Here is a 45,244-nt window from a genome sequence, read left to right as displayed (position 1 = left end):
GCTTATTAAAAATTTTTCTTAATTTTTTAATGTGTCATTTTTTTGCATAAACATGCATACACCACTGCCGATCAACTTATCACCAACAACACCTATCAATCCATTGAAAAATAGATAATTTTTAACAAAAAATACACAACCATCCCCCAAATTAAAGTTAATAATTAAACGAAATGACCGAATATCGATACCCCTGCGAGTTAATAGAATCATAACTAAAATTTTTCCATCATTGATAATTTTTTGTTTTTATCAAAATACCCATCTATATTAGGTCGAACAAAAGGTTAAGTATTTACGTTAAAGATATTCAATCGTAAATGGTTATATTGTGATTATCTCGGTAATAAATATTTAATTTGAAAAAATAAAGTGTTTATTGCCACAATAATAAATAACTCACCATGGAATCGATTTATTTAAATAAAGACAAATCCTTTTTTAAAATAGGTTTATCTCCCTTCTAATCATAGGTGAAAATAATGTCATCGGAAACTGGCACTAAAAAAATGGGGCTTGTCGGTTTAACTGTACTTGTTGCAGTTAACATGATGGGCTCAGGTATTATTATGCTACCAGCAAGCTTGGCGCAAGTTGGTGCAATTTCAATGTTATCTTGGATTGTAACTGCGTTAGGCGCAATGTGTATTGCTTACACATTTGCTAAATGTGGTGCACTTTGTAAACGCTCTGGCGGTATGTCAGCTTACGCACAAGAAGCACACGGTAAGTCATCTTTTTTCATATCCTCTTATACTTACTACGTGTGTTTAGTGATTAGCTGTGTGGCAATTGCCGTTTCAGCGTTAGGTTACATCAAACCATTTATACCTTGGCTTGATACGCCGATTCACACTTTCTTTGGTGTGGTTGCTATCCTTATCTTCACCATGGTAGCTAACTTTGGCGGTGCGAAAATTACCGGTCAAATCTCAGCATTTACTGTTTGGGGTATCATTATTCCAGTTGCTGGTCTGTCTATCATCGGTTGGTGGTGGTTCGATCCACAAACATTCATGAACGCATGGAACCCACATAACGACACCACAATGCACTCAGTATCTTCAGGTATCGCACTGACTTTATGGGCGTTTTTAGGTATTGAATCTGCTGGTGCAAACTCTGATGCAGTTGAAAACCCAGAGCGTAACGTACCGCTTGCTGTGCTATTTGGTACTGGTTTCGCAGCGATCGTTTACATTGCATCAACGGGTGTTATTCAAGGTATTATTCCTAACTCAGAGCTTGCAGCATCAACGGCACCATTTGGTTTAGTGTTCAGCCACATGTTCAACCCTATGGTAGGTAACATCGTTACCCTAGCAGCCGTTATCGCATGTATCGGCTCACTACTTGGCTGGCAATTCACTAACGCACAGGTTTCTAAAGCGGCAGCGGATGAAGGTTTATTCCCTAAAATCTTTGCAAAAACCAACAAAGCAGGCGTACCAATTGCAGGTATGCTAATCATGCTAGCAGCTGAAATATTATTAGCAGTGATGACTATCTCTCCTAACTTGATCAGCCAGTTCAACGCGCTATTGAACCTTGCAGTATTCATTAACATGGTACCTTACATCCTATCGATGACTGGTTTAGAAGTGCTACTTCGCAAGAACATGGTGTCCCAAAAGCAATACCGTATTGGTGCAACAGTGGGTACATTAGCGGTTCTTTACAGTATCTATGGTGTGTACGCTTGTGGTGAAACTGCAGTATTCGGCGGTACCATTCTGATGCTGCTGGGTTATATCTTCTACGGTTTCATTGCAGCTCGTGATACTAAACCAGAAACTAAGCCAAGTTAAATTATTAATAACTACCAAAAGTGAAAATGGGAATAAATAATAAATACGCTAACCATTAATAACCTTATTAATAACCAGCCTTATTTATTCCCTGCCTATTAAATTCATAGCGCGTTTTATTACGTAAAATTTATTGCGTCAATATAAAACACATCAATCATTTATCATTTTATTCAGGCGTTATTATGAACAACAATTATATAACCAGCAAAATGCGTACTCTCGTTATAGAGCACCAAAACATTACTCCAAATAGCTTTGCAGATCGTGCAACTAAATCACTGATTGCTGAGTTACAGAATCGCAGTATCGGCATCATCACAGCTACGTCTTATGAAGATGCACGTGCGGTTATCATGTCGACTCAAATCGATAGCCTAGTATTAGCACTAGAGAAAACTGAAGAGCAAATTGTTAACTCTAACGAAGAAGTTGATTTGTTAGCAGCACTACAAGCTCGTCAATCTGAAGTGCCAGTATTTCTACTAGCAGAACGCGCTCGTACGTCTATTCTTAACAACCGCCAGTTAATGGAACGTGTTGATGAGTGTTACTCAGTACTAGAAGACACTGCAGACTTCGTTGCTGGCCGTATCGTTGCTTCAATGCGTCGTTACCGTGCCCAAGTGCTACCACCGTTCATGAAAGCGATGATGCACTACAACAATATCCATGAATACTCATGGTCTGCGCCAGGTCACCAAGGTGGTATCGGTTTTACTAAAACCCCTGCTGGTAACCAATTCTTTGAATTCTTCGGCGAAAATTTATTCCGTACCGATATGGGTATCGAGCGTGCAGCACTAGGCTCACTCCTTGACCACAGCGGCGCATTTAAAGATTCAGAAGTTGAAGCTGCTAAGATCTTCGGTGCTCACCAGTCTTACTCTGGTATCGTCGGTACTTCAGGTTCAAACCGTACTATCATGCAAGCATGTATGAAAGATGACGACATTGCTATCTGTGACCGTAACTGTCACAAATCAATTGAACAAGGTCTGATCCTAACTGGCGCGCGTCCAATCTACATGGTTCCTAGCCGTAACTGCTACGGTATCATCGGTCCAATCAGCAAAAATCAAATGAGCAAAGAAGGCATTGCGCTTAAAGCGAAAAATGCTGGTATTCCATTCAACGCTGATGAGAAAAAAGCAAGCTACGCTGTAGTAACTAACTGTACTTACGACGGTTTATGTTACCACTCAGAAGTGACTGAAGCGCTACTAGGCGAAAGCTCTAGCCGTATTCACATGGACGAAGCATGGTTTGGTTACGCGCGTTTTAACCCTATCTACAAGGGTCACTTCGCAATGCGTGGCGATGCTAAAGACCACACAGGTCCAACAGTATTTGCAACGCACTCAACGCACAAGTTATTGAATGCATTGTCTCAAGCATCATACATTCACGTACGTAACGGTGAAGACGCGATCAACTTTGACCGTTTCAACCAAGCTTACATGATGCACACTTCAACATCGCCACTATACGCAATCTGTGCGTCTAACGATGTTGCTGCAAACATGATGAAAGGCGAAAGTGGTCTATCGCTAACGAATGAAGTTAACCGCGAAGCAATTATTTTCCGTCAAAGTGTACGTCAACTATTTAACGATTACACCGCTGAAAACGATTGGTTCTTCAAGCCTTGGAACGCTGAAACTGTTACAGAAATGAATGGTGACACCGTTAATTTTGAGAATGCATCTGTTGAGTCACTAATGACGATTCAACAGAACTGGAAATTAACTTCCGGCGACAAGTGGCACGGCTTTGACGAAATCGACAATGACTGGTGTATGCTTGATCCAATCAAAGTTAGCTTGCTAACTCCGGGGCTTGACGACAACGGAAACTTCCTAGAAACAGGTGTTCCAGCAGCACTTGTTACTGCATACCTAGGTCGTTTCGGTATCGTTCCAACCCGTACCACTGACTTCCAAGTAATGTTCCTATTCTCAATGGGTATTACTAAAGGTAAGCGTGACACATTGATCAACACCTTGTTGTCATTCAAGCGTCACTACGATGCGAACTCTCCATTAGAAACAATTTTACCTGAGTTAGTGGCATCTTCACCTGAAACCTATTCAGGTCTGGGTCTTAAAGATCTCGGTAATAAAATGTTTGAATATCTAGTTCGCCATAACCCAAGCCAAGTACTGAACCAGGCCTACTCAAGTCTTCCAGAAATGGAAGTGAAGCCACGTACTGCTTACCAGTTCGTAGTATCTGATGAAGTAGAGCTAGTTGCTTCTGACAAGCTAGTTGGCCGTGTTGCAGCGAACTCTGTGATCCCTTACCCACCAGGCATTCCAATGCTAATGGGTGGCGAAAACTTCGGTGATAAAACAAGTCCTCAAATCCAGTACTTGAAAGCACTAGAAGCATGGGATTCTGAATTCCCTGGTTTCGAACACGAAACTGAAGGCGCAGAGATCGAAGACGGTAAATACCACGTTCTTTGTATCAAAAAAGACGCACTATAATTGCCTAATGCGATAGCTACCAATCCCTCGTTGTATTACAGCGGGGGATTTTTTATATTCTAAATACAGGAAGTGCAGGATAGCTCTACAGGAAGTAACAAAGTATAGATATAAAAAATGCCGGCCTTAGCCAGCATTCTTTCATTTATCAATAAAGATAAATTATAAAGCTACAACGTTTGCAGCTTGCAGACCTTTTTGGCCTTGCTCAACATCAAAAGAAACCTTTTGACCTTCAGCTAATGTCTTGAAGCCTTCAGAAGCGATAGCACGAAAATGAACGAATACGTCAGCACCGCCATTGTCTTGAGTAATAAAACCAAAACCTTTCTCTTCGTTAAACCACTTAACTGTACCGATTGTTTTTGATAATGACATTGAATGTCCCTTACTTTTTAATTTGATTAAATTATCGCACGATGCAATAACCTGAAATGATAATATTCATATAAGTAATCACATCTGCATTATCGTGATAATAATGCCGAATAATCATAAATGCGTTTATTACTTTATATTATTAAATAATGTCATTGGCGAGATAAGACATTTAATTAAAATCATTTCTTAATTAAATCCCCTGGGGTATTAATAAGAAATGTAGAAATTACCTATTACTTTATTGCTACTATTTGTAATGTTACCTGCAGCTGTTTTTTCACAGTAACTAAATGATATATCTAGATTATCAACATTACCGTTAATCAAAATGTGGCGTTTTAACACATCACTATTGAGCTGGTGAATATTAGCACTCCAGGTGCGCTGATTTTTTACTAAATTAAAGTTTACTATCATTATTAACCTCTTGGTTTTCATTTGTATTTACAGGGTTTTCTTGACGATTTTGTTGAAACCAAAATCGCTTACGACCTAATGAACGAGACATAAGTATCCTTAGTTTTTATTAGTAGCAAAATATTCAGATGATAAAAGGCATCTAATATTATTAATACTAATTGAGTATTTAAATTTTTATTTATAATAAAGTAACGAAGTAAATATGAACGTAACGACAGATGCTGATGCAGATGTTGGAAGTGTTTTATATTTCGATGATATTGTATAAATAATGTATTGGGTGAAAGTAACGTCAATGGCACGATGGCCATTGACGTCGCCTTGAAATCTTATAGAGCTACAACGTTTGCAGCTTGAAGACCTTTTTGGCCTTGCTCTACTTCAAAAGACACTTTTTGGCCTTCAGCAAGAGTTTTGAAACCTTCAGAAGCGATTGCACGGAAGTGAACAAATACGTCAGCGCCGCCATTGTCCTGAGTAATGAAACCGAAACCTTTCTCTTCGTTGAACCACTTAACGATACCAGTAGTAGACATAATGTGTCCCTTATATTTAATTAAAATTCATAAAGATTTATCGCGATAATATCACGATTGCACTGAAAGCTTGAATTATTGAATGTGACTATGAAGCTAAGGGAAACACTAAGGAATGCAACAATAACGAAGATATTCTGAGGGTTTTTCTTTTACTTGATGTTTTCATTAATAACTCTGAACAACAGAGCGTCATCATTATTATGTGGTTAGCAATTATTGTAAAGATTTATTTTTAAATAAACCCACAATAAATTATAAACCATTGATATTAAATGATAGTTTTTTAACAACCATCAAGTAATATCAATAAAAAAACAGCGTATTGGACGGATTCTGAGTATTTTAACAACTCAAAAAACAAATTTTACGGTTAAATATCTGTGTGGTGACAATAGAGTTCGCCCGTAAGAGGCTTTTGAGACACTCAAGTTTGCCCGTAAGAGAGTTAATTCATAGATTAAATTTTTTACGTATTGAAGTCTTATCGCCATAACTTAATAGTTGAATGCAATCAGAACCCCAATAATTCTCTCTACAAGTAAAACACTTTCCACTTAAGGCTGAAAGAACACCTTCATAAATATTAAAACTAGCCGAGCAGCAGCTTGTTTTTTTACCATAGACATGAAATAACAATAACTTATGTTCAATACAGTATTTTGATAGAAGCCACTCTCTCTTGAACCAAGCAAAACCATCACGATTAATTTGTTCCTGAAAACAAATTGGACAATATAGAAAGGAATCTACAACTGGCGTCAAAAATTTCTTATCAGATACATTAATACCACTCAGAACATACTCTACTAACTCATCAAAATAAATCATGGCTAATTTTTGACTTATCATATGCTCTTTAATTATTGGATAAAGACATGAAATATCCACCTCAAATTGACGTTTGATCGCATTATTAGCCACAGGCAGCAACTTTATTCTACCGTTAATGCCAACTATACCTTTTAAAGCTAATGAGTTAGATATTTCACCATTAAGCTGTAAGATCCTAAGAAAATAGCTGTGAAGAGACTCATTATCTTTATAGTTAATCATTGCGATATCTCACTATGATATTTTTACAGTTCGTAGACATACGTATAAACTTCAGTATAAATTTTTGGCAATAAATCGCCATTATATATTTATGATAAACAAATGATCCATAAAGCAAAAAGCATATTTAGCTTCGAGAGGATTTTATTTAGTATTCTGCAATGATTGAGATCAGCACGCTGAGGTTATCGATAAATTAACCGGACCTGATTATTTTAAGAAGGAAGAGTTGCTAAGCCTTCTCTAGAGCACCTCGTAGCTTCTCTAAAATAAAATTAGTGTTGGATGATTTTAATCTACAAATTCCAGTTTTAGTAAGCTCACCTTTAACAATCAAGCTCTCATATTCAGCTTTGAACTTCACACTATCAACTAAGTATCGTTTTCCGCGCATCATATCAATAAAAGCAGCTCGAATATCACTAGTACCACCAACGGAGACTTTAGCTGTTGAGTTTTGAGATGTCCTTATTCCATAAGAAGATATCTCAAGGATAGTTACTACATCAGCACTTCCCTCTATTGCTTTCAGCCATTGTTCTGGGGATATATTAACTTCAGACAACACTAACCCAAATCCCGTCAAGTGATGAAGTTCATTTACAAACTTTCTCAATGACCGAGGAGGTTCTAATATATACATGTAGTTTGAATTTGAACTCCAGTTAAAATTACATACATAATAACTAATCGATTCAACATCTAAAGTTTGACCAAATGGATCTTCCACTACACTTTTTTGAACTACTTTTTCAATGAACTTTCCAGAAAGCTTGGATACTGTCGATGTAGAAAGCAAAAAGCCACGCCCCGAACTTTCAGTATATTGATTATCTTTCATCATTTTTGAAAGCTGACTGAGAGATACAGGAAGCTCTGAGTATAGCCATTTTGCCTTAATCATTATTTACGTTCCATATGCTTTAATGGTATCACGCAATGCACTTTCTGATGCATCTCGAAGCTTCATGTTAAGCTTATCATTCTCGTATGGCGTTACAGATTTTCTAGTAACATTATAATCCATTGTTCGGCTGTTATAAGGATAAAGCCCCCTTACGGTATACATAAACTCCGTACATGTACTAGGCTTACCAAATTGAGCCTCAAACTCAACTTTTGCACCGTCAAGAGAGTTATCAATTGCAGTCCAAATTATTCTATATATATAAAAACCCTGTTTATGCAACTGCTGGAATTCTGTTGACTCTAAAACTCCAGCCCCTGCTAGTGCTGCCTTATTGATGTAAGATGCTAGTCTCGCTTCAGAATTATCATCATCTTCAAACTCATTAACTCTCTCTTTTTCAAAATGATAAACATCAACACTACTAACAGTATCAAAGCTAAAATCAGGAATATTCCTAATCAAATTATCAAAAAATTTACTTCTAATTTCAGCATCAGCTAACGCTTCCAAAGAAATTGAAAACTCCTCAAGTTCTTCACCAGAATCTTTTATTACTTGTGCTTTCAACGCAAGCTTTAGCTGTTCAGATATCTCTTTCGCCTTTTTGGTTGAGGGTAATTTCATTACCACACCATTAGCATCGTTCTCTAGCTGAATCTCACAAGTTTTTATTGTTCTCTGGCGTAATTCTGTCTTTGTAAAATCATGATCAACATAAGTCACTTTTAGCGTAGTTGTATTACCAGATTTAGTCACCTTAACCGAATCATCACCATTCATTGTGAGATTAGCTTTTACAATAGAGCACGCACTCTTTATTTGGCAATCATCAACCTCACCTTTAAGTTTAGAGTGTGTCGTTTTATCTTTACGATTCGGGTTCTCTAGCTGCTTGCCTATCCAATTAAAATCAGAATAACTTAAAGTCATCGAGCAAATTTTCTCAACCAGTATTTGTTTTGCTACTGATTGAGAAACAATAATCCCTCTACTACGCAAAAATATAACTAATTCGGCCTGAGTTACTTTTTTATGTTGTAATGCATCAAAAATATTTTTATCTGTGGGGATATAAATTGAAGGACCTGTATTACTTTTAGACATCTTCTCGCATTCCTATTTCCATTGGATTAAAGCAAGTAGTGAACTTAGTAATAGCTCCAACTTCAATCACTTCCATTTGTTCTTTTCGAGCTTCGTCATTACCCCACATTTTAAGATACTCGTGTTTTGCCTTATCAAAATTAGTTGCTGCTAATCGACAAGCATCGGTAAAACGAACTCGTATAGAGAAGTCGCTACTAAACATTTGATAATGAGACATAGCATCAATTAGATAAATGAACTCTTCAACAGTCTCGCCTGTATCGTGATAATAGATAACAAAACCATTACCAAAATCATTTCCACCACGATGCTTAACTATCAACCATGGAGAAGTCAAAGCTTCTAATGTTGCAGGTTTATCCCATTCATCACCACATCTACGAGAACGGATCAAATCAGGATAAAAAAATGTATAGTCTTGAGGACTAGGAAATGAATCATCAGCTTTCATGATTTTCATATCACTAACAACATCACAAAGCCTTTTTATTAAGTCTGGCCCCATGATAAATAACTCATTCTCTTCAGCAATAGGAATGACTTTATAATCCAATTTATCAACTAGATCCGAAAAATTCTTATCATATTCATTATCATGATTGTAGATAAATAGCAGTCCAGAAACATCACCAAAACCCACATCACCTAGAAGAAATTTATCTTGCCAATCTTCGCTTATGTTTGCACATTCAACCGACATAGCTAATGTCTTAAGAGCACCAGAAAGGCTACTCTTAGTTATACTTCCAGCCGCATAACTTTTAAGGTCAGTATTCAAATACTTAGTATTTCCTGAGTAAGGATCATCATAATAGAACACCACATCAGAAGGATGGGTTGTTTTATTATGGTGGTCAGACTCACATTTCCAATTTTCATCTTTGGGACTACAAGTATTCCATTTAAACCATTTGAAGATATCTTTTGATACTAGTTTAGCCAGTTTCTCTATATTTCCAGTTTCAGACATTCGCTTTCCTTTACACAACGAATTAACTATAAAATCAGTTTAATATAAGTATAATATTGCAAGCACCTATGTTAGACAATCATTTACCATTAACTTATTAGTGAGGGAAATTTCAATAACACTTTATCTTACGAGTTAATTCAATGATAAATGTGAAATTAGAATATGATTTATAGTTTTATTCCTAAAAAGCCATTCAATAAGAAGTAATAGATAACCTTTAATTTGATTACACGATTACTTAACAAGTATATCAAAAATCATTCCCAAAACACTCCCCCTTAACTCTAAGGAGGAATACATCATCATAAATATTTACGTTTTATATCAACAAGGTATCTCAAAGTGAAATTAGCATTAGAAGGTATGCCAGCATACAAAAAAATGTGGTTGCGTTTCTTAAGCTTAGGGTTAATTCCTAGTATCTATAGTATCATCGCATTTGGTTATATTGGTATTCCAACGAACATACAAGAAATGGTTCGTCATAGATTACCATCTGATTTTAGAGCTAAGCTTTTAGACTTTTGGGTGTTAGAAGAATGGTTCACTGCCTTATTCATTAGCGCGTTCATTTGTGCCATTTGGGGAGGATTAGGTGGTCATGTAACTCGTTCTATCCTAAAAACAACGTATCATCGCCTCAAAAGGGAAAATGAGCAGCTACAGGAAGATAACCAACAATTACATGAAAAGAGCAATAGCAAGACAATTAATTGCTACGACTTGTTTAGTCGGTATATATTTAATAATTATTTTTCTAAATTTGTCCTTACGTCAAATGAACGTATAAGCTTATACAAAATGGATATGGATCTATTTTTATGCGTAGGTAGATACTCTGATAATGAGGTCTATAGAACTAGACCGAATCGGTTATACCCTAGAAATATCGGTTGTATTGAAAAGATTTGGCAAACGGGATACTTTGCAGATGTTAATCCATATTCGCCTGAAGACGATTTACCAAACTGGAAAATGCATAATATTACTGAATTTTCTATCGATAATGAGACACTAGATAACATAAAGATGAAAAGTAGAGCGCTACAAGGGTTTAGAATACAAAATAACCAAAAAAAACCGTGGCTGTTTTAGTTTTTGAATCTATAAATGCTGATGGTCTGAAATTATCAAAAATTAAGAGAGCTATGACTGATAGAGAAAAGCAGAACTTATGTCATCTGCTAGAGTCACTAGAAAATCATATGCCGAGCTTAGAAATAGCTTCATCGGAGGGCTTCTAATGGAAAATGTAATAATGAATGTTATCAAATATATATTACAGGCTTATCCTTACAAAGATGAACTGTCTGCTTCACGGCTAACAAAAATGTTGTACCTCACAGATTGGAAGGCTGCTCTAGAGCATGATAGACAGTTAACAAATACTATTTGGCACTTCCACCATTATGGCCCATATGTGGATGACTTTGTTAGAATGGCAAAAGATGATCCTGATATTACAGTCATAAATACAACAACAGTTTTTGGTGGAAATAAGCAGCTGTTTCAATTATCAAATAATGCAAGTGACAAGTTTACTATAACCCCTCAGTTAAAAGAAATTGTAGACTTTGTTATCAATGCTACCAAAGATAAAAATTATGAAGATTTCATTAAGCTTGTATATTCTACATACCCAGTACTATCGAGTAGTAAATATAGCGATCTAGACTTGGTTAAAAAAGCTCGAGAATATAAAGCACACCGAATTGCTCAATAAAGTGAGCACAAGTATTTAAGAAAACTCCCAACGTTAAACACACCTAGTTCAGCGTTGGGACTATCATTTCCTCGTATGATATGTTCTTAGACCCACTCCTTTTTTACGATAACTTACTGATAAAAAGCAATACCTAAAGCGACCATCAACAACACCTACATTACTTCAAAATAATGCATTTAAAGTAAACCATTATTTCGAAGTAATTTTCTTGTTTTTGGTAATTTTTCTAATTTAGACGTAAGCCAACCGTGCCCGCCTAAGAATCTATCTAATTCTGTACGTGATAACTTGGAATTTGAAGAGAACAACAACTTTCGAACTTCAACAACTAATTCAAGGTCTCGCTGATACCAGTCCACTTTTTCCACACGCTGTGTTTGAGTAGCAACAGGAAGTATTTTTTCAAGCCATTCACGCTCATTGATGTATAACCAATGAAATGCAGCTTCATAGCTATTCTTAATCTCTTGTCGACAAGCGTTCGGGGTTGAAGCAATAAAACGTATTATTTGACAACTATATCTGCGCCGTAAAGATTCCCATTTACATCGTTTCCGCCACTCTACAAGCCCCGAAGTCGTTGAAATAATCAACTCTACACTACCAGTGGAAATACTATAAAGCTTTGCTAAAGCACTTCGATGAAAACCTTTTTTAGCCAGATTAACGATTGAAGCTTTAAGGCTTCTAGTGATTTTTTTAGGTTTTAAATTAACAGGAATATCATTCTTCAATGCAATGCTTTTTACATAGCATCTACTTTTATCAATTTCTCGACTTACCGCAGCCATTGATAGTCCAGATCTTAATAAATCACAGCACTGTTCTTCTTTGTTTATAGGTACTTTCTGAACATTAAATAGTCTAGTTCCACTACTGGATTGACAACGAGATAGGTAAAACTCAAACAATAGATGTTTAAAGGGATGTTGAGGGTACTGACCAGAAATCAGAGATGAAACAAAGCGAAAATCTACTGATGTTCTAAGAGACAAAGCAGACTGCGTGGGAAATAATTCTTCTGATAATTCAAATAACTCCTGTGTTATCTCTTTCCGTTTAACTCGACCACTTAGTGTCAAACTGCCATTAATACTTAACTTTTTAAGATATGCGTTACACAAAACCTCATAGCTTGGTTTCTTAGCATTTAAGATTTTGATTTGATTAGATACAAATTGTGCAAACTCTAATGCTAGTTCATTACAGTAGATAGGCTTACTTCCTGTATCAGGAAGTAAGTGACCATTAATATGAATACGATTTGGGAGTTCATGATGAACTAACCATGCTTTATGTATCAAGCAAGCTTCAACACCAGAAACTTGATGAGAAAGGTGCCAATAGGCTACGCCAAAATCATATACATCATCTTTTGCACACAAAGGACAATACTTTACAGATAGAGGTTCTTTGTCACGAAAGGTTGATAGTTGGCTAGCTCTTACAATGCAATTTGAAGCAGCAGTAACATCATCAAGGACAGTACGGTATTTCGGCAAGAAATAAGAAAATAGAGGGCGGAGAGTTTGACACGATAAAAGCTTCTGTGGCGACTCATCGGTGAATTGACTAATAAGATGCAAATTGGATGTAAGATAAGGATGAATTACAGCTCTCCCATCACCCACAAGCTGCTGCAAAGCTTGCTCAAGAGGAAGTTCACAAATAGCTAAATGACGGCATATGCGGCTAAACAGAGACTCATCAGGTAGTGCTTTAGGCAGCTTCATGATGAATCTCCTTTCTGGGTAATACCTATAAATTAACTATAGGATAGTTCTGAAAGTGGATCGTCAAGAACGATATTTCTAGACCTTAAGTAACGTATAGGATCTTCTAAACCAGCAGCTTGTTGAAACAGATCAGGATCACCAATTCGATTTTTCAAGTCAACCGCTTCAACTAACGCAATAAGCTTAGAAGCAAACTCAGGATGCTGTGGCTTAGTGATATCACCCGTTTTATCTACACTTTTTAACGCTGGATTTTCTATACATCGATTACTACGTTTCCGCCCCTTGGGTAATAAAATCGCCTCTTTTAGTTCATTAACTTCTTCTGTTTGTCTAGAAAGCCCACATGCAGCAGCATTTCCTAATTCTAATGCTGCTGGAGTAATACGCTCATCATCAGCGCCAATAACTAATCGTTGTGCTTCTCGGTAGGTACGGCTTGCCATATCAATATTACCGACCGAAAGCACATGAAGCGCATCATTAAGTTCTTCTGTCAGCTCTGTATATACATTTGTCCATTGGTATTGCCAAAGCTGATCTACAAACGCATTCCATGAAATACTATTCCTTTCTAATACAGACATAGTATGGTGATAGCAGCTTTCAGCTCGACGCGCAGACTTAAGTTCTTTAACTAAAGATTGATCAAATGGTGGATTTGCCACAAAGAAAAGAGGAATACCTAATTTATTCATCAACCTGTGTAAAAATCTTAATAAGTTATTTTCTCCACCCGTTCGCTTAAACTTCAGATTCTGCATTTCATCAATAACAAGCATTCCAATAAAACTTGATTTCATACACTGCTCTAACTGCCGAATTAAAGCACCTATCGTTCCTGCTGGCTTCGTTTTTTCTCTATCAAGTGTTAGGTCTAATGTTGAAAGAACCTCTTCACATAAGTCCCTAACGCTCGAATTACTAGGACAATCAACTTTTATCCAAACTACTTGTTTCCTGAGCTCTAAAACTTGTCCTCGATAAGACTCATGCTCAATAACATTCGGGAAATAGCTAAGAACTTGCTCCACCATTGACGTTTTACCAACACCACTTTCGCCAATCAGAGTCAATCCATCTCCCTTAGGTTCAAAGAAACCTGTACGTGGTTCTATATCAGGCCTTTCATCAACCAAATAATGTAAGTATTGAGCCGTTGTTGGGCTCAGCGGGTTCTTTGCCGAATAGCCCTTTTTAATTGCTCTTTCTACCGATCTAAAACATGCTTCATAGTCAGTCAATGGCTGTCTAATTTCTTCTATGCGGTTTAGATATTCGTCACGAACCAATGGGTCGGGATGATCAGCTATTTCTTCTGCATAATCAGGGTAATTACTAAATACTTCCATAACACTTTCCCAAGACTGCTTAGTTGGGAGTGCCTCAATAAGTGGATTTCCTTGATGCTCAGGTAAAATTGCATCTTGATATACAGCAAGTTCAATTCTCATGACTCACCTCTACTGGTTCTTCTTTTTCTACCTTTTGGTAACGAAATAACTTTATTATCTGAAAGAATGTAACCAGAAACGTCATTACTGACTGAAGTTTCAGAAGCTGGTGCAATCATATTTGTAGTTGCCTCTAATTCTTCCTTCCGACGCTGGCGGGTATTGCTCGTTTTATCTCTAAAAGAGACTTTCTCTGCATCTTTGCTTCTTCGCTTCGCTTGTCGGGTCACTTCCTGCCGATGCTTGTGATCGTCAATTGAGGTCGTTGATATTGGTGTTAACTCTTTCTTAGTATCAAGCCAATCTTGAATAAAATCCGACTCAAACATAGATTTATCACCCAACATTCGACTCCGAGGTAATAGATCACACCTAATAAATTCTTTATTTTTATCTAAGCGAACATATATGTAATTGGTTGTATTTTCATCTATTCTAGCCTCTAGCCTCCATTGTCCTGAAGACCGAGCAACAGATGCTAAATTACATTCTTCAAGTTCTGAACACGAATAATACATACCATTAAAATATATTCCGCTGCGAGTCATGCTTACTTCTGCTGAAGGGAGCAATCTAGCAATAACTTCATTACTATTAGCTAATTGGAGTTCATGCTTATGCTTTGCGAGATGAATTTTCCAGTAGTTCAGAGGCGTTGGGGATAAATCATTTTCAATGAGTAAAGGGCTGGAAAAAGCTAAATTTTCAAGAATCGAACGATTATGTTCTAGTACAGCTTTAATTATTTCAGCAGTAATCTCTTTAAGCGTGTAGATCGCGTCCTTTCTAGGATCTCTGCTACCTCGAACAATCTGACCACCTCTCGTCGTACCCAGTAACTCATGCAGTACTTCTTTATTAATAATATCAAATCGCTTCTCTACTACACCTTTACAATCGGGTCTATATGGTGGGGTAAATGATAGTTGCGTCATTGGCGTCAATGCTTTTTTAGGTTGCACACCAATCATTTCACCATTATCACAAACCAACTCTTTAGGGATATGAGCACAGGGCCATTCTGAATTTTCAATATCTACGCCAAAACTTTTACAGTAAGTCGATTTAGAGCAAAAGCTATTTGTTAATGCCTGCCTTGCTGCACGCCATGAAGCATGATAGAGCGATACATGCATACCAACGATCATTCGACTCGCTCTGTCTACAACAATATAAATCGTTGGTCGTCCTAAAACATATTTAGGCCCAAACTCCGATACGATATGCACATCAGCAACAGTTGCATCTATTTCAAAGTGAGCTCCTGGCAAATAACTTCGATCAGTAATACTGCCTAACACCCCCCTTTTATTTCGAAGAAAGTCATTCTCTGACGTTCGTTGTTTAATTATCTGTTCTTTACTAAATAACTTTGTACGCCAGTAACTAAACTGCTTTTTAGTTGGCACTAAAGGAGGTCTGCCACATGCATAAGCTAAGTTTAACTCTTTTGAATAGCTGTCTTTTAGTAAGTTGTCATACGTTTTTGCTAACGACAACCCTGACTCTTTAAGATAGTACTTCTTTAACGCTTTTTTGAATTTATTTTTATCGTCATCACTCACAATAAATTTAGCAGATCTATCCACCGCTATAGTTCTTGGTTGTTTTGGTGCACCTAATGGCTTTATTGTTGGAGTTCGGTCTCGCCCAGAACCTCCGCTTTTCGAAAATGCAGGTAACAGAGCCATTTTGTCCTGCCCATATCGCCAATATTGAGTAAGCAATCGAGCTAAAGACTTACGATCGACATCAACGCCTTTCGCATATTCAGCTAGTTGAGACGAGCGTTTCTTGGTCGCATAATCAAACAGAAAAATACTATTTGATATAATGCCTTTAATTAAATCATAATTTTTGTCTCGACGACCAATGTGCTCATCTGGAATATTTTCTTCATCAACTAAAAGATAAGTTGGTAACTCATATTGTGCTTTTTTAGCTTTACGGCTAGAAACAAGTTCAATAAAGCCATCTAGAGAAACCGCTATAGGCCTAACCGTTGTGGAGGTGTCTTCAAGAGAGTATAAAATAACAGACTCAACATCCTGCATGATATCCAACAGACGATAAAGACCATCTTTAACCAAGTCCGAATTATTCACACTCCAAATACTATTCCGAGGAAGCTCCATATCTAACGTCTCCTTGATTTTCAGCTACATACTTAACATCAATGAGCCCTGATTCAGAAATATTAGTCGATAGATCAACATCGATAAATTTATCAGCTATTAGAAAACGAGTTAACAATAAAGCGTCATCATTAGATGTAATATTCAGTGAGATAAATTGATTACAAAGATCTTCAATAAAATATTGCCTAACAGATAATACAGAGAGAGCACAATTAATCTGATCACAAGAAAAGCTTATTGGATTCTCACGAAAAGGGGAGGTAGCCCATTGAAGGTTACTACTTTGAACTTTTGTTACTTCATTACCCGTAAAATAGCTGAACTTAACCCCAAGCAACTCCCAACAGACTCGCTCAATATCTATTTTCTCTAGCACTCGTAGATCCCCAGAATCCGCTTCAGGTTTTATAGAAATTGCATGATATTTTGTGCCTTGAGGGGAGTTTATCGTGAGCAACTGATCCGTTGTCATGATAATAGGTTCTTTCGTTTGAGGGTGTTTAGGATGATCCACGCCAAGTGTTTTAGCTACTTTTTGAGTATAATTTAGAGGAAGAAGCGGAAACTGCTCTCTAATATCAACCACACTATTTGAAAACTCAGCAAGGTAGAAGTGCTCACTCTCTACTGAAGACATCATATGATGTTCCCTTTGAGATTTCCTGCCATAGATTAGTGAGCGTATACCTTTAGATTTTACATCCTGTATCCTAAGCCAAGGCTTATAATTAGGACCTTGGCCTATTCCATATTTATTTTTTAATGCCCGCTCAAAGTCTTTTAACGACTCTAGTTTTCGTCCTCGTCCCATATTAAATCCAATAAAGTTCACCTCAAGTAAAGATAGTAAACAACACAACTACGGGCAAACTTTATTGTATAAAAATACTCTTACGGGCAAACTTTAATGCTTACGGGCAAACTTTATTGTATCTACACAATATCACGCATTTTGTCCAGCAACATAGCCAGAACTCCACGCCCATTGAAAGTTATAACCACCAAGCCAACCACTAACATCCATCACTTCACCAGCAAAAAATAAGCCTTTCACTTTCTTTGCTTCCATCGTTTTTGATGACAATTCATCAGTATCAACCCCACCTAATGTTACCTCTGCAGTGCGGTAACCTTCAGTGCCATTAGGAGCAATGTTCCATTGATGGAAGTAGCTTGCAAGCTGCTCAAACTCTTTGTGGTTAAGTTGCTTTAACGGCTTATCGGTAATATCACCACGCGCGATTAGCACTTCAATTAACCGCTTCGGTAACAAACGCGATAAGGTGTTCTTTATACTTTGATTCGGATGCTGTTCACGTAATTCAAGTAGTGTTTCAGCCAAATTGAGCATCGGTAATAAATCAATGGTCACTTTTTGCCCTGGTAACCAGTACGATGAAATTTGCAGAACTACAGGCCCGGATAAACCACGGTGAGTGAATAATAAATTTTCTTTAAAACTAGTGCCATTTTCAGTAGTGATCACCGCAGGTACTGCAATACCTGATAACTCTTCAAAGGCGTCTTTATCTTGCTTATGTAACGTAAATGGCACTAAACCAGCAGTCGTCGGCACCATTTTTAAGCCAAACTGCTCAGCAATTTGATAACCAAATGGCGTTGCGCCTAATTTTGGCATTGATAAGCCACCGGTAGCAACTACCAACGATTCGCAGCAGATCGTTTCACCGTTAACATTCAAACTAAACCCAGAATCTAATTGGGTAATAGCACTGATGTCGGTTTGATAACGTAAGCTGATATTGGGTAAATCACATTCAGCAATCAGCATTTTGACAATGTCTTTGGCTGAATCTAAGCAAAATAATTGTCCATGATCGCGCTCTTCATAGTCAATTTCATGCTGGCACACTAAGCCAATAAAATCCCATTGGCTGTACTGCGACAAGGCTGATTTAACAAAATGAGGATTACGGCAAACATAATTATTAGCAGCCACATCATTGTTAGTGAAATTACAACGACCGCCACCTGAGATTAATATCTTACGGCCAGGTTTCTTACCATGATCAAGCACTAACACTGAGCGTCCACGCTTACCTGCAGTAGCTGCACACATTAAGCCTGCAGCACCTGCACCAATAATTACTACATCATATTTGTTTGCCATGGATTTCAATTAGCCTTTAATGTCACTAAATAAACGCAAAAAGGATGCTAACGATTAGCATCCTTTTTCTATTGTCTACGTTATTTTACCTGCCTATTGACGCAATACCAACCGCTATCCCATTCCTGTGATTTATTCGATTAAAATCAAGCTTGTTGCTGGCTATCAATTGCCGTTAATGCTGTGATTGCTGCAGTTGGCATATCTAAGGTGGTAGTAGGGAACGCAAAATCGGCGCCATGTGAATGTACAATCGCAACAATTTGTAGCATCACATCTTGCTGTACCGCTTTGTATTTAACCCAATCAACGGTTTTGGTAAAGGTATACACCAGTATATTCAGTGATGATGGTCCATAGGTGTCAAAGCTAACAATTAATGTTTGTCGAGTCTCAATATCAGCATGATTTTGCAGCATAGATTTAATGTCATCAACCACTAATCCCATCACTGCCGCATCACAATAACGTAAGCCAACACTTTGTTTAATCCGCCTATTTTGCATCCGTGAAGCATTCTCAACCACCACCGAACTAAAGACTGAATTCGGTACATACAATGGCCGTTTATCAAAAGTTCGAATCACTGTCATACGAAATCCGATCCGTTCAATGGTACCTTCTATTTGGCGATCTGGGCTACGAATCCAATCACCGACTTTAAACGGGCGATCAAAATAAATCATCATGCCACCAAAGAAGTTAGCCAGTAAATCTTTAGCTGCCATACCGACCACTAAACCACCAACACCACCAAAGGTCAGTAATCCCGATAAACTTAAGCCGAAGTTTTGCATCACAATTAAACTGCTCAACACCATTACAATTAAGCGTAATATTTTTGAAATAGCAGTAACTGTGGTGGCATCTCGATGGGGACGATTATCCAATATCGTTTGTTCAATATTGGTAATCAACCGCATCAGAATCCAAATAAAGACCCCAATCAATAATAAATGCCGCAATAACGCCAAAAAGCCACTGGAATAAGAGGTAATATTATCGACCATAATCCCCAGTGACATCAGCCCTGGCCATACCCAAATACACAACGAAACGGGAGTTCGAACTGCATCAATTAGAGCGTCATCCCAAATAAACTGGGTTTTACTCGCTATGGTCGCTAAGCGGCGAGAAATAAGTAACCACCCCCCCCACAGTAATCCACTCAATAGCAGTAATAAGCCAATGTTGTACATCCAATTAACGGACGCACCTTTTTCAAGCGATGACCACCAAAGTAAAAATTGATCCATAGCGATTTTGCTTCCGATACTCAACAGAAAATGAAGTTATATTGCTAGTAATGATATAGCACAGAACGAGGACGGAAAAGAAAGTGTCACCAGAACAGTGACACTCAAAACGGTCAAGTTGGTATTAAAGTCCGAGGAAAGCGACGGCAAAAATAGCCACAAAAAAAGTAATCATAAACGTACTTGCCAATACAAAAAGTTTACGTACTTTAATGCACTTTGCCATAAACAGCGGATCATGATGTTTTTTATACTGTTGGCTACGAATATAATGAAATAAGCGAATTTGTTTGCTGACATTACCTTGAGATGAAAAGAAACCACGCCCATCGACTTGTTGATATAACAATGGATCACAATCTCGCATCACCACCAACAAAGAGCGTAAGGTACTGATATAACGACAAGTATTAACAGCTGCCACCAAAAAAATCGCAACCAAAAATGCATCACCACTGATCATAGTTATCCCCTCTTAAATATCACTTGCTTATAGGGATAAAAGGGCAGCGTATGACCACTACCCTCAACATCACTTAAGCTTGTGAGTCCATTACTGATGTTGGTACTGATTCGCCTTTAGCCATTGCAGCGAGGTCTTTATCAATAAAAAATAGCGCTTTGCCATCTTCACCAACTAACTCAATTTTATCTAAAATACCTTTAAATAATTTCTCTTCTTCATGTTGCTCTGATACATACCACTGTAAGAAATTAAAGGTTGAATAATCTTGGGTAGAAAATGCAACATGAGCTAATTGATTAATTTTTTTAGTGATTAGCTGCTCATGCTCATAGGTTTCACGGAATACAGCACCTAAAGAGTCGAATTGATGTTTAGGCGCTTCAATTGTGCCTAAAATCGGTAACGCACCCGTTTCGCTTACATAAGTAAATAAACGTTGCATATGCTCCATCTCTTCAGCAGCATGCACACGTAAGAACGCAGCAGCACCTTCAAAGCCTTTATCTTCACACCATGCGCTCATTTGCAGGTATAAATTAGAAGAAAAGAACTCTAAATTAATTTGCTCATTAAGATTCTCAACCATTGCCTTGGCTAACATTGCACTACTCCTGTTTGTTTAAGTGTAATCAAGACATTGTCACTATGCATTGTTAAGAATGCAACAAATGGACAAAACCTCGTTATTAATATAATTACTGTTAGTATAAACCACTAAAATAACAATAAATATGAATCGACGATTACGGAAAATAATTAACCATTTCGTAACCTATAGATGCGACCTAATCGATATTTTTAAGTTAATACCAGTGCTAACATACAGCATTATTGTATTGCTATGGAGTGTAAGCGATGGTTTATAAACATATTCTCGCTGCTATTGATCTTTCTGAAGACAGCGCCTATCTAGTCGATAAAGCCGCTAAACTAGCGCAATCATTGGATGCAAAACTATCACTGGTCCATATCGATGTCGATTACGCTGATCTCTACACTGGTTTGATTGATATAAATCTAGCAGAGATGCATGAGCGCGCTGAAACTGATGCTCAAAATAGATTACACCAACTGGCTAATAATGCTGGCTACCCTGTCGCACACACACTTGTTGGTAGCGGCGATTTAAGCGAAGAGATTTGCGTTGCGATTAAAGATCTCAATGTTGATTTGGTTATTTGTGGTCATCATCAAGATTTTTGGAGCAAAATTTTATCATCGACTCGCCAACTTATTAGCCGTACTCCGGTTGATTTATTAATGGTACCACTTAAATAGTTCCGCTTCATTACAGCAGTCGTTGCTATAACGACTGCTGATCATTCCTATTTCACCTGCTGTAATTCATATTCCTACTGCCGCAATTTAGTTACACTCTCATTACCCTTTACCAACACACTCTATTGCGACGATGAGATACTTATCTGTAATAACCCTATTATGGGCGTTTTCTTTTAGTTTGATTGGCGTTTATCTTGCTGGTCAAGTCGATGCTTGGTTTTCAGTACTTACCCGTGTTTGTTTAGCGGCTATGGTTTTTTTACCGTTTTTACGTACCAAACATTTACACCCTAAGCTTGCTATCAAATTAATGACAGTCGGCGCATTTCAACTCGGGTTAATGTATTGCTTCTACTACCAATCATTTCTATATTTAACCGTACCCGAAGTATTATTGTTCACTATTTTCACGCCAATTTATGTCACTCTGATCTACGATGCGCTGCATAAACAATTCTCGCCATGGTACTTACTCAGCGCAGTCATTGCGGTATTAGGTGCGGCAGTGATTAAATTTGAAGGCATCAATCAGCACTTTATTATTGGATTTTTAATCGTCCAAGGGGCTAATCTATGCTTTGCAATAGGCCAAGTCGGTTACAAAAGAATTATGGAGCAAGAGCAGGCTGATATTCCACAACATGCCGTGTTTGGCTGGTTTTATTTAGGTGCAGTGTGTGTCGCAGTACCAATGTATCTCTTGTTTGGTAATAGTGCCAAGTTACCAACAACTTCATTACAATGGGGGATTTTAGTTTATCTGGGTGTGATTGCTTCAGGGCTGGGCTATTTTATTTGGAATAAAGGCGCGACATTAGTTAATGCTGGCGCATTAGCGATCATGAATAACGCCTTAGTGCCCGCTGGATTAATCGTTAATATTGTGATTTGGAATCATAATGTCGATTACCCGCGATTAATTATCGGCGGTGGAATTATATTATTGTCGCTATGGTTTAACGAAAGCTGGATAAAAAATAAAGTTACCGCTCAACGCCAGACACAAAAAACGTCGTCATAGCCACAATATAATCACCAAAAAGGCGCGATAATCGCGCCTTTTTAACAAGTTGAAGCTGTCTTAAATAAATGCAAACGCATCGGCAAACATATGCTCACGTAACGCACCTTTTTCAGTACAGAAACGTTCACGCGCGGCACCCGCCATTTCAAAACGGCCACACACATAAATATCATAGGCAGATAAGCTTACAAAATCCTCAGCAACTGCGTCCAATACATTGCCAACCTTACCCTGCCAACCTTCTGGCGCTGTTTCTACCACAGGTACATAGCTAATATTGGCGTATTGCTGTGCCAAGGCCTGCATTTCATCATTCGCGTATAACTGACACAAATCACGCCCGCCCCAATAAATGAATATCGGTTGCGTTAAGCCACGGCTAATGCAGTTATCGACCATGCTACGAATATAAGAAAACCCAGTGCCACCAGCGATCATCACTAATGGGCGCTGACTTTCATGGCGTAGCCATGCTTCACCATGCGCAGCTTCAATAGTTACAGGTTGCTGCTCTGTGAGAGCATTTTTCATGGTATCAACCACTTCTAACGCATAAGCATTATGTTCTGCTGCACCAATATGAAGTTCAAGCTCACCTTGACGACAAGGGCTACTTGCAATCGAAAATGGGCGTTTATCTTTATCACCCATCACTGCTAATAAGTATTGGCCCGCTTTAAAATCGAGGGCTTGTAATGGCTTTAATAAAATACGAAATGTATTACATGCCAACGGTTCAACTGACTTTACTTCACATTGGATAGACATGGTTTTCCTCTAGTCTAACGATAATACCAAGTCACTTTCTACCCTCGCAAGGCAAGCAAAAATCCAGCCTTGTGCCTGCTCTTGTGGCGTTAACATTGGCTCAAGCTGATAGCTTATTTGACCTTGCTGTTTACGGCACATACACATCGCACAAGCGCCAACCTGACAGCGATTAGGGAAAGCAATACCTGCGTCGAGCGCTGCTTGTAATACTGTTTGCTGCGCACTGGCAACAAAAGTAATGTTATTGGGCAACAGGCGTACTTGGTACATAAAAAACTCTCAATTCAAGGCCATATTTTGCCCCTGAAACATAAAAATATCAGCTTATTGATTGTTACTAAAAATAATCATGAAAGCTTACTAATCAAGTGCTAATTGTGCCCACATAGCATCAACACGCGCCACTATCTGGGGATCTTTAATAATCGGCGTACCCCATTCACGTTGGGTTTCAGTGCCAATTTTATTGGTAGCATCAAAACCAATCTTTGAGCAACGATCTGTGGTCGCGGCAATTAATACCGTATCACGACTGGGATCCATACGGGTTGTAACAGCCCAAATAACATCATTCCAATCACGAACATTGACATCACCATCGCACATAATCACAAATTTGGTATCGGTGAATTTATTCAAGCAGGCCGATACTGCAGCCATGCTCTGCAAAGCTTCACCAGCAACGGTTTTATTGATACTCACGATTGCCATGCTGTGATCAGCGGCTTGTGGCGGCAAATAACAATCAATGATCGCGGGAAATTGCTGCCGCAAGGCGACTAATTCAGCCTCAATATCACACTCAGCAGGCTTTAATCCTAGCGATGTAGTTGCGGTATTTGCTAACTCTGCGGGCCATTTAATGGTGGCATCTATCCCCATTTTGGAGCCTAAGCCCACCACTGGTGATGCAAAGTCCAATGAATCAATTGGAGTATTATCAATCATCAATGTGTCTCGAACAGGATCCATGCGCGTTGTCATCGCATAGATCACACTATGCCAATCACGCGCATTAACATCCTCATCACACACAATCACAAATTTAGTGTACATAAACTGGCGTAAAAATGACCACACTCCCATCATGACCCGTTTAGCATGGCCTGGGTATTGCTTTTTCATCGTCACTACCGCCATGCGGTAAGAGCATCCTTCTGGCGGCAAATAAAAATCGACAATCTCAGGAAACTGTTTATGTAAAATAGGCACAAACACTTCGTTTAACGCCACGCCAAGTACTGCTGGTTCATCTGGTGGACGACCAGTATAAGTACTGTGATAAATCGGATCGTTACGCATCGTAATATGAGTGATAGTAAACACATGGTGACGTTCAACCTCATTGTAATAGCCGGTATGATCGCCATAAGGACCTTCATCAGCGTATTCTTCAGGGTCGATATAGCCTTCCATTACAATTTCAGCACTGGCTGGTACTTGTAGATCATTGCTGATGCTTTTAACCACTTCAGTACGACTACCACGTAATAAACCAGCAAATGCGTATTCAGATAGCGTATCAGGTACTGGTGTTACCGCGCCAAGTACTGTCGCAGGATCAGCGCCAAATGCCACCGTTACCGGAAATTTTTCACCAGGATGGGCTTCACACCATTCACGCATATCTAACGCGCCACCACGATGAGCAAGCCAGCGCATAATCACTTTATTCTTAGCGATTTTTTGTTGGCGATATATACCTAAATTTTGGCGTTTTTTATTAGGGCCACGGGTAATAGTCAGACCCCATGTAAGCAACGGAGCGACATCATCAGGCCAGCAACTCATCACTGGAATTTTATCTAAATCAACCTCGTCACCCTGCCATATAATTTGTTGGCAAGCCGCTTTACGAAGCACCTTGGTTGGCATATTAAGCACTTGCTTAAACACCGGAATTTTATTAATTGCATCTCGTAAGCCATGTGGTGGCTCTGGCTCTTTTAAATAAGCTAACCATTCGCCTACTTCACGTAATTGCTTAACATTATCACGCCCCATTCCCATCGCCACTCGTTCAGGGGTACCAAACAAGTTGGCTAACACTGGCATGTCATAACCTACAGGATTTTCAAACAACAATGCTGGCCCACCAGCCCGCAAGGTGCGATCGCAAATCTCAGTCATTTCCTGATTAGGATCGACTGGCTGCTGAATACGTTGTAATTGCCCTTGTTGCTCTAAATAAGCAATAAAGTCACGTAAATCCTTGTATTTCATGCGACTACCTGTAGCTAAACCAAGCCAATCAATATAACTGACAATGACTTAATGAGAATGATTTTTGCTAGTATAACCAGTTGTGGGACGGAAAACACCTATCGACAAAAAAAAGAAAATACCCTTTTAAATTCTGTGGGTTAACAACTAAAAACAATCATCATTGTTAAATTTCAGCCATAAAAAAACGCCACTCTAGAGTGACGTTTTTAATTCAACAACAACCAACTACATTATGATTTCTGACGACGCATTGCGTCAAAGAACTCTTCGTTAGTTTTGGTCATTGATAGTTTGTCGATCAAGAATTCCATGCTGTCAGTTTCACTCATTGGGTGAACGATCTTACGCAGGATCCACATCTTCTGTAGTTCATCAGCTTTTGCTAATAACTCTTCACGACGAGTACCAGAACGATTGATATCAATCGCAGGGAAAACACGCTTCTCAGCAATCTTGCGAGAAAGGTGCAGTTCCATGTTACCAGTACCTTTAAATTCTTCGTAGATAACTTCATCCATTTTAGAGCCAGTATCAACTAACGCTGTTGCGATGATTGTTAAGCTACCGCCTTCTTCAACGTTACGTGCCGCACCAAAGAAGCGCTTAGGACGGTGAAGGGCGTTGGCATCCACACCACCTGTTAGAACTTTACCAGATGAAGGAATAACGGTGTTGTAAGCACGTGCTAGACGAGTAATTGAGTCAAGCAAGATAACGACATCTTTCTTGTGCTCTACTAGACGTTTGGCTTTTTCAATTACCATCTCAGCCACTTGTACGTGACGTGAAGCTGGCTCATCAAACGTTGATGCAATTACTTCGCCTTTAACAAGACGTTGCATCTCAGTTACTTCTTCTGGGCGCTCATCGATAAGCAATACCATTAACTCACACTCAGGGTGGTTATGGGCAATACTTTGGGCAATGTTTTGCAGCAACATTGTTTTACCCGCTTTGGGCGGTGCAACAATCAGACCACGTTGGCCTTTACCAATCGGTGATGCTAAATCAAGAACACGTGCAGTGATGTCTTCAGTAGAACCGTTACCGCGCTCCATACGCATACGTGAGTTTGCGTGCAGTGGAGTAAGGTTTTCGAAAAGGATTTTATTACGAGCGTTGTCGGGTTTATCGTAGTTTACTTCGTTAACTTTCAGTAGGGCAAAGTAACGTTCGCCATCTTTTGGTGGACGAATCTTTCCGGCAATAGTATCACCAGTACGAAGGTTAAAACGACGAATTTGGCTTGGTGATACATAAATATCATCAGGGCCTGCAAGGTAAGAACTGTCTGCGCTACGCAGAAAGCCGAAGCCATCTTGCAAAATCTCTAGAACACCGTCGCCAAAAATATCCTCACCACTTTTAGCATGTTGCTTAAGAATGGAGAAGATGATGTCCTGCTTACGTAGGCGGGCCAGGTTTTCCAATCCTAAACTTTCGCTAAGTGATACCAACTTAGGAATAGGTTGGCTCTTGAGTTCTGTAAGATTCATAGTGGTGGGTTTCTTGTTTGTCAAAATCGGGGTTCTATATTAGTTGAGATAAGAATGACCAATAGGGCTTGGTCAAGAAATGAACGAAAATGTAGTTTCTGTGCGTTACGTTAACACTAAACGTTCTCTTCGTCTAGCATAGTCGCTAGACAAACCATGCACAACTTAGAAATTGTGCATGGCTCGCAATTATATCACTTATAAGTTCGCTTCAAGGAACTCTTTCAGCTGAGTTTTTGATAACGCGCCAACTTTAGTTGCGGCAACTGCGCCATCTTTAAACAGCAATAACGTTGGAATACCACGAATACCAAACTTTGGCGGCGTCGCCGCGTTTTGGTCGATATTTAATTTACCAATCGTTAGTTTACCTTCATATTCATCAGCGATTTCATCAAGAATAGGGGCTATCATTTTACATGGACCACACCATTCAGCCCAAAAATCGACGAGTACCGGGCTCGCAGCATTGACAACATCAGTATCAAAACTTTCATCGGTAAGCTGCACAATCTTATCGCTCATCTTCCACTCCAACAGTGATTTTGTTAGCTGATATTGAATTAACCAGCAAATCGTTATCCTATTTGAATGGAATACGTTTCGTATTGCAACCCTAAGCTGATATTCTATAGTAATGAAGACGACACATATCACAGAGCAGAAATTTGCCGAACTAGGGTTAAATCCCCTAGTGCTAAAAGGATTGGAAGAGAAAGGGTTTCATAATTGTACCCCGATCCAGGCCTTGGCATTGCCAGTTGTGCTCACTGGCCATGATATCGCGGGACAGGCTCAAACAGGTACGGGTAAGACCCTAGCCTTTCTGACCGCTACTTTTAACCACCTATTGGAGAACCCTGCACCAGCAGAGCGTAAAACCAACCAACCGCGAGCGATCATTATGGCGCCAACGCGGGAATTGGCGATCCAAATTTTCAATGATGCGTCATCGCTACTTGCGAGCACAGGCCTTAAAGCTGGTCTTGCTTATGGCGGCGAACCTTATGAAAAACAAAAACAAGTGTTTGATGAAGGTGTCGATATTCTGATCGGTACTTGCGGTCGTATTATCGACTTCTACAAGCAACGTGTTATTGACCTTGCAAGTATTCAAGTGGTTGTTCTTGATGAAGCTGATCGCATGTTCGATTTAGGCTTTATTAAAGATATTCGCTTCTTGTTCCGTCGCATGCCTGAGCCAAAAGCGCGTTTAAACATGCTGTTCTCTGCCACGTTATCATACCGTGTTAAAGAGCTAGCTTTTGAGCATATGAATAGTCCTGAAAGCGTTGTGGTTGAACCTGAACAAAAAACAGGCCACCGTATTAAAGAAGAGCTATTCTACCCATCAAACCAAGAAAAAATGCGTTTATTACAAACGTTAATTGAAGAAGAGTGGCCTGATCGTGCGATTATTTTCGCCAATACTAAACATCGTTGTGAAGATGTTTGGGGTCATTTAGCCGCTGATGGTCATCGCGTTGGTTTACTTAATGGTGATGTACCGCAGAAAAAACGTGAGCGTATTCTAGAAGAATTCACTAAAGGTGATATTGATATCCTTGTTGCAACCGATGTTGCTGCTCGTGGTCTACATATTCCAATGGTTACCCACGTATTTAACTACGATCTTCCTGATGATGCAGAAGATTATGTTCATCGTATTGGTCGTACTGGTCGTGCTGGTGAAAGTGGCCATTCAATCAGCTTCGCTTGTGAAGAGTACGCAATTAACTTGCCTGCGATTGAAACTTATATCGAGCATGGTATTCCACAATCAAAATATGATTCTGATGCCCTTTTAGATGATTTACCTGCACCGATTCGCTTACAGCGCAATCCTCGCCAAGGTGGTCGTCGTAATAACCAGCGTCAAGGTCAAGGCCAGGGGCAATCTCGTCAGCGTAATAATCGCCGTCGTCCGCCACAAAACAAACCAGCATAAAATAAGTTAAAGTATCTCTATGGAAAGAAATTCAGTATCACCGCTTTATGCCGCAATTGATTTAGGTTCAAACAGCTTTCATATGTGGGTTGTACGTGAAGTCAATGGCAGTGTTCAGACGCTCGCTAAAATCAAACGTAAAGTACGTTTAGCGGCAGGGTTGAATAATCACAACGAACTCAGCCAAGATGCCATTCAACGCGGGCTTGACTGTTTGGCTATCTTTGCCGAGCGTTTGCAGGATATCAAACCTGATCATATTCGCATTGTTGGTACTGCCGCCTTGCGTACAGCGGTCAATGCTAACGAATTTCTTTCTCAAGCTCACAGTATTCTTGGCTATCCTGTGAGCGTTATTGCGGGTGAAGAAGAAGCACGTATTATCTATCAAGGGGTAGCGCATACCTCTGGTGGCAGTGATAAACGTCTGGTAGTCGATATAGGCGGCGCCAGTACCGAAGTCATTATCGGTGAAGGTTTTGACGCTAATGCATTGACGAGCCTTAAAATTGGTTGTGTCACATGGCTGGAGCGTTATTTTAAAGATCGCTACCTTACCTCAGTCAACTTCGATGCCGCTATTAATGGCGCTAAAGAAGCGATTGAAGCTATTATTGAGCGTTACACTCAGCAAGGCTGGGAAACCTGTGTTGGCGCAAGTGGTACTGTGCAAGCATTACAAGAAATTATGCTCGCACAAGGCATGGATGAAATCATCACTCTGCCAAAACTTAAACGCCTTCAACGCCAAGCGATGCAATACGAACGCTTGGAAGATCTTGATATTGAAGGTTTAACATTAGAGCGAGCGCTAGTTTTCCCTAGCGGATTATCGATTCTAATCGCCCTATTTGAATCATTACAAATCGAATCAATGACCCTCGCTGGCGGTGCGCTACGCGAAGGCTTGGTCTATGAAATGATGGATCAAATGCGTCATCACGATGTGTGCTCACGAACAATTATGAGCATGCAACAACGGTTTCAATTGGATCATCACCACGCAGATAACGTGAGTGATATGGCACTGGCATTATTAGCCCAGTGTGCAAATTGGCAACTGGAACCACCAGCAGAAAACCTCCTTCAAGCGGCGGCCAAATTACATGAAATTGGTGCTAGCATTGAATTTAAAAAAAGTGGTGAACATGCGGCTTACTTAATTAAGCACATGGACTTACCTGGCTTCACTCGCGCACAAAAAAATCTTATTGCTGAGTTATTGCGTCGTCATAACGGCCCATTAACCAGCTTACCAGAACAATATGCGTTATCAGCGCCAAGTGCTGCTCGTTTACTACGCTTGTTACGACTGGCGATTATTTTATGCCATCGCCGCGATCAAAACTGTTTGCCTCCCTTTAGCTTACGCATGGAAGACAACAAATTGACCTTGTTATTATCGGCGAAATGGTTGATCAATAATCCGCTTACTCGTAGCGAATTAACCCAAGAAGCTACCCGTCAAACTGATATGGGCTGGCCAATGGTCGTAACGGCACAAGACTGATCAATAGCATTACAATCTAGCGATGAGGGTTGCCCTCTTAGCTCTAGGATCAAAAAAGGCTCCCTTTAAGGAGCCTTTTTTATTTGCTATCGCTTTGTAATCTGTCAGCCTTAGCCTGTAATACCACTATGACGCAGCATTGCATCTAATTGTGGTTCACGGCCACGGAAACGCTTAAACAGCTCCATTGGCTCTTCACTACCGCCTTTTTCTAACACACAGGTTAGGAAGTCGTTACCGGTTTGCGGGTTAAAGATACCTTCTTCTTCAAAGCGTGAGAATGCATCTGCTGATAATAATTCAGCCCACAAGTAACTGTAATAGCCTGCACTGTAGCCACCAGCAAAAATATGACTAAAGCTATGAGGGAAACGCCCCCACTCAGGGCTTGGCACCACTGAAACTTTGTCTTTAACCTCAAATAAGGTCTCTAATACTTGCGCACCAACCTCGGGATCGTAGTTAGAGTACAAGCTGAAATCAAACAATCCAAACTCAAGCTGGCGTAAAATAAACATCGCTGATTGGAAATTCTTCGCCGCGAGCATTTTATCAAGCATCAGTTTTGGTAACGGCTCACCAGTCTCGTAATGGCCCGAAATAAACGCTAATGCCTCTTCTTGCCAGCACCAATTTTCAAGAAATTGACTTGGTAGCTCTACTGCATCCCACGGCACACCATTAATGCCAGATACCGCTGCAACATCAATTTGGGTTAGCATATGGTGAATACCATGACCCGTTTCATGGAATAAGGTCGTAACTTCATTATGAGTAAACAGCGCTGGCTGATCGCCCACTGGACGATTAAAGTTACAGGTTAGATAAGCCACTGGTGTTTGTAGGCTACCGTCGATACGTGTACGACGTACCACACACTCATCCATCCACGCACCACCACGCTTGTGCTCACGAGCATATAAATCTAAGTAGAAGCTGCCGCGTAATGTGCCTTGGTTGTCAAAGATGTCATAGAACTTCACCGACTCGTGCCATACTTCCACGCCTTGACGTTGTTTGATTTCAAGACCAAATACACGCTTTAGTACTTCAAATAATCCCGCAACCACCTTTTGTTCAGGGAAGTATGGACGTAATTCTTCATCTGAAATGCTGTAACGATGCTGCTTTAGCTTTTCAGAATAAAACGCAAAATCCCACGGCTCTAATTGCTCCACCCCAAATTCATTGCGAGCATAATCACGTAACTCAGCAACTTCACGTTCACCTTGTGGTTTGGCGCGATCAGCTAAGTCATTTAAAAAGCCCAACACTTGATCGGTCGATTGTGCCATTTTGGTTGCCAGTGATTTCTCACCATAATTGCTAAACCCTAATAAACTCGCAATCTCATGACTGAGTTTAAGTTTTTCAGCAATAATTTCTGAATTATCAAACTCACCCGCATTAGGACCACGATCGGAGGCGCGAGTACTAAATGCTTGATACATTTCAGCCCGTAGCTCACGGTTTTCACAATAAGTCATCACAGGTAAATACGATGGAATATCAAGCGTAAACAAGTAACCTTGCTCGCCTTTAGCTTCTGCATTCGCTTGTGCCGCTTGCAATGCCGATTCAGGCAAGCCACGCAGTTGCTCAACATCAGTGATCACCTTGCTCCATGCCATAGTCGCATCTAAGACATTATTGCTAAAGGTTGAAGCAAGTTCAGACAAACGCTTACTGATATCACCAAAACGCTGCTGTTGCTCTGCAGGTAAACCTATGCCTGATAACTCAAACGCTTTTAGCGCATCATTTACAGCTTTTTGTTGGGCTTGACTCAAATCAGCAAAATCGTCACTGGCTTGAATCATTTTATACGCGTCATAAAGGCCTTTATGTTGTCCAACCCAAGTGCCGTAGTCTGACAATAGCGGTAAGCAGCTTTCATACGCTTGACGTAACTCGGGGCTATTTTTAACCCCATTAAGATGACCAACTGGAGACCAAATACGTCCAAGACGATCATCTAATTCAGCCAGTGGACGACAAATTGTGTTCCAAGTTGGCATTTGTAATTGAGATAGCACTGATTCAACGTTGTTACGGCAATCAGTGATCGCTTGTTCAACCGCAGGTTTAATGTGCTCAGGTTTAATATGAGCAAACGGTGGCAAATCAGTCATCGTCAATAATGGGTTAGACATACGCTTTTCCTTTATTTTTATCTTATTATTAACATGCGCCCGCGATAGATAAATTTCAATCCTTTGCTCGGTTTAGAGTATAAAAAGGCAGAAATAGCGCACTTCCTCTGTCTTGATAGTAGCAAAGGTTGGCACCATGGTTGGATATTGGTGAATAATTGACGATAATAGCCTTTAGCACCCCTGCTTTAGATACCGATAGAGACTAATTTCATGCTGAGTTATCGCCACAGCTTTCACGCTGGCAACCACGCAGATGTGGTTAAACACATTGTTCAAAGCCTAATTCTGGATGCACTCAAGCAAAAAGATAAACCGTTCGTGTATCACGATACTCACTCAGGTGTTGGTCGTTACGATCTGCAAGATGAGCGCAGCGAAAAAACCGGTGAGTTTAAGCAAGGTATCGCCCGTATTTGGTCTCGCGATGATATTCCTACCGAAATTGGCGCATATATTGAGGCAATTAAAGCCCTTAATGACAGCGATGAATTACGTTACTACCCAGGCTCACCTAAGGTGGCACGTGCACAGATTCGTGATCAAGACCGCATGGTGTTAACCGAATTACACCCAAGTGATTTTCCATTATTACTGCAAGAGTTTCGTGGTGATCGCCACGTTAAAATGTACCAAGAAGATGGCTTCGCACGTTTAAAAGCCAGTTTGCCGCCCAAAGAACGTCGCGGAGTGGTATTGATTGATCCACCTTATGAGCTTAAGCACGAATACCAAGATGTGGTGAAAGCAATTAAGCAAAGCCATAAACGTTGGGCAACAGGTACTTACGCAATCTGGTACCCTGTGGTTTACCGCGAAACAATTGATAATATGCTTCAAGGCCTAAAAGATTTAGACATTCGCAATATTCTCCAAATTGAGCTTGGCGTTGAACCCGATACTGAAGAGCGCGGCATGACAGCATCAGGCATGATTGTGATTAACCCACCATGGAAACTTGCGACTCAAATGGAGCAAATCCTGCCATGGTTACAACAAGCCATTGCACCGAATCACGGCCATTATAAAGTTGAGTGGATCGTACCAGAGTAACTGACTGACGTTACTTTGCACAATAAACAGCCACTTTTGTTGGTGGCTGTTACATTTCTTAGATTACAACCAGCATTATCGATGGTAAAGTAACTTATTAATCGATTTTTCCGATTTTAAATCCTCGTCACTCAGCCCAATCTTGATTACACTAGGTGACAGTGAATATTCATAACATCTATTGGAGTAAAGTCATGGCAAAGCATTTTGATTACATCTGCATCGGTGGTGGTAGCGGTGGTATTGCATCAGCAAACCGTGCGGCAATGTATGGCGCTAAAGTAGCAATCATTGAAGCAAAAGCCCTTGGTGGTACTTGCGTTAACGTTGGTTGTGTACCCAAAAAAGTAATGTGGCATGGTGCTCAAATCGCTGAAGCTATGCACCTTTACGCAAAAGATTACGGCTTTGACGTTGATGTAAAGGGTTTTAACTGGAGCAAACTGGTTGAAAACCGTGAAGCTTACATCAGCCGTATTCATACCTCTTACGACAATGTATTGGGCAAAAATAACGTTGAAGTGATCAATGGCTTTGCGACTTTTGTTGATGCCAAAACAATTGAGGTCAATGGTGAGCATTACACCGCCGATCATATTTTGATCGCCGTTGGTGGTGAACCAACAATTCCAAATGTACCTGGTGCTGAATACGGCATTGATTCCAACGGTTTCTTTGAACTTAATGAGCAACCTAAACGTACAGCTATTGTTGGTGCGGGTTATATTGCCGTTGAAATCGCAGGCGTATTGAGTGCCCTAGGCACTGATACTCATCTGTTTGTACGTAAAGAATCACCACTACGTAGCTTCGATCCAATGATTGTTGATACCTTAGTTGAAGTTATGGCAGCCGAAGGTCCAACCCTTCACACTCACTCTATTCCTAAGCAAGTGGTTAAAGAAGCTGACGGTTCAATTACACTGCATTTTGAAAATGGTGAATCACACAATACCGATTTACTGATTTGGGCAATTGGTCGTCATCCAGCGACTGACAAAATCAACCTTCAAGCAACAGGTGTTGAAACCAATGCGCGTGGCTACATCAAAGTAGACCAATACCAAGCAACCAATGTTGAAGGTATCTATTGTGTCGGTGACATCATGGAAGGCGGTATCGAGCTAACACCAATTGCGGTTAAGGCTGGTCGTCAATTATCTGAGCGTCTGTTTAATAACAAGCCAGAAGCGAAGATGGATTACACTTTAGTACCTACTGTTGTGTTTAGCCACCCGCCAATCGGCACCATTGGTCTAACGACCCAAGAAGCGATTGAGCAATATGGTGAACAAAATGTCAAAGTCTACCAATCAGGCTTTACTGCAATGTATACCGCAGTCACCAGTCACCGTCAGCCATGTAAAATGAAATTGGTATGTGCTGGTGCAGATGAGAAAGTTGTCGGTCTACATGGTATTGGTTATACCGTTGATGAAATGATTCAAGGTTTTGGTGTGGCAATGAAGATGGGCGCAACGAAAGCCGATTTTGATAGCGTAGTTGCTATTCACCCAACTGGCTCTGAAGAGTTTGTTACTATGCGTTGATCGCACTAATACTTGATATTAAAGCTGGTTTATCCTTTTTATAAATTGGATAACCAGCTTTTTTTTGGTCGATTAACCGTGGTGATGATGATGTCCATCGTCATGGTTATGACCACAACCACATGTTGGTGCAATCACAGTTTGAATTGGCGTTAGCGTAATCTGCGCTAATAATTCTTCTGTGCTGACGGTATTTAATAAATGCATATTTTCAGCATTAACCGCCATAGGATCTTCAATCGCACGCTGGGTTTGCATCACTGCAACCACTTGCTCAGTCACTGCCGCTGGTAATGACAACTCACGGATCACTTTAAGTTCATTATTAGCTGTATCTAATGCCATCATTGATAATGCTAATGTTGGTGTCGTTGGCTGCTGAAAATATTCTGCAGGGATCGCTGCTGCGTTAAACTGAATATCAAACGCAAGTTCTGCCAATTTAAAGACCACTAAACAACCGCCATTATCAGTTTTCATCAAACCAAATTCTGCGGTGGCTTCTGCCATCATCTGTTGTTCATCTGCGGTGATACCGTTTAAACCGATAAAAACAATATTGCTCATATCATTGCGGAACATCTCAATAACGGCGCCATCGCCGGCAACAAATGGATGTTCATCAATAATCTGACCGACATGAAATTGCTGATTTGAATGTGCTGTCATGGTGTACCTCATCGTTATTTTCGCTCAGTCGCTTCAGTTTACACCAAATCAACCAGCAGTTATGTTATCAATTTATTATTAACCATTACCTATTCAATAACAATACAGCAAAAAGCCAAAACACTATTACCAAATAGTAACAATGTTCATAATTTAGACCCAAAAAAGCCCTAACAAAAAGTTAAGGCTTTAATATATAACAACTAAATTTATATTTTATTGTGCTGGTGCAAAATCTGCTGCTGCTGCACGGTGAGCAGTATAAATTGCTTCACCATCGCTTTCTGCATCAAAGATAACCTTAACATCTGGACTAAATAGAATAACATCGCCAACTTCAGCAACATATTTAGTGCCAGCTTCATCGCGCACAACAATCTTACCTTTGGTGATCACTTTATACTCAACAGAATCGTAGAAGTATTCAAATTCAACCCCAGGTGCCATTGTGAAATGACCAATGGTTAACGCATTGCTGTTAGTCGTTACAGCAACTTCAGCCATATCACTTTTTAGACCTTCAACTTCAAGTAACTTGCTTAAATCGTTAAGCTTAAAAGAACCTGATTTGATCAGTGTAATACCTGGCTTAGTTGTTAATGTTGTCATCAGTAGCGCCTTATTTTTATAGTAAGACCAAAGTCAATTCAGTGATCTTATCAAGTACAGATGATCAAATTACCATCACAGCAATTGGATCTATTATTGGATTTGGGAGTAACAAAAATCAATATTGACGGTTGAAATTATTTAATAACCTCAAACGACTATTTATTTAATTGAGCATCATCTTGAGTGATGCTTTCTGATGTCAATAAGTGTAACTCATCACCTAAAATCAACAATAGCTTAAAAATATAAATACTATTACTGCACAGTAACAATCAACACCATATTCAGTACAAATGTTATTAATCGCTTTTTTGTTTAAAAAAAATCAGTGCTACATACTTCAAGCACAAAAATAGCAATCACGAATAAAAACCCCAAATAACCGCATAATTAACCAAATTTTTTGATTGTAGACTATTCCATCTATTCAATAAAAAATGTAATCTTCAACTCCTTATTTATAGAATAATAGTGAATAGTTATTCTATTAGACCTCGGGGACACCCCCATTAATTCGGCCGTATCTACCAGTAGGTTATAAACAAATATGCATCAACAAGCAGCAGCGCCACCAAAAAACATCAACAATTGGTTAATGTTTATCATTCCATCGTTAATTGGGGTGTTTTTATTTATGGCACCGATTAACTTTGATGGTGATATCACTATTCCCATCGCTGTATTAGCAAAAACGATTCAAAGCCATTTTGAAAACTCATTAGCATCGATTGTGACTGCTGTTATCAGTTTTACCGCTGTGATGTCTATTATCACAAAACTGTTTAAGCCCGACTTTATTCTTCGCAATAGCTTTATTAATGGCTTACTCAACCCATCGCTAATGTGGTTTATCGTCCAACAGCTGGGTGCTGCTTTTGCAGTAATGACCTACTTTAATATTGGCCCGGTGATGTTTCGTAACGATGCCACTGGTGGCTTAGTGCTCAATGATTTATTACCGGTATTATTTTCAGTATTTATTTTTGCGGGTTTACTGCTACCGCTACTGCTCAATTTTGGCCTACTGGAATTTTTTGGCACTTTATTTACTCGCATCATGCGCCCTATTTTTGGGCTACCAGGTCGTTCATCAGTTAACTGTATTGCATCATGGTTAGGTGATGGTTCAGTTGGAGTATTACTGACCAGTAAGCAGTATGAATCAGGCATGTATACTCAGCGTGAAGCAGCCATTATTGGCACCACATTCTCAGCGGTATCAATCACGTTTAGTTTAGTGGTGATTGCTCAAGTAAATTTAGAACATATGTTTGCCCCATTTTACTTAACGGTATGTTTAGCAGGTTTAGTGGCAGCAATCATTGTGCCGCGTCTGCCGCCATTATCGCGTAAGAAAAATGTCTATATTAATGGCACCACAGAATCATCTCACGATGAAACTGTGCCTGCGGGTCACAATGTTTTTTCTTATGGACTTGAGCAAGCACTAAAAAAAGCAGCAGAAGTAAAAAGTATTCCTGCAATTGCACTTGATGGACTTAAAAATGCCGTTGATATGGTGTTTGGGGTGCTGCCAGTGGTAATGGCAATTGGTACTGTGGCATTAGTAGTCGCGGAAAATACACCCATTTTCGATTACCTTGGCATGCCATTTATTCCGTTCCTAGAATTGCTGCATATTCCTGAAGCAGAAGCGGCATCTAAAACTATCGTGGTCGGTTTTGCTGATATGTTCTTGCCATCGATTTTGGCATCAACCATTCAAAGTGATATGACCCGCTTTATTATTGCGGCAATGTCAGTTACTCAGTTGATTTACATGTCTGAAATTGGCGCGCTATTAATTGGTAGTAAAGTACCGGTTAAAGCATGGGAATTATTTGTGATCTTTATTTTGCGTACACTAGTAACTTTGCCAGTGATTGCACTAATGGCTCATTTAATTTTCTAAAGCATCATTATAGAAATAAAAAGGCGACCATAGTGTCGCCTTTTTTGATTTACTCTCTAGATAACAACCCCAAGCTAGCCTTTATAAATCTTGGGATTAAACACATCCCGTAGCCAATCTCCAAGCAAGTTAATCACTAATACTAAGGTAATTAATACAATGCCCGGGAACGCGGTGATCCACCATGAGCCTGAGAAAATATAATTAAAACCAATACTGATCAGTGAGCCTAATGACGGCTGATCCACTGGTAAACCTAAGCCTAAAAATGATAGTGCCGCTTCTGACATAATTGCGTTGGCAACCTGTACTGTAGAAATCACTAAAATCGGCGATAAACAGTTCGGCAAAATATGACGGAACATAATTCGTGGTGCGCGAAAGCCCATCACCTTGGCCGCTTCAACATACTCTTTCTTTTTCTCTGCCAATACTGATGCACGTACCGTTCGTGCATACTGCGGCCATTCAGCAAAACCAATGATCACCACCAGCATGATCACCGCATACTGAGCATAAGTTTCAGCCCCTAACGCGGTGCGGAAAATTGCCGAGACAATGATCGCCACCATCATGGTTGAAAACGATAGCTGCACATCGGCAATACGCATCAGCAAGCTATCAATCCGCCCACCAAAATAGCCCGCAGTTAAGCCAACAATCACCCCAATGGTTAATTGCAATGCCACTGCTAACAAACCAATCGTCAGTGATAATCGCATCCCATATAAAATGGTCGAATAAATATCTCGGCCTTGATCGTCAGTACCTAACACAAAACTTTGATCACCATCTTCCATCCACGCTGGCGGTAACTCCGAATCCATAATATCGATTGACGATAAATCATAAGGATTGGTTGGCGCGATAAAAGGTGCAAATAGTGCTGCAGTAGCAAAACTAATAAAGACAGCAAAACAAACCATTGCTACTTTATCTTTGAGAAAATAATAAACGATGTCGGAATTTTTAAAACGCTGCCAACGACTTGGTGCAACGGTGCTAATACTTTCCATGACTTATGCTCCCTTGCCCGTCAAATCTACTGTTGGGTTAACCAAGCCATAAAGGAGGTCAACAATGGTATTGGTTACCACAAAAATAAGGCCCACAAAAATCACATAAGCGGTGATCAACGGCGTATCAACTCGATTAATGGCATCTAAAAATAGCAGTCCTGTACCTGGCCACTGAAATACACTTTCGGTCAAAATGGTGTAGGCAATCATGGTACCAATCTGCACTCCACCGACAGTTAATACCGGCAACATGGTGTTTTTTAATGCATGCTGGTAATAGACCTTGTTCATAGGCAAACCTTTTGCCTTGGCGAACTTAATGTATTCAGAACTTAATACTTCCAACATTTCAGAGCGTACTAAACGAATAAATAACGGCAACATAATCGAGGCTAACGCGATACATGGCAGCACTAAATGCTTAAGGCCATCAATCGTAAAGAAACCTGACTCCCAACCTAAGTAATTAGCAGTTTCACCGCGCCCAAATGACGGTAACCACCCAAGTTCAATCGAGAACACATACATCAACATGATCGCGGTTAAGAACACCGGAATTGAAATACCAATACTACTAAACGCCATTACCGCTTTGGTAAACACGCTCCGCGGATGAATAGCGGAATACACTCCAAGTGGAATTGACACTAAAATAATGATCACTGTCGCACCAAACACTAACTCTAAGGTGGCAACTAATTTATCTAAAATCACCTCAGTCGCTGGACGCTTAAAGGTGTATGAGGTGCCCAAATCCCCTTGAATAGCATTGCTAAGAAAACGACTGTATTTAGTCACAAATGGATCGTTAAGACCTAAGTCATCACGTAATTGCTGACGTTCAGCTTCTGATACCGATTGGCCGACGAGTTCTCGTAACGGATCGCCAAGGTTATCCTGAATGGCAAATGCCACCAGACTGATCACAAACATCACTATCAGTGCCTGAAACAGGCGTTTGACCAGAAACGAAAACATTCCCTGCCCCTTTTAATTCATCCTGAAAAAATGCCGGAGCAAGCCCCGGCACTCGTATTTAACTATGGGTTACTAACGTTATTTTTCGTCAACCACTAGATCACCAAAGTATGGCTGCTCCATTGGGTTTACAACATCGGCTGCATGGACATTGGTGCGCGCACCCCATGCTAGGCTTTGCCAATGTAATGGTACAAATGCGGCTTCGTTATATAGCGTCGCTTCCACTTGTTTTAACATTGCAGCACGCTTAGCAGGATCGGTTTCAACATTGGCCTCAGTCACTAACTTATCGACCTCTGGGTTAGAATAGAAACCACAGTTATATTGGCCTTTACCGGTTTTCTCATTACGGGTCATGGTCAAAAACTCGGTCATGTTAGCGGAGTCTTCCGTATCTGCATGCCAACCAATCATCATCATATCAGCAGCACATTTATCAAATTCAGGCCAGTACTGCGCCTTAGGTAAGGTTTTCAAATCAACCTTAATTCCAATTTTTGATAGCATAGCTGCGGTTGCTTGAGCAATTTTGGCATCGTTCACGTAACGGTTATTTGGCGCTAACATGGTCAATGTAAAGCCATTTTCATAACCAGCTTGTTTCATTAATTGCTTGGCTTTTTTAACATCATAACGTGGCACTAACGCACTATCATGACCTTGATAACCCGCAGGGCTTTGTTGACCAGCAGCGGTTGCAAAACCTTTCATAATTTTTTTCACAATGCCTTCATTATTAATCGCATGCACAATTGCTTGACGGACACGGACATCTTTTAATGCTGGATTGCTATTTTGGTTCATTTGAAAAGAAATAATACGCGTACCCGGTAAGGTCACTAAATCAACCCCTGCAGCACTTTTCAGACGCTTATGATCATTAGGTGCGACATGGTCAATCATGTCGACACCACCTGAAAGTAGCGCCGCAACACGAGTGGCATCTTCTTTAATCGGCAATAGCGTAATGGTATCAACGTTACCTTTAGAATCTTTATCCCAGTAATTCGCAAAACGGGTAAATTCAACTTTTACCCCTTGCTCTCGCTGAGTCACTGTAAAGGGTCCGGTACCAGACATATTGGTTGAAGCAAATGAGTTACCATGCTTAGCAACTTCGGCTTTGTCTTTACCATCAGCGGTCTTACCGCTGTAAAACTTACTGTCCATTGGGAAAATGTAGGTCGCAGTTTGAAGTACCAATGGGTAAGCGCCTTTTGAAATAATATCGACGGTATAGTCATCGACTTTTTTCATTGCAGAATACGGTTCAAAAATGGCTTTAAAATCTGGTGATGACTGCAGACGATTAAAGGTCCAAATTACATCGTCAGCAGTCAGGGGATTACCTGAGTGAAATTTCACCCCTTGACGTAATGTAAATCGAAAAGTATTGGCATCAATACGCTGCCAGCTTTGTGCTAGACGCGGTTCAAAATCCATTTGCTGAGTAAAACGTACTAGCGGATCAAACACCATGTGCGAAAGCTGCAGTGTACCACCAGATAGTTGCTCATGAGGATCAAGTGAGACTGGATCTGACGCGTAGCCTAACTTTAAATCTGCCGCGGTAACACTAAAACTCAATCCTGCAGCAACCAATGCTAGTGCTAATTTATTCTTAATGGTTTTCATTGCATAACTCCTTTATGCCTAAGCGCCATTGCTTAGTCTATATTTCACTTCTTCTCACACATAACAACCGCTTAAGCACGTTGCTGAGGTTTGATTTCTAACCCTTTAAATTCAGGCATTAACGAAATCAAATGCTGGCTATATTGATGCTGTGGTGCGGTAAATAATTGTTCCGTTGCTGCGACTTCTAACAATGTTCCTTGTTGCATCACGCCTATTCGATCACACATTTGACGAATAACGGGTAAATCGTGACTAATAAACAACATCGTCAAATTGAGTTCATCTTGTAGATCTTTTAATAAGTTTAAAATTTGGGCTTGTACTGAAACATCCAGTGCCGATGTTGGCTCATCACAAATCAATAATCGAGGTCGAGTTGCCAATGCGCGCGCAATCGAGATCCGCTGACGTTGACCGCCCGAAAACTCATGCGGAAATTTAATTCCTGCTGCGCGTCCTAAACCAACATGATCCAATAAATCATTCACTATCTGGCGCGTTTGAGCTTCATTGTGGGTTAATTTATGAAATCGAATTGGTTCAGCAATAATGTCAAAAATACGCATTCTTGGGTTCATTGAGGTATAAGGATTTTGAAACACCATTTGCATTTGACGACGCAGTGGACGACGTTCAGCCTCACTTTTTAGCGCAGTCAGATCAATACCTTCAAAACGTACCTTGCCGCTATTGGGTGGATACAAGCCAGCAATCACCCGTGCAATAGTTGATTTACCAGAACCAGATTCTCCGACTAAGCCAAACGTTTCACCTTCAGCAATATTAAAACTGACATCATTATTGGCTTGAACATATTCACGCCGACTTTCAAATAATGAATCTTTAGTTATAAAGCGTAAGTTAACGTTTTCAACCTCAAGCAATGCCCCTTTATAAGCACGCTGATCTTGGCTTTGTCCTAACCAATGATTTTTAACATCTAATGCAGGTGCTTGTTGAGCATCTTCAATATAAGTCACCAGAGGAAAACGATTCAGTTTTATATCAGAACGGGGAACGGCTGAAATCAAACTTTGAGTATAAGGATGTTGTGGCCGACGCAGCACTTGCTCGGTAGTGCCAATTTCAACCAAATCACCACGATACATTACCGCAACGCGATCAGTGACATTTGATACCACGCCCATATCATGAGTAACCAGCATACAACCCACATTTTTCTGAACGCATAAATCACGGATCAGAGTTAATATTTGATCTTGAATCGATACATCCAATGCCGTGGTAGGCTCATCTGCAATAATTAAATCTGGCTCACCCGCTAACGCAATAGCTATCACTACCCGTTGACGCATACCGCCTGAAAATTGGTGCGGATATTGTTTAATCCGTAGTTGAGGTTCAGGAATACCCACTTGTTCCATTAATGCCAATGCACGTGTAACTGCTTCAGCTTGTGACACCTTTAAATTAGTAATAATGGTTTCAGTTAATTGCTGCTCAACCGTAAACAAGGGGTTTAATGAGGTCATTGGATCTTGAAAAATAAATCCAATTTTTGAGCCTCGTACTTTTCGCATTTGCTCAGGCGTTAACCCTGATATTTTATTACCATCGAGAAAAACCTCACCACTGGCGATTTGTCCTGGAGGGCTTAGTAAATCAATCACGGCATTACCTACCGTCGATTTACCTGCACCAGATTCTCCAACAACACCGACAATTTCACCGCGCTCAATGGTAAATGACAATGATTTTACTGCGGCATGGGTACCATGACGCGAGGGATATTCTATACGAAGATTTTTTACTTCTAATAATGCCATTATCAGACTCCACTACTGGCAGCATCCTGCCGATCTGAAAAATTAAATCCTTTTCATGCCAATACTATTGTCTGATTGCATGCCTTCCATTCAATCCGTCAAAAATATTACAAAAAAGCAACAATACAAAGTAAAAAACTATTATTAATTGTATTTTTTGAATATTTATTTCATAAAAGCGCATCAATAAACAATAGAGAGCTAAACAAATAACAATTCATAACATACTGAACAACCACAAAATAGACGAATCAAACAACACAAAAAACCATCTAGCTGTAACCATTGAAAATAATCATCATGAATATATTTTCAAAAAAAGCCACAATAATAGTTAACATTTATCAAACAAAATGTCGCTTTTAAAAAAATAAACAGTGATAAAAACCACTAAAAAAATAAAATTTAGCGTATAAAACTATATATAATCTAAATATCAAAACTTAAAAAAATAGCCGTTACAGCATATTTGCGCGGCTTTTTAGTTTTTTTACAACGTTATTATTAGGTGATGTTTATCGTTTTCTATAGATGAAAAAAACCTGAATCTTTCGATTCAGGTTTCTTAATGGTGGTCGGTGAAGAGCTAGATTCTAACATCAGGGAACCCCCGACCCTCTGGTCCGCTATTCCTAACATCAGAGACGCACTACCAATCTGTACTATTCACCATTTTCTATAGATGAAAAAAAACCTGAATCTTTCGATTCAGGTTTCTTAATGGTGGTCGGTGAAGAGGGATTCGAACCCCCGACCCTCTGGTCCCAAACCAGATGCGCTACCAAACTGCGCTATTCACCGACAATGTTTAGGCTTACAAGGCCAAGGTCTCTAATTAAAAGATAACCTGAATAATGGGGTGGCTAACGAGGCTTGAACTCGCGACAACCGGAATCACAATCCGGGACTCTACCAACTGAGCTATAGCCACCATTGTAAGTGGTCGGTGAAGAGGGATTCGAACCCCCGACCCTCTGGTCCCAAACCAGATGCGCTACCAAACTGCGCTATTCACCGACTAAATTCT

38 protein-coding genes and 3 tRNA genes are annotated in these 45,244 nt (G+C 39.8%); 11 read left to right on the top strand and 30 right to left on the bottom strand.

Annotated elements, in window-relative coordinates; translation table 11 throughout:
• Positions 1–482 precede the first annotated feature (482 nt).
• Positions 483–1,808 (top strand): putrescine-ornithine antiporter, encoded by a 1,326-nt coding sequence (gene potE, locus BTN98_RS16815; RefSeq protein ID WP_060999768.1) that lies wholly within the window; start codon positions 483–485, stop codon positions 1,806–1,808.
• Between the two features lie 185 nt (positions 1,809–1,993).
• Positions 1,994–4,297 (top strand): arginine decarboxylase, encoded by a 2,304-nt coding sequence (gene adiA, locus BTN98_RS16810; RefSeq protein ID WP_414858306.1) that lies wholly within the window; start codon positions 1,994–1,996, stop codon positions 4,295–4,297.
• A gap of 162 nt (positions 4,298–4,459) precedes the next feature.
• On the opposite strand, the gene cspE (BTN98_RS16805) is transcribed toward adiA, so the two are convergent.
• From cspE (BTN98_RS16805) to BTN98_RS16775, 7 genes are all read right to left on the bottom strand, one after another.
• Positions 4,460–4,675 (bottom strand): transcription antiterminator/RNA stability regulator CspE, encoded by a 216-nt coding sequence (gene cspE / locus BTN98_RS16805; RefSeq protein ID WP_060999767.1) that lies wholly within the window; start codon positions 4,673–4,675, stop codon positions 4,460–4,462.
• A 210-nt stretch (positions 4,676–4,885) separates the two neighbouring features.
• Positions 4,886–5,095 (bottom strand): hypothetical protein, encoded by a 210-nt coding sequence (locus BTN98_RS20715; RefSeq protein WP_060999765.1) that lies wholly within the window; start codon positions 5,093–5,095, stop codon positions 4,886–4,888.
• A gap of 332 nt (positions 5,096–5,427) precedes the next feature.
• A complete protein-coding gene (gene cspE / locus BTN98_RS16795; protein ID WP_036789206.1) occupies positions 5,428–5,634 on the bottom strand; it encodes a transcription antiterminator/RNA stability regulator CspE in 207 nt (68 codons plus the stop codon).
• Between the two features lie 453 nt (positions 5,635–6,087).
• Positions 6,088–6,690 carry a TniQ family protein gene (locus tag BTN98_RS16790; protein ID WP_060999763.1) on the bottom strand — a complete coding sequence of 201 codons (603 nt, stop codon included), beginning with the start codon at positions 6,688–6,690 and terminating at the stop codon, positions 6,088–6,090.
• A gap of 232 nt (positions 6,691–6,922) precedes the next feature.
• Positions 6,923–7,594, bottom strand: a complete 672-nt coding sequence (locus BTN98_RS16785; RefSeq protein WP_060999760.1) for a hypothetical protein — start codon at positions 7,592–7,594, stop codon at positions 6,923–6,925.
• Between the two features lie 3 nt (positions 7,595–7,597).
• Positions 7,598–8,704, bottom strand: a complete 1,107-nt coding sequence (locus BTN98_RS16780) for a hypothetical protein (RefSeq protein ID WP_060999758.1) — start codon at positions 8,702–8,704, stop codon at positions 7,598–7,600.
• Positions 8,697–9,677: a PD-(D/E)XK nuclease domain-containing protein gene (locus BTN98_RS16775; protein WP_060999757.1), complete on the bottom strand. Its 981-nt coding sequence runs from the start codon at positions 9,675–9,677 to the stop codon at positions 8,697–8,699. Before BTN98_RS16775 ends, BTN98_RS16780 begins: the two co-directional genes overlap by 8 nt.
• A gap of 345 nt (positions 9,678–10,022) precedes the next feature.
• Here BTN98_RS16775 and BTN98_RS16770 point away from each other — a divergent pair, with 345 nt between their 5' ends.
• Both BTN98_RS16770 and BTN98_RS16765 read left to right on the top strand, forming a co-directional pair.
• Positions 10,023–10,775: a hypothetical protein gene (locus BTN98_RS16770; RefSeq protein ID WP_105030053.1), complete on the top strand. Its 753-nt coding sequence runs from the start codon at positions 10,023–10,025 to the stop codon at positions 10,773–10,775.
• A gap of 148 nt (positions 10,776–10,923) precedes the next feature.
• Positions 10,924–11,403: a Panacea domain-containing protein gene (locus tag BTN98_RS16765; RefSeq protein WP_060999752.1), complete on the top strand. Its 480-nt coding sequence runs from the start codon at positions 10,924–10,926 to the stop codon at positions 11,401–11,403.
• A 179-nt stretch (positions 11,404–11,582) separates the two neighbouring features.
• On the opposite strand, the gene BTN98_RS16760 is transcribed toward BTN98_RS16765, so the two are convergent.
• The 8 genes from BTN98_RS16760 to ftnA form a co-directional block, all read right to left on the bottom strand.
• The gene (locus BTN98_RS16760) at positions 11,583–13,139 is read right to left on the bottom strand and encodes a TnsD family Tn7-like transposition protein (protein WP_060999750.1); all 1,557 of its coding nucleotides are present in this window, start codon (positions 13,137–13,139) and stop codon (positions 11,583–11,585) included.
• Positions 13,140–13,171: 32 nt separating this feature from the next.
• Positions 13,172–14,596: an ATP-binding protein gene (locus BTN98_RS16755; protein ID WP_060999747.1), complete on the bottom strand. Its 1,425-nt coding sequence runs from the start codon at positions 14,594–14,596 to the stop codon at positions 13,172–13,174.
• Positions 14,593–16,731, bottom strand: coding sequence for a Mu transposase C-terminal domain-containing protein (locus BTN98_RS16750; protein ID WP_060999745.1), 2,139 nt, complete (start codon positions 16,729–16,731; stop codon positions 14,593–14,595). Before BTN98_RS16750 ends, BTN98_RS16755 begins: the two co-directional genes overlap by 4 nt.
• Positions 16,712–17,545 carry a TnsA endonuclease N-terminal domain-containing protein gene (locus tag BTN98_RS16745; protein ID WP_060999743.1) on the bottom strand — a complete coding sequence of 278 codons (834 nt, stop codon included), beginning with the start codon at positions 17,543–17,545 and terminating at the stop codon, positions 16,712–16,714. Before BTN98_RS16745 ends, BTN98_RS16750 begins: the two co-directional genes overlap by 20 nt.
• 132 nt (positions 17,546–17,677) lie before the next feature.
• Entirely contained in the window at positions 17,678–18,865 is a 1,188-nt protein-coding gene (locus BTN98_RS16740; protein WP_060999741.1) for a BaiN/RdsA family NAD(P)/FAD-dependent oxidoreductase, read from the bottom strand.
• A gap of 146 nt (positions 18,866–19,011) precedes the next feature.
• A complete protein-coding gene (locus BTN98_RS16735) occupies positions 19,012–20,121 on the bottom strand; it encodes a mechanosensitive ion channel family protein (RefSeq protein ID WP_060999739.1) in 1,110 nt (369 codons plus the stop codon).
• A 124-nt stretch (positions 20,122–20,245) separates the two neighbouring features.
• Positions 20,246–20,584, bottom strand: coding sequence for a universal stress protein UspB (uspB, locus tag BTN98_RS16730; protein WP_060999736.1), 339 nt, complete (start codon positions 20,582–20,584; stop codon positions 20,246–20,248).
• A 73-nt stretch (positions 20,585–20,657) separates the two neighbouring features.
• On the bottom strand, positions 20,658–21,188 hold the full coding sequence (ftnA, locus tag BTN98_RS16725) for a non-heme ferritin (RefSeq protein WP_060999735.1): 531 nt from the start codon (positions 21,186–21,188) through the stop codon (positions 20,658–20,660).
• Between the two features lie 254 nt (positions 21,189–21,442).
• Between ftnA and BTN98_RS16720 the strand changes: the two genes are divergently transcribed.
• Both BTN98_RS16720 and BTN98_RS16715 read left to right on the top strand, forming a co-directional pair.
• The gene (locus BTN98_RS16720) at positions 21,443–21,865 is read left to right on the top strand and encodes a universal stress protein (RefSeq protein WP_060999733.1); all 423 of its coding nucleotides are present in this window, start codon (positions 21,443–21,445) and stop codon (positions 21,863–21,865) included.
• Positions 21,866–21,998: 133 nt separating this feature from the next.
• Positions 21,999–22,889 (top strand): carboxylate/amino acid/amine transporter, encoded by an 891-nt coding sequence (locus BTN98_RS16715; protein WP_060999732.1) that lies wholly within the window; start codon positions 21,999–22,001, stop codon positions 22,887–22,889.
• A gap of 60 nt (positions 22,890–22,949) precedes the next feature.
• Here the strand turns inward: BTN98_RS16715 and fre are convergent, their stop codons facing one another.
• The 5 genes from fre to trxA form a co-directional block, all read right to left on the bottom strand.
• A complete protein-coding gene (gene fre, locus BTN98_RS16710; protein WP_060999730.1) occupies positions 22,950–23,660 on the bottom strand; it encodes an NAD(P)H-flavin reductase in 711 nt (236 codons plus the stop codon).
• A 9-nt stretch (positions 23,661–23,669) separates the two neighbouring features.
• Positions 23,670–23,933, bottom strand: a complete 264-nt coding sequence (locus tag BTN98_RS16705) for a 2Fe-2S iron-sulfur cluster-binding protein (protein WP_060999728.1) — start codon at positions 23,931–23,933, stop codon at positions 23,670–23,672.
• A 90-nt stretch (positions 23,934–24,023) separates the two neighbouring features.
• The gene (gene ubiD, locus BTN98_RS16700) at positions 24,024–25,886 is read right to left on the bottom strand and encodes a 4-hydroxy-3-polyprenylbenzoate decarboxylase (RefSeq protein WP_060999726.1); all 1,863 of its coding nucleotides are present in this window, start codon (positions 25,884–25,886) and stop codon (positions 24,024–24,026) included.
• Between the two features lie 233 nt (positions 25,887–26,119).
• Positions 26,120–27,385 (bottom strand): transcription termination factor Rho, encoded by a 1,266-nt coding sequence (gene rho, locus BTN98_RS16695; protein ID WP_060999724.1) that lies wholly within the window; start codon positions 27,383–27,385, stop codon positions 26,120–26,122.
• 198 nt (positions 27,386–27,583) lie between these two features.
• Positions 27,584–27,910: a thioredoxin TrxA gene (gene trxA, locus BTN98_RS16690; RefSeq protein ID WP_060999723.1), complete on the bottom strand. Its 327-nt coding sequence runs from the start codon at positions 27,908–27,910 to the stop codon at positions 27,584–27,586.
• Positions 27,911–28,022: 112 nt separating this feature from the next.
• Here trxA and rhlB point away from each other — a divergent pair, with 112 nt between their 5' ends.
• Complete coding sequence (rhlB, locus tag BTN98_RS16685; RefSeq protein WP_060999721.1) at positions 28,023–29,333, top strand: ATP-dependent RNA helicase RhlB; 1,311 nt, start codon at positions 28,023–28,025, stop codon at positions 29,331–29,333.
• A gap of 19 nt (positions 29,334–29,352) precedes the next feature.
• Positions 29,353–30,843: a guanosine-5'-triphosphate,3'-diphosphate diphosphatase gene (gene gppA, locus BTN98_RS16680; RefSeq protein WP_060999719.1), complete on the top strand. Its 1,491-nt coding sequence runs from the start codon at positions 29,353–29,355 to the stop codon at positions 30,841–30,843.
• Between the two features lie 110 nt (positions 30,844–30,953).
• On the opposite strand, the gene prlC is transcribed toward gppA, so the two are convergent.
• The gene (gene prlC, locus BTN98_RS16675; protein ID WP_060999717.1) at positions 30,954–32,996 is read right to left on the bottom strand and encodes an oligopeptidase A; all 2,043 of its coding nucleotides are present in this window, start codon (positions 32,994–32,996) and stop codon (positions 30,954–30,956) included.
• Positions 32,997–33,209: 213 nt separating this feature from the next.
• Here prlC and BTN98_RS16670 point away from each other — a divergent pair, with 213 nt between their 5' ends.
• Both BTN98_RS16670 and gorA read left to right on the top strand, forming a co-directional pair.
• Entirely contained in the window at positions 33,210–34,049 is an 840-nt protein-coding gene (locus BTN98_RS16670; RefSeq protein WP_060999716.1) for a 23S rRNA (adenine(2030)-N(6))-methyltransferase RlmJ, read from the top strand.
• Between the two features lie 194 nt (positions 34,050–34,243).
• Positions 34,244–35,599, top strand: a complete 1,356-nt coding sequence (gorA, locus tag BTN98_RS16665) for a glutathione-disulfide reductase (RefSeq protein WP_060999714.1) — start codon at positions 34,244–34,246, stop codon at positions 35,597–35,599.
• A gap of 72 nt (positions 35,600–35,671) precedes the next feature.
• On the opposite strand, the gene BTN98_RS16660 is transcribed toward gorA, so the two are convergent.
• Positions 35,672–36,268: a hypothetical protein gene (locus BTN98_RS16660; RefSeq protein WP_060999710.1), complete on the bottom strand. Its 597-nt coding sequence runs from the start codon at positions 36,266–36,268 to the stop codon at positions 35,672–35,674.
• A gap of 216 nt (positions 36,269–36,484) precedes the next feature.
• Positions 36,485–36,877 (bottom strand): cupin domain-containing protein, encoded by a 393-nt coding sequence (locus tag BTN98_RS16655; RefSeq protein WP_045032090.1) that lies wholly within the window; start codon positions 36,875–36,877, stop codon positions 36,485–36,487.
• Positions 36,878–37,427: 550 nt separating this feature from the next.
• Between BTN98_RS16655 and BTN98_RS16650 the strand changes: the two genes are divergently transcribed.
• On the top strand, positions 37,428–38,792 hold the full coding sequence (locus BTN98_RS16650; protein WP_060999708.1) for a YjiH family protein: 1,365 nt from the start codon (positions 37,428–37,430) through the stop codon (positions 38,790–38,792).
• Between the two features lie 74 nt (positions 38,793–38,866).
• On the opposite strand, the gene BTN98_RS16645 is transcribed toward BTN98_RS16650, so the two are convergent.
• The 7 genes from BTN98_RS16645 to BTN98_RS16615 all read right to left on the bottom strand — a co-directional run bounded on the left by BTN98_RS16645 (position 38,867) and on the right by BTN98_RS16615 (position 45,234).
• The gene (locus BTN98_RS16645) at positions 38,867–39,808 is read right to left on the bottom strand and encodes an ABC transporter permease (RefSeq protein ID WP_060999706.1); all 942 of its coding nucleotides are present in this window, start codon (positions 39,806–39,808) and stop codon (positions 38,867–38,869) included.
• 3 nt (positions 39,809–39,811) lie between these two features.
• Positions 39,812–40,789 carry an ABC transporter permease gene (locus BTN98_RS16640; RefSeq protein ID WP_060999704.1) on the bottom strand — a complete coding sequence of 326 codons (978 nt, stop codon included), beginning with the start codon at positions 40,787–40,789 and terminating at the stop codon, positions 39,812–39,814.
• A 78-nt stretch (positions 40,790–40,867) separates the two neighbouring features.
• Entirely contained in the window at positions 40,868–42,427 is a 1,560-nt protein-coding gene (locus tag BTN98_RS16635; protein ID WP_060999703.1) for an ABC transporter substrate-binding protein, read from the bottom strand.
• Between the two features lie 71 nt (positions 42,428–42,498).
• Entirely contained in the window at positions 42,499–44,217 is a 1,719-nt protein-coding gene (locus tag BTN98_RS16630; protein ID WP_060999701.1) for a dipeptide ABC transporter ATP-binding protein, read from the bottom strand.
• Positions 44,218–44,941: 724 nt separating this feature from the next.
• Positions 44,942–45,018, bottom strand: a tRNA-Pro gene (locus BTN98_RS16625).
• Positions 45,019–45,072: 54 nt separating this feature from the next.
• Positions 45,073–45,148: transfer RNA gene (locus BTN98_RS16620), tRNA-His, on the bottom strand.
• Between the two features lie 9 nt (positions 45,149–45,157).
• Positions 45,158–45,234, bottom strand: a tRNA-Pro gene (locus tag BTN98_RS16615).
• Positions 45,235–45,244 lie beyond the last annotated feature (10 nt).

The organism is Photobacterium aquimaris, assembly GCF_002954455.1.
Lineage (GTDB): Bacteria > Pseudomonadota > Gammaproteobacteria > Enterobacterales > Vibrionaceae > Photobacterium > Photobacterium aquimaris.
The sequence above is the reverse complement of the archived record's forward strand: the minus strand, read 5'-3'. Positions and strand labels throughout refer to the sequence as shown.

What these genes read in the sequence shown, in the direction of transcription:
- potE (WP_060999768.1), top strand. Translation starts at nt 483, where the DNA reads ATGTCATCGGAAACTGGCACTAAAAAAATGGGGCTTGTCGGTTTAACT.
- adiA (WP_414858306.1), top strand. Translation starts at nt 1,994, where the DNA reads ATGAACAACAATTATATAACCAGCAAAATGCGTACTCTCGTTATAGAG.
- cspE (WP_060999767.1), bottom strand. Translation starts at nt 4,675, where the DNA reads ATGTCATTATCAAAAACAATCGGTACAGTTAAGTGGTTTAACGAAGAG.
- BTN98_RS20715 (WP_060999765.1), bottom strand. Translation starts at nt 5,095, where the DNA reads ATGATAGTAAACTTTAATTTAGTAAAAAATCAGCGCACCTGGAGTGCT.
- cspE (WP_036789206.1), bottom strand. Translation starts at nt 5,634, where the DNA reads ATGTCTACTACTGGTATCGTTAAGTGGTTCAACGAAGAGAAAGGTTTC.
- BTN98_RS16790 (WP_060999763.1), bottom strand. Translation starts at nt 6,690, where the DNA reads ATGATTAACTATAAAGATAATGAGTCTCTTCACAGCTATTTTCTTAGG.
- BTN98_RS16785 (WP_060999760.1), bottom strand. Translation starts at nt 7,594, where the DNA reads ATGATTAAGGCAAAATGGCTATACTCAGAGCTTCCTGTATCTCTCAGT.
- BTN98_RS16780 (WP_060999758.1), bottom strand. Translation starts at nt 8,704, where the DNA reads ATGTCTAAAAGTAATACAGGTCCTTCAATTTATATCCCCACAGATAAA.
- BTN98_RS16775 (WP_060999757.1), bottom strand. Translation starts at nt 9,677, where the DNA reads ATGTCTGAAACTGGAAATATAGAGAAACTGGCTAAACTAGTATCAAAA.
- BTN98_RS16765 (WP_060999752.1), top strand. Translation starts at nt 10,924, where the DNA reads ATGGAAAATGTAATAATGAATGTTATCAAATATATATTACAGGCTTAT.
- BTN98_RS16760 (WP_060999750.1), bottom strand. Translation starts at nt 13,139, where the DNA reads ATGAAGCTGCCTAAAGCACTACCTGATGAGTCTCTGTTTAGCCGCATA.
- BTN98_RS16755 (WP_060999747.1), bottom strand. Translation starts at nt 14,596, where the DNA reads ATGAGAATTGAACTTGCTGTATATCAAGATGCAATTTTACCTGAGCAT.
- BTN98_RS16750 (WP_060999745.1), bottom strand. Translation starts at nt 16,731, where the DNA reads ATGGAGCTTCCTCGGAATAGTATTTGGAGTGTGAATAATTCGGACTTG.
- BTN98_RS16745 (WP_060999743.1), bottom strand. Translation starts at nt 17,545, where the DNA reads ATGGGACGAGGACGAAAACTAGAGTCGTTAAAAGACTTTGAGCGGGCA.
- BTN98_RS16740 (WP_060999741.1), bottom strand. Translation starts at nt 18,865, where the DNA reads ATGGCAAACAAATATGATGTAGTAATTATTGGTGCAGGTGCTGCAGGC.
- BTN98_RS16735 (WP_060999739.1), bottom strand. Translation starts at nt 20,121, where the DNA reads ATGGATCAATTTTTACTTTGGTGGTCATCGCTTGAAAAAGGTGCGTCC.
- uspB (WP_060999736.1), bottom strand. Translation starts at nt 20,584, where the DNA reads ATGATCAGTGGTGATGCATTTTTGGTTGCGATTTTTTTGGTGGCAGCT.
- ftnA (WP_060999735.1), bottom strand. Translation starts at nt 21,188, where the DNA reads ATGTTAGCCAAGGCAATGGTTGAGAATCTTAATGAGCAAATTAATTTA.
- BTN98_RS16720 (WP_060999733.1), top strand. Translation starts at nt 21,443, where the DNA reads ATGGTTTATAAACATATTCTCGCTGCTATTGATCTTTCTGAAGACAGC.
- BTN98_RS16715 (WP_060999732.1), top strand. Translation starts at nt 21,999, where the DNA reads ATGAGATACTTATCTGTAATAACCCTATTATGGGCGTTTTCTTTTAGT.
- fre (WP_060999730.1), bottom strand. Translation starts at nt 23,660, where the DNA reads ATGTCTATCCAATGTGAAGTAAAGTCAGTTGAACCGTTGGCATGTAAT.
- BTN98_RS16705 (WP_060999728.1), bottom strand. Translation starts at nt 23,933, where the DNA reads ATGTACCAAGTACGCCTGTTGCCCAATAACATTACTTTTGTTGCCAGT.
- ubiD (WP_060999726.1), bottom strand. Translation starts at nt 25,886, where the DNA reads ATGAAATACAAGGATTTACGTGACTTTATTGCTTATTTAGAGCAACAA.
- rho (WP_060999724.1), bottom strand. Translation starts at nt 27,385, where the DNA reads ATGAATCTTACAGAACTCAAGAGCCAACCTATTCCTAAGTTGGTATCA.
- trxA (WP_060999723.1), bottom strand. Translation starts at nt 27,910, where the DNA reads ATGAGCGATAAGATTGTGCAGCTTACCGATGAAAGTTTTGATACTGAT.
- rhlB (WP_060999721.1), top strand. Translation starts at nt 28,023, where the DNA reads ATGAAGACGACACATATCACAGAGCAGAAATTTGCCGAACTAGGGTTA.
- gppA (WP_060999719.1), top strand. Translation starts at nt 29,353, where the DNA reads ATGGAAAGAAATTCAGTATCACCGCTTTATGCCGCAATTGATTTAGGT.
- prlC (WP_060999717.1), bottom strand. Translation starts at nt 32,996, where the DNA reads ATGTCTAACCCATTATTGACGATGACTGATTTGCCACCGTTTGCTCAT.
- BTN98_RS16670 (WP_060999716.1), top strand. Translation starts at nt 33,210, where the DNA reads ATGCTGAGTTATCGCCACAGCTTTCACGCTGGCAACCACGCAGATGTG.
- gorA (WP_060999714.1), top strand. Translation starts at nt 34,244, where the DNA reads ATGGCAAAGCATTTTGATTACATCTGCATCGGTGGTGGTAGCGGTGGT.
- BTN98_RS16660 (WP_060999710.1), bottom strand. Translation starts at nt 36,268, where the DNA reads ATGACAGCACATTCAAATCAGCAATTTCATGTCGGTCAGATTATTGAT.
- BTN98_RS16655 (WP_045032090.1), bottom strand. Translation starts at nt 36,877, where the DNA reads ATGACAACATTAACAACTAAGCCAGGTATTACACTGATCAAATCAGGT.
- BTN98_RS16650 (WP_060999708.1), top strand. Translation starts at nt 37,428, where the DNA reads ATGCATCAACAAGCAGCAGCGCCACCAAAAAACATCAACAATTGGTTA.
- BTN98_RS16645 (WP_060999706.1), bottom strand. Translation starts at nt 39,808, where the DNA reads ATGGAAAGTATTAGCACCGTTGCACCAAGTCGTTGGCAGCGTTTTAAA.
- BTN98_RS16640 (WP_060999704.1), bottom strand. Translation starts at nt 40,789, where the DNA reads ATGTTTTCGTTTCTGGTCAAACGCCTGTTTCAGGCACTGATAGTGATG.
- BTN98_RS16635 (WP_060999703.1), bottom strand. Translation starts at nt 42,427, where the DNA reads ATGAAAACCATTAAGAATAAATTAGCACTAGCATTGGTTGCTGCAGGA.
- BTN98_RS16630 (WP_060999701.1), bottom strand. Translation starts at nt 44,217, where the DNA reads ATGGCATTATTAGAAGTAAAAAATCTTCGTATAGAATATCCCTCGCGT.